This window comes from Corynebacterium tuberculostearicum (assembly GCF_046097465.1).
In the GTDB taxonomy this organism is placed as follows: Bacteria; Actinomycetota; Actinomycetes; order Mycobacteriales; family Mycobacteriaceae; genus Corynebacterium; species Corynebacterium tuberculostearicum_I.
In genome coordinates this window covers 1,252,979-1,310,649 of the sequence record NZ_CP175799.1, presented here as the reverse complement: position 1 = coordinate 1,310,649, position 57,671 = coordinate 1,252,979, and the positions used below count along the sequence as shown (strand labels likewise).

The following is a 57,671-nucleotide window of genomic DNA, read 5'->3' as shown; positions in this document are numbered from 1 at the left end:
CCAGAAATGCTCCACGAAGACCAAGCACACTTGCTAGGCGACGTCTCGGCTTCCTCCGTACTCGAAATTGGCTGCGGCTCCGCCCCGTGTACCCAATGGCTGCAGTCGCGCGCGCACTTCGCCACCGGCTTCGATATTTCCCGCGGCATGCTCAACCACGCTGCACCCGGACTCCCCTTAGCCCAGGCCGATGCACTGTCACTCCCCTACGCCACGGGCTCTTTCGACGTAGCCTTTTCGGCGTTCGGCGCCTTCCCTTTTCTTGCCAACCTTGATTTAGCCCTAAGTGAAGTCTCGCGTGTCCTCAAACCTGGCGGTAGGTTCGTTCTCTCGGCTAACCACCCCATGCGCTGGATATTCCCTGATGATCCCACCAATCTGACGGCCGATATCAGCTATTTCGATCGCGCTTATCTGGAGCAAGACCGCGATGGCAACCTGACCTATGCGGAATTTCATCGCACTATCGCGGATTGGTTTCAGGCTTTACAGGGCGAAGGTCCGTTTCTTATCGAGGACATTATCGAGCCCGAATGGCCTAGGGATCTCACCACTACATGGGGCCAATGGTCGCCGGAGCGCGGCGAAATCTTCCCCGGCACGATTATTTTCGTCTGCCGGAATTGCCGCTAACCTATGGGCATGTTTCTGGATCGAATTGGCCTACTCCTACGCCGCGGCCTCGCATGGTGGATCGACGCCTTCCTGGCAGCGGCCGTTATCGTTGTGGTGCGCTGGGCAATCAATGCACTTGCCGACGCCCCCTTAACCGGCCAAGCCCTGGAAATTTACAACGCTGTGGCCCTCGCCCTAGTCTTCTACGCCTACCGCGTATGGGCCGAGGCCACGAAGACAACTTCGCTAGGAAAATGGTCACTCAAGCTGGAGATCGTCGCCACCCACCCCGGATGGCGCGCTGCCTGCTTGCGCAATTCCTGGCTGTTACTTTCTATGCTCACACTGACGGGAGTGCCGTTTATTGTGCCGTTGCTACTCGGCGTCCTAAGCGTGAGTGTCCTCGCCTTCGGTCAAACACCGTTCGACATGCTGGCCAATTGCCTAGTCGAGCGCCGATCTCAGATAGACACGCCTTCTTTTCGCGGCACCAAGTAATACAGGAGCGCAAGGACTACCAGGACAGCGAACATCCACGAAGATGGGAAGAGGAATGCTAGTGCCGTAGCTACCACCATCACCGCTACGGCCGTTAGCCTCCTGACCTTCGGGTTGGGTGCCACGCGGGCGATGGTCATGGCGGCGACAACATACGACACCGCCAAAATTCCGTACCCGATTACACTCACCCTATATTCTGCAAGATACCGTTCGAGCCCGAAGTCAGCAATATCGGTGGCAGGAAAGGTTACTTGAATGGCCCAAAGGCTTTCAAAGACGCGGAGGGTCCACCTATTCGTCTTCTCTTCTAACGCCACGGCTCGGCAATTCCCTTCTTAGCTTTTCGACTTACACTCATAACTTTTTCCGCACAGAAAAGGCTACCTAAAAAACTTAGTGCGCATCCCGCCACAACTTTTGAACTTTCCGCATTGCATAGCCGGGCATGCCCAAGTCCTCGATGGTTTGCTTATTCCACGTTCCACGGACCTGTCCTTCCACCACGATGGCGCGGCGAAATACCCCGCGGTTTCCAGGAACAAGTACCTCGTGGACTTCCTTCGTCATCGCAAAAAGACGGTCTTGATAACCCAAGATGTACTCGTCAAATGCTCCCAGCAGCAATACCGATTGCTTCTTTCGCGCTTCGGCCATTTCCACTATCTCAGCCGACACAAGGTCCTGGGAAACTTCGCCGCAGCGCATGATGTCCGGCGCGAGGTTTTCGGCTGCGGGCCGTATCAGTCTTTGTGGGAGCTTTGCCCACCAGGCAAAGTCGTGCAATGTTGCGGGACCGTGCGTTCGGAAGTACCGAGTCATCAGCTCCGCGGTCGCCGCGACTTTATCGCCGTTGAAGGTCTCCTCTAGCCCCGGCAGATCCACCGGTGTGATGAGCTGATCGGCTCCTGAATAGACGGCGTGACCGCTTTCCATTGCTACACGCACAACATGCCAAAAGGGTACGTCGGGCAACGCTGTTGCAGCCCGCTCCTTGAGCTCGGCGCGCGAAAGCGGATTCTCAATGAGCTTGGTTACCCCTGCTCGCAGCTCGGTATCACCCTTGCGCCCCTTCGCGCAGAGTTCGGTTATCCAGCCTATGTCCTTGATAGAAGCCGCGAAAAGCGTATTGCGCATGGGATACCCACGCACAATGTTTCCAGCATCTGAATGGTCTTTCGCCCGCAAGGCCAGTGACCGGCGCACCGAATGCAAGTCTTGGCCTTGCATGACGCCGAAGGCGCGGGCTGTCTCCTCAGCGCTCTCCCACCGCCTCATGGTTAGGCCTTGCGAGGCGAGCCTCAAGCGCGCCTTTTCCCGGCGGGAGAATATAACCGAGCTAGTGGGCTGCGGCATCCCAATCCTTGCCGGCTCCGGCGGAGACCTCTAGCGGCACGTTCAGCTCGATCGCTGAGTCCATCTCGCGCTCGAGAATCTCTCGAACTTCGTCCGCCTCACCGGGGGCGACTTCGACCACCAATTCATCGTGTACCTGAAGCAGCACACGGGACTTCATCCCTTGCAGTGCGCGGTCTACGCGAATCATCGCCACCTTAATAATGTCAGCGGCAGTGCCCTGAATCGGTGCATTAAGCGCCGCGCGCTCCGCGTTCTCGCGTGCTAGGCGGTTATCGGAGTTAAGCTCTGGCAAGTAGCGGCGACGGCCGAAGAGCGTTGCCGTGTAGCCATCCTTGCGGGCTTGGACCACGACTTCATCGAGGTACTTCTTCACGCCGCCAAAGCGCTCAAAGTAGCTTTCCATGATGGACTTTGCTTCCCCTGCCGGAATGCCCAATTGCTGGGATAGGCCGAAAGCGGAAAGTCCGTATACCAACCCATAAGACATTGCCTTAACTCGGCGGCGCAGCTCGGGTGTCACTTGGTCAACGGGAACGTCAAAGACTCGGGAGCCAACATAGTTGTGCAGGTCTTCGCCTTCCTTATAGGCCTCGATGAGGCCTGGATCGGCGGAGAGGTGCGCCATGACACGCATCTCAATCTGCGAGTAGTCCGCAGTCATGAGTTCATCGAAGCCATCGCCCACGATGAAGGCAGAACGAATCTGGCGGCCTGCTTCGGTGCGCACGGGGATGTTTTGCAGGTTGGGTTCGGTGGACGACAAACGGCCGGTAGAGGCCACGGTTTGGTTAAACGTGGTGTGAATGCGGCCGTCAGGCTGCACGGTTTTGATGAGGCCCTCCAGGGTGGTCTTCATCTTCTGGTACTCGCGGTGTGCCAAGAGGTGATCCAAGAAGGGATGAGGGTTCTTTGCCGCGAGCTGTTCAATCTCCTTGGCCGCGGTGGAATAGCCCGTCTTCGTCTTTTTGGTCTTGGGCAGCTCGAAAGTCTCAAAGAGCACGGTTTGCAGCTGCTTCGGCGAGTTGAGGTTGAGCTTGTCATCGCCGGCAAGCTCGCGGGCGGCACGTTCTTGTTCGGCAACCTGCTCTACAAAGGCATCCTTTTGCGTTTCGAGAATGTCAACGTCAACGGCGATTCCGGTAGCCTCCATGCGCGCCAGGATGGTTACCAGCGGCAACTCGAGGTCGGTATAGAGCTCGAAAGAGTCAATCTCCTGTAGCTCCGCGGTGAGCCGTTCTGCCAGCTCCAAAATTGCCGCGGCCTGGTCAACCAGGGAGGAATCATCCAGGAGAGACAGCTGCTCCGTGGCGGCGCCGAGAGTCTTTTGGAGGTGGCGCTGGTAGACGTCGGCAAGCGCATAAGTGCGCTGACCTGGGCGAAGCAGGTAGGCAGCAAGGGCCGTGTCATGGGCAATGCCGGCCAGCTCTATCCCACGACCGGCAAGCATATGAAAGGCCGCCTTTGCCTCGTGGAAATACTTCGGCGCATCAGATGCCAACCACTGGGCTAGGGCCTTATCGTCCTCAGCAGAAAGATCGCCCAGCTCCACTTGCAGGCCGTGGCGTTCCTGGTCCACGAAAGCGATCGCAGAAGCGTCGCCTTGTCCCGGGTTTCCCTCGCCTTGGACATACACCGCAACATGCTCGCGGCCGGGCAACCACTGGGACAAGGGTTCGTCATCGATGACCGTCTCTAGCTCTTGGACTTGCTCTGCCTGCTCTGCTGCCTCAGCACCATCATTGGGAATGGCTGCGAGTACGCGATCGCGCAGGCTGGTACCAAACTCAAGGTCATCAAACTTGGCGGCAACGTCGGCGACCTTGGCTTCCTTAAAGGCCAAGTCATTTGGACCGACCTCTAGGTCCATGTCCGTAATCATCTGGGTGAGCTTGCGGTTCATCTGCACCTGCTCGATGCGCTCGCGGAAGTTATTGCCTACCACGCCCTTAATTTCCTCGGCGTGTTCTACCAAGGATGCCAAGTCTCCATACTTGACTATCCACTTGGTGGCCGTCTTCTCGCCTACCTTTGGGATGCCCGGCAAATTATCGGAAGGATCGCCACGCAGCGCGGCAAAGTCCGGGTACTGCGCGGGGGTGAGACCGTACTTCTCTTCTACCGCGGAAGGGGTAAAACGGTGGAGCGTGGATACGCCCTTCATGGGATAGAGCACCGTGGTGGACTCATTAACCAACTGCAGGTAGTCACGGTCGCCGGTGACGATCAGGGTCTCATAATCCTGCGCCTCGGTTGCGAGAGTGGCCAGGATGTCATCAGCCTCGAAATTCTCCCGGGACAGGGTGGTAATTCCCAGTACCTCGAGCACCTCGCGAATGAGGTCTACCTGACCCTTGAATTCCTCCGGTGCAGCCTCGCGCTGGGCCTTATAGTCCGGAAACATCTCGGTGCGGAAGGTTTTGCGCCCCACGTCGAATGCCACCGCAATGGCGTCGGGGGCCTCTTCCGCCACGATATTAGAGAGCATCGATAAGAATCCATATACAGCATTGGTGTGCTGACCTCCTGAGGTGGAGAAATTATCCACCGGCAGGGCATAGAAGGCGCGAAATGCCATGGAGTGGCCGTCAATGAGCAGAAGTCGAGGCTGATTAGTAGTCACCTGCCCCATCCTAGAGAAGCACGCCGACATCCGAACACCCCGGTGCAGATTTTGTGGATGACGTGGGCATTCCCCCGCTGCCCCTACCCAATTAGGAATTCGCCTAGTGCCTGCGCTACTATTTTCACAGTCAAAGGCAGTCCGCCTTTACACTGTGCGCCCCTGTAGCCCAATTGGCAGAGGCAACGGATTCAAAACCCGTCCAGTGTGAGTTCGAGTCTCACCAGGGGCACTTTTCGTAACAACCCTCTGACCGGGAACTTCCTGGTAGGGGGTTGTTTTTCTTGTTACGAAACTGCAGTCATTGCGATCATAACGAGCATTACGAGCACTAGATGTTGTCACGCGATCAGGCCCACAAATCCGACAGTTTCGCAGACACAGACCCCAAATCATCGTCAAAAAGATCCGCATACGTGTTCAGCGTCATGGCCGCGTCCTCGTGCCCCAGCTGGCGGCTCACCACCAAAACAGTGGCCCCCGCACTGATAAGCAGCGACGCCGCGGTGCGCCTCAAACCGTGTGGGGTGATGTGCGGGAATGTGGGGTCAGCAGCCTGTAGACGCGCCACAGCCTCCGTGAACCAGCTACCAGAGCTGGGCAAACGCATAGGAGTGGACGGATCACCGGGGCGGTGAAAAAGATACTCCCCTGGTCCCACAGCCGCAGCCCGTGCTCGAAGATCGTCAGCCACTACATCAGAAAATGCGACTGTACGGATTTTGCGTGTTTTTGGTGGCCCCACGACGATTTTTCCACCCACGGTAGTAGCAGAACGCCGGACAACCAGCCTGCGAGTATTAAAACTGAAGTCCTCGGGGGTGAGTCCGGCCAGCTCACCGAAACGCAGCCCTGTGGTCGCCAGTACCCGCATCTATAGGCTATGCGAAGTTTCCATAGCCAGAAATAGTACTCACCCATAAGAACGCTGATACGACGAAAGCCGCAGCGAATGTGAAGGCAAAAGCACGCCATGATCGGTCGCTAAGCCGACCCTTTTTCAACATGTAGACAGACATGGCTAATACTCCCAACACCACCAATGAAGGTAGAGGTAGCCCATAGAAGACGAACGGTATTGAAAGCCAGGTGGACAGGACCACTCCGCCGTAAAGGGTTGCGACGCCCAAGACAATTCCAAAAAGTATTCCCGGAATGATCGTTCTTTCTTTCACAACAAATTCCTTACCAATCAGTTTATCTTGATCAGACCACCGTTTTTAGCCTGCGCATGACATTCATTGATGGCGCCCGCTTCATCTCCTTCGTGTCGCAATCCAATGTCTCGACCAATGGCATTGTCTGTTTGATCCATGTGCCCAGCTTCAGGAGAACCAGGATGGTCTGTTTCGTGGGCATCGCCAATTTTTCGTGCATAATCTGCGTTAGCCCGGATCGTTGTCAGCACCTGCCACACACAATGCCTATCAGCGTCCTGAATGTTATCGTTCGTTACTTTGTTTGGAAACGTTTGCGAGGAAATGCGTTCCGCGTGTTCGGAATACCTAGGCATGGTGGTAGATTACCTTTCTTCCCAACCCAACCGGGCTGGATATCAGGTGTCTATCTAACAGGGGTCAGGTCCTTTGCTACTTTTTGCCGCAATGGGGTTCCTTTCTAACTTTGGATGTTTTTATCAGTATTGGTTTTGTGAGATTTTTGGGTATTGGCGTTGTCAAATCGTTGTCGCAGAACGTGGCAACATAAATTACTCCCTGGTCAGACCCTTACATTACGTTAGTTGGTGTGAGTTCGAGTCTCACCAGGGGCACAACGAGATAAGACCTCGGTTTCCACTAAATAAGGAAACCGAGGTCTTTGCTTTAGCCCAGTTCAGGCAGGGTTGGCAGGTGATACTTGCGCAGTAGCGCGTTAATTTGCGGAATCGAGGCCTTCAGTTGCGGGAGGGCGAGGCCGATGAGGCCGGCCACGCCCGCGATGCCGAGGATTGCTCCCAGAACGGCGGGCTTGGAGCTCGCGTCGCTGCTCGATGCGGAGCTTCCCGTGGCAGGCTGCGTGGTATCGGCCGGCTTGCCGTCATCGTGTGCACGGGCGGTTAGCCATTCGTCCTTGCCCAGAACACCCTGGGTCAGGCGGGTCTCGCCGATCCAGCCGTACCACGGATCCTGCGGGCGCTGGTTGTCAAAGCCGCCACCCATGACCCACTGCAGGTCCCGCGGGAGGAGGCCTTCGGCGCCTACGGCATTGCGCAAGATAGGCGCGCCGTTGATGAACATCTCCACGCTATCGCGCTCCGGATCATTGACCACGGCGATGTGCATCCACTCGTCCTTGGGCACCTCGTGGGACCATACGGTAGAACCGCTTCCCTGCTTCGGCTCCGCCCACCAGCGCAGCTCGCGGAGATTGGAGATACCAAACATGACGGTGGGATCCGTGTCCTCAGAGCCGTCAACCAACTTATTGATGGCAGAGTCGCGGCTAAGCGCGCTTCCCCAGCCATGCTCGGCACCATTGAAGTCTTCAGGAATCTTGACGAAGGATTCGAAGGTGTACCCCTTGGTGGTGTCCACATTATTGGCGGCCGCGCCCTTGTCGGTGCGGAACTCGGCGTTGCCTACCTTGCCGGCAGGGTCGGACCAGAAGAGGGAGCCGGCATCAGAAGACAGCGGGTGGTGATCGGAGCTATAGGTCACCCGATCACCTAGCATGGCGCCAGAGCGGTGCAGGTCGCTGCCGGAATCGCTGGAAACGTCGGGGATGGTAGTGCCGCGGCCGGCAGGGGCGCCGTCGGCAAGCGCATGCCCGTCCTTGTCTTGGGCCTGGCCCGGGCGCCAGTGGAATACCGTGCGATCATTCTTGGCAAAGTCATCCGCGCCCTTGGGCAGCTCATCCTCCGCGATGGTGTAGGGCCTATAGCCTTCCGCGGCGATGTCGCGCGCACGCTGCGCTAGGTCCGGCTGGTGGCCCTCGCCCACGGTGAAATCCGGGGAAAAGGAGGAAAAGCGCTGCTCAAAGTCGAACGGAATGGCGTAGCTATCGCCCTGATCATCCAGGGTGAGCTTGTCGAACTGCGTCAGCTCCTCGTGCGGCTTCTGCGCCACCCACGGCGAGAGCGCGGTCATCTCCAGCTGCTTGCCGGAAAGGTCGAACTCGAGCACGCCCAGCAGACCATTTCCGCCCTGGTAGGCCATCTGATAATCCTGCAGGATAGAAACGACATCGTGGCCGGCATCGTTCTTATCCACGCGGTAGCCCGCACCGTGGTGGTGGCCGCCCATCACCAGGAAGATCTGGTCGTTGCGCTTGATGAACGTATCCCACAGGCCCTTGCCATAGTCATCGGAATAGAAAACGTTGCCCTCGCCATCGATATTGAGGGCTTCGTGCGTCGTGACGATGACGGGGAGGTTGGGGTGCTTATCGATGATGCCTTGCGCCCACGCAAGGGCCTTCTCATCGGCGCGCCAGCCCAGTGCCAAGTTGAGGTACTTCTGACCCTCGGCTTCAAAGATGTGGGCCTCGGAGTCATTATTGACCGCAGTGTAGCGCTCTTGGAAGCTCTCCGGATTAGCGGCTTTGGCGCGATCGGCGCTAAACCACTTGTCATAAGGGTGGGCCGCCGCACCCTCGACGTCCATGTCGTGATTGCCGGGCAGGATGGAGTAGTTCAGGTCAGAATCGTCGAGGACCTGCATGGCCTTATCGGCTACCTGCCATTCGCCCTCCACGTTCCACTGGTCGACGACATCGCCCAGGTGGGTGACGAAGTCCATGTTCAGCTCGTCTTGGTGGTCTACCAACCATTGAGTTTGGGCCAAGTAGGGTTCGCTTCCGTAGCGAGCTTGGGCCAAGTTGCCCGTCTCCGGGGTGGAATAGCGCGAATAGAACTGGGTATCCGGTAAGACGCCGATGCTGAAACGAGAGCCCTCGCTTGGCGACGCCCCCTCGGCCCCAAACTCCGCAGCACTTGCGGCCGGTACAACAACGAGGTTTCCCACCACCGCGGTTGCAGTTAGCGCAGGCAGGACGAAACGATTTTTCATAGAGAGTCCTTTATGACTGGAAAGGGATGCTTGCTCAGGGGAAATGGCGGGAATACGCGAGGGATTCTAGGGCGTGAATCTTTCAGCTAGTTGAAGCCCGCGTAAACATCAGACTGAATAATGGGAAACTTATGGTTTCTCCCAAAGAGAGAATTTGCCCGTGTGAGATTCCGCATATCCTGCCCCAAACTGCATAGTTGCATTGGGATGTATTAAACTGACAGAATATTCATGAATACGGTTTTACCTCTACGGTTAGGGAGAAGAGCCTTCCCTACCGCGGTAGGTAGATCACCGCCCTCTAATGAAAGATATGCATTTCGCTTGACAGCGGTTCGCCTAGCGTCTCCCTCCGGCACTTTTCTGCCGCCTTGCTAGGCCAGTCGCCCTCAGCACCAGTCCCCTCCCAGGTAGATTTTTATTTTATGCAGTACATTTTGAACGCTATCCGCGGTGCCCTCATCGGCATGGCCGAGCTCGTACCGGGCATCTCCGGTGGCACCGTGGCGCTCATCGTGGGTATTTATGAACGCGCAGTCCACAACGCCAACGATCTCATCTCCGGCCGCTTCAAAAAGGTCGAATGGAGCTTCCTCATCTCCGTAGCGATCGGCATGTTCATCGCCGTCTTCGGGATGTCCACCGTGCTTTCTAACTTCGTGGAAAATCACGTATCGGCTTCCGGAGCGCTCTTTTTGGGCATGGTGGCTGTGTCCATTTTTGTACCGCTATCCATGCTCTCCAAGCAGGAACGGCTACGCCCCTCGTCCATCATCGCGTTCGTCGTTGCCACGATTGCCATCTTCTTTATCACCGGATTCACCTCCGAACCGCACGAGAACCCCAGCCTCATCGTGGTCTTCTTCGCCGCCGCCATCGCGGTATGTGCACTCATCCTGCCTGGCATCTCCGGCTCGCTTATCCTGCTGACCATGGGCCTCTACCAGCCCATCATTGGCGCCGTTTCAGATCGTGACCTAGGCACTATCGCCATCTTCGCGCTGGGTGCCCTGTGTGGTCTTGCGGCGTTTATCAAGGTGTTGAACTTCCTGCTGGATCATCACCGCGCCCCTACGCTGATGGCTATGGCAGGTTTCATGCTCGGTTCTCTGCGCGCACTGTGGCCCTGGGGAGCTGACCAAGATGCCTCTAGCGGCATCATCATTGGCATGTTCATCCTCGGTGCACTCATCGTCTCCGCCTTCATCTTCGTAGATATGAAGAAAGCCCGCGCTATAGATGAAAGGACGGCGCAAAAATAATGCCGCGCTCGTTTTCTCGCCGCGCAACTATCGCCGCGGTCCTCGTCCCCACGCTGAGCCTAGGCGCCTGCGTCACCAACGAGGAAGATTCCACTCCGGACGGCTGGGAAGAACCCCATTCCGCAATGGTGCCGGAAATTGCCGCCATGTATGACGACAACGATGGCGTCCTCACTGCCGGAACTAACCCACCCTATGCCCCATTTCAGCTTAAGGATTCCCACGGTGCGCTCCAGGGCGTTGAACTCGATCTTGCGCACGCCGTTGCCGGCGTCTTGGGACTCGATTTCCAGCCCGTGGAACAGGACTTCTCCATGATCCTGCCCGCCGTGCAATCGGGCCAGATTGATATGGGCGCATCCGGATTCACGGATAACCCCGAGCGCCGCAATGAATTCGACTTTGTAGATCACCTCTACGCCGGCATCCAGTGGGCCGAGCGAGTAGATGGCCCCAAGAAGGTTGACCCGGATAATCCTTGCGGCCTGACCGTCGCGGTGCAGCGCACCACGGTATCTGAAACCGACGATGTGCGCCCCAAGAAGGATGCGTGCAACGGCGATCTCACGGTTTTGTCTTATGACACCGGTGACAACGCCGCGCTGGCGGTACTTATGGGACGCGCAGATGCCCTGTCCGCAGACTCCCCAGTAACGGCGTGGGCGGTCAATCGCTCCGAAGGAAAGATGCGGCAGGTAGGCGATATGTTCCAAGCATCGCCCTATGGCTTTGCCGTACCCAAGGATTCCGATTTGGGCAAGGCCTCGGCTGCGGCACTGCAACACCTCATCGAAACCGGTGAGTATGCAGAAATTTTGTCCCGTTGGGGCATCGAGGATGGCTTAATAGACCAGGCAATGATTAATGAAAGGCCGATCAATGGTTAATGAAAATGCGGCGACGCCAGCTACGGCAGAGCCTAAGGAAAAGCCCGCCAAGATCGAGGCGCGACCTCTACGCCACCCGTGGCGCTGGGTATTCGCCGGCCTGCTTATCGTGCTCGGCGTGTGGTTCATCATCGCCTCCGCCCGCAACGAGGCCTTTGGCTGGGACACCTACTTCCAGTATCTCTTTGATAAGCGCATTGCGCTTGCCTCCCTGCACACCATTGCCATCACCATTTTGTCAATGATCATCGGCGTTGTGGGTGGTGCCATCCTTGCGGTTATGCGCATGTCCCCGAACCCGGTGCTGCGCAGCGTCTCCTGGATATTCCTCTGGGTCTTCCGCGGCACGCCGATCTATGTGCAACTGGTGTTCTGGGGCCTGCTCTCCGCCATCTACCAATCCATCAACTTGGGCTTTACCGAGGTGTCTTTGCAGACGATCCTCACCAACGCCTTCTTCCTTGCGGTGATGGGCCTGGGGCTTAATGAAGCCGCCTATATGGCCGAGATTGTGCGCTCCGGTATCACCTCCGTTCCCGAGGGGCAGAAGGAAGCGTCCAAGGCACTGGGCATGTCCTGGTGGATGACCATGCGCCGCACCGTCCTTCCGCAGGCCATGCGCATTATCATTCCGCCCACAGGAAATGAGTTCATTTCCTTGCTCAAGACCTCTTCCCTCGTGGTGGCCATTCCTTATACCGAGGAGATCTTCGGCCGTTCCACGGATATTTCCGCCGCCCTCTTCCAGCCCATCCCGTTGCTGCTGGTCGCAGCGTCCTGGTACCTCGTGGTTACTTCCCTGCTGATGGTGGGTCAGTACTTCCTGGAGCGCCGCTTTGAGCGCGGTGCCACCCGCGAGCTCACCGGCCGCCAACTTGCTGCGCTGGCAGACGCTGAAGGAACCATCCCCCGCAACGTATCCGTGATTTCGGAGGCTAAAAACTAATGGCTACTCCCATGATTTCCGCCCAGAACGTCCATAAGTCCTTCGGGCAGCTCGAGGTCCTCAAAGGCATTGACCTTGAGGTCCAGCCCGGCGAAGTGGCCTGCCTACTAGGCCCCTCGGGCTCCGGCAAGTCCACCTTCCTGCGCTGCGTCAACCACCTTGATAAGGCGACGGCGGGCCGACTCTATGTCGACGGCGAGCTGATTGGCTACCGCGAAAAGAACGGCACCCTTTATGAGATCAGCGAGAAGGAAGCCGCAGAACAGCGCTCCGATATCGGAATGGTCTTTCAGTCTTTCAACCTCTTCCCCCACCGCACGGTGATTGAAAACATCATCGAGGCACCGGTGCAGGTGAAAAAGATTCCGGAAGAGACCGCCCGCGCCCGCGCTATGGAGCTGTTGGAGGACGTCGGCTTGGCGTCCAAGGCCAATAACTACCCGGTACAGCTCTCCGGCGGCCAGCAGCAGCGCGTGGCCATCGCTCGTGCAGTGGCTATGGATCCTAAGCTTATGCTTTTCGACGAACCTACGTCCGCCCTCGACCCCGAGCTCGTCGGCGAAGTGCTGCGCGTTATGAAGGACCTCGCAGCTGAAGGCATGACCATGCTCGTCGTCACCCACGAGATGGGTTTTGCGCGCGAGGTAGCCGATAAGGTCTTCTTCATGGATGGCGGCGTAGTTATCGAGTCCGGCAGCCCAGCTGAGGTGCTGGATAACCCGCAACAGCCACGCACCAAGGACTTTTTGGCGTCGCTACTCTAATTCCCGCAGCACTCCGCTGAGTGCCTTCAGCCCGCCGGTCCTCTTCCGCGAAGAGGACCGGCGGGCTTTGCCGTGGCTGACTCGTCTACGAAAGCGTCAAAATACCCCGAATCAGTGCGCTGGCCGCGCCCAACCCGGCAACGCTTAGTGAGAGCACGCGGGCCTTTTCTCGCGGAACACGCTGGGCAATCCGGGTGCCGGCCCAAATGCCGACGAACATACCTAAGACTCCGGCGGGCCACATCACCCAAGGCAAGCCATCAAAGTGGGCCGCACCTGTGAGCGTCTTGGTCATCACGGAAAAGAATCCGCCTACAACAAAAATGGGCTGCAGCGTGGCGGCGTAGACATGTTGGGGCCACTTTGCCGCTTGGGCGTAGACGGTAATAACCGGGCCGGCCACGCCGGCCAAGGTGTTGGTAAAGCCGCCGAGAATACCGGCGGAGATGGCAGGGCCTTTGCCCTCCATCGGCGGGACAAACTTCTTTCCAAATGTCACTACGGCCAATGCGGCCAGAAGCGCAGCGCCCACTACGATCATGAGCCCTGCCGTGTCCATACGCCTAATGAGCAACGCCGCGGCCAAGGAACCAATCACCATAACTGGAGCTATAAGTCCGAACTTCTTCCAGCTCACATTCTCACGCACGGAATAGGTGGTCAGAATCGCATTTATGCAGGCCAGAACGTTAATGACGAGGATTCCTTCGACCGGCCCCATAATGAGCATGAGGATGGGACCGCCGATGAGACCGAGCCCCATTCCGGATACCCGCTGCAGTGTCGAACCAACGACAACGACGAGGAAAATAACCAGTGCGAGGCTCACTGCCGGTATTTCTCCTTTACCGCACGGCCTACGGATTCGGGGAACATACCCGTTACGTCACCGCCAAACTTTGCTACCTGCTTACACAACGAGGAACTGATATAGCCGTACTTCTCGTCCGTGAGTAGGAAGACAGTATCGATTCCCGAAAGGCGCCGGTTCATCTGCGCCATGGGCAGCTCATATTCATAATCCAGAGAGCTACGCAGTCCCTTCACTAGGACGTCTGCCCCATGCTCCGTGGTGTAGTCCACCAACAGCCCGGAGCAATAATCCACCTTGATGGAAGAATCCACGCTCTGGCGGATAAGTTCCATACGCTCCTCCACGCTAAAGAGGCCGCAGGGCTTGTCAGGGTTACCGGTTACTAACACGGTGACCTCATCAAACATCTGGTTAGCGCGGTTGATGATATCGACGTGGCCCAAGGTAACGGGGTCGAAGGATCCAGGGCAGACGGCCTTAGTCATGCTACTTTCGCTTTCTTTTCAGTGGTTTAGTCTTCGGTGTCCTCGCTGCCGGGGCGGGTATAAACCGCCATATCCATGCGTGCGATGCCAAAGGTGCGCTTCTTAAGCTTCTGGCCGGTGGGCTCAAAACCAGCAGGCCACTCAGTATCCGCGGAATCAACATGGCGCTCAATTACTACCATTGCGCGATCGGTAAGCACTGGTTCGATGGCAGCAATGAGTTCATCCACTTCATCAAAAGCATAGGGTGGGTCCGCCAGCACCAAGTCAAAGTGTTTGCGAGGGGCACTAGCCAGGTAAGTGCTTACCTTCATCTCATGCACGCGCACGCCGGGATGCTTGACGACGCCCATGTTGTGCCGGATGATCTTTACCGCATCGCCCGAAGCTTCCACCAGTACTGCTTCATCTGCCCCACGGCTCGCTGCCTCAAGGCCTAGGGCACCAGAGCCAGCAAAAAGATCGAGCACCGAAGATCCAGCAAAGCCCCACCGTGCAGTGAGGGATGAAAAGAGCCCTTCGCGGGCGCGGTCTGCTGTAGGCCGGGTTCCTTCCGCAGGCACCTTAATGGTGCGGCCGCGGGCTTCGCCGGCAATAATGCGCGTCATTTATGCTTCTCCAATCACCATCAAAAGGTCTCCGCCCAGCACGTCACTAAAATCAGAGACCACGATACGGTAGACCTTTCCTGGTCCCGGGCTTTCTACGGGAGCCTCAAGCTTCGTGGCTTCAACGGTCGCAAGTGGTGCTCCGGTATCAACGGTGTCTCCCACATTCACATGGCAGCGGACGATGCCCGCGAAGGGGGCGTAAACTCTCATGCTTCTAGGTTAACCCGTCTTAGTTCTTCTCCAAGTATTCCTGTTCGCTTTCGCTCAAATTGCGCGTGAGTTCCTCAGCCAGCTCGGGATTGCGCAGCACCATGGCGCGCGCATCCGCATGGGTGCGCTCCACAATGTCTTGGTCATCTGCCAAGTTCAGTAGCCGCAGTGTGCGATGCGTTCCGGACTGCATGGTGCCCAAGATGTCGCCTTCTTGGCGCTGGCGCAAATCAAGCTCGGCCAGTTCAAAACCCGAGGAAGTTTGGGCGATCTGAGTGATACGACGGAAGGATGGAGTGTTATCGGCTGCCGTTGTGTGCAGAAGACAAATGGAGGCATTGCCGCCTCGTCCCACGCGCCCGCGCAACTGGTGTAATTGGGAGACGCCGAAATGCTCGGACTCGCGAATGAGCATCACCGTGGCATTGGGAACATCCACGCCCACCTCAATGACCGTCGTAGAGACCAGGATATCGATCTCTCCCCTGGCAAATGACGTCATTACCTCGTCTTTATTGGGCATCTTTCCGTGCAAGATGGCTACGCGCAGTCCCTTAAACGGTCCGTTTTCTAGCTGCTGTGCAAGCTCTAGCACCCCGCCTTTGCCTTCAATGCGCGGGCAGACGATATAGGCCTGATGGCCGTGAGCAACCTCCTCGCGTATCCGCTCGAGTGCGCGCAGCACCCAGGTCGGCCGCCACTCGGCCACTACCGCTGACTGAATAGGTTTGCGACCACCGGGCAGCTCGGTCAGCGTTGATACGGCGAGGTCACCAAAGACGGTCATCGCAATGGTGCGCGGAATCGGTGTTGCTGTCATCACCAGCACGTGGGGGCTGAGGCCTTCACGTGCCTTTAACCGCAGGCTATCGCGCTGCTCTACACCGAACCGGTGTTGCTCATCTACGACGACCAATCCCAGGTTAAAGAACTCCACGGTGTCTTGGATAATCGCATGGGTTCCAATGATGATGTCCGCGTCACCGGAGACAATGTCCAATAAAGCCTGCCGCTTGTCCGCCGTACGCATGGAGCCGGTCAGGAGTACCACCTTGACCCCTTCGGGAACCGAGGTCCCGATGGAGGCAGCATGTTGGGAGGCGAGTACTTCCGTCGGCGCCAGCAGTGCGGCCTGCGTTCCTGCGTCGACAGCCTGCAGCATACCGCAGGTAGCCACCATGGTTTTGCCAGAGCCAACCTCACCTTGCAGCAAGCGCATCATGGGCAGCGGACGAGCCAGATCGTCTTCAATCTCGCTGATGACGCGCCGCTGCCCTTCAGTCAGATCAAAGGGCAGATGGCTAAGCAGTTCTTCGCGATAGCCGCCTAAGGTAGCCGGCATGGTAGGAGCGGTGCGGGCTTCGGCATCTCGCTGGCGCAAAGCCATCACCAGGCCAATGGACAAAGCCTCGTTGTACTTCAGCCGCTGAATCGCACGGTACGGGCCCGCCTCCCCCGGCTCATGGATTTCCCGCACTGCCTTATCGAGGCTGATGATCATCCGATAATCCAGCGGTTCCGCAATCGGCGGGGTCTTAGATAGGACGTAGTGGATGGCGCCCATGATGTACCACGAGGTCACCTTGGACGTGGCTGGGTACACCGGTATCCATTCACGTTCCAAGAGGAGCTGGTCGAGCCTGCCAAACTGCGACAGATTCCGCAGCGAGCCGGTGGCCTTCGGGAGATGCTTCTTGCCGGATTCGGCTGCTGGCTGGCGGTAATCATCCAGCTCGCCATCGGGGCGGCCGAACGCATCGATCTCTACGAAGTCCGGCTGCTGTAATTGGGGTTGGTTGCGGAAGAATTTAAGCTTGCCGCTCATCATGACGCGCTGTCCGCGGTGCAACATCCGCATCACGTAATTGGCATTGAAAAAAGTCGCAACGATGCTGCCATCGAGCTGCACATTGATGATGGTGGTCTTGCCCGAGTCATGGCGGGTGAATCCGGTAATGGTTCCGGTAACCGTGACGATATCGCCCTCAGCAGCGTCTCCTAGGCCGACGTCCTTGTTGTGGCGGATATAGTCTCGCGGATAGTGAGCTAAGAGCTCACCGCAGGTCTCATACCCCAGCGCTTTGGTAATCTTCGCGGCATCTTTAGCCGCAAGCACCTCCGTCAAAGGGCGATTGTCCTGCCAGCCGAGCATTGCTATTCCACTCCGATTTCGGTTGCGATATCCGGTACTTTCAGTGCCATAACGTCCACGCGAAGCTGTTGAGCTAGGTCCTCCTGGTCTAGATCAAGGGCGCTTAAGACTGTGACCTGCTCACCGCCTTCTGCCAAGAGATCGCGGCAAGTGGCAATGATTGACTGCGGGGTTTCCTGGCTCGGGTAAGCCACTCGCATGGACTTGGCAGCATCACGCATGGCTGCAACGACGGCACCAGTATCTGGGTTATCCGGTTCATAAACGGAGATCGCGGCTAAGGCTGCAGCCAGCGATTGCGCGGGCACTACTCGCCCAGCAGCGGTCTGTGAACACACGCCGGTGGCAAGAACGATGTCCTCGTCCTTAGCCGCAATGGGATCATCCGGAGACACCACGCTAACCCCCGCAGATGCCAGCAGATCGCTGATAGGCCCGGCCGGTGCGGCAGCAAATACTCGGCGAGCAATAGGCTCTTCGGAGGCAGGTTCGGCGTGCGGGGGCAACGCTTCAAGGTGCAGGTTGGTTACCTTTCCCGTACCAAAGGCGGTTTCAATGACCTTGCCTGCCTGGCGGGAGTGGATATGTACATTAGCGCTGTCCTCGGTGGCCCGAGCTATGACGAGGCTGTCTCCCAACGGGGCAATTGCTGCCTGCAGCGTGTCTATATCTCCCTCGAAGAAAAAGACCACTTCCAATTCAGTATCCGGCTCCGGTTCGGGCAGGCCTGTGTGCCCGGTCGAGCCTTCAATTTCTGCGAGAAGAGACTCTAAAAGGATTACGAGGCCGGCGCCGCCAGCATCCACCACTCCTGCCTCGCGCAGGGCTGGCAATTGCGAAGGAGTGCGCTCGAGGGCCGTTTCCGCGGCAGCGATTGCGGCGCTCACAATACTGTGCAAGGTTGCGCCTGACTGCGCTTCAGCGTCGTCGGCGGCCTCGGCGGCTGCCTTCAGAACCGTGATAACTGTGCCTTCCACCGGCTCGGCGATGGCTCGGTCCACCAGCTCCACGGCCTGCTGCAGGGAGCGGGCAAAGACGTCGCCGTCGATTACTGAGTCCACAGTTGACTCGGCAACGCCGCGCAGAACCTGGGACAGCACCATTCCCGAGTTTCCGCGGGCACCACGCACCGCCCCGAGTGCAAGGGAGTCGGCGACGTCGCCGCCATTGTCCAGCTCCGCAACCGCCGCCTCCATGGTGTGCGCCATATTCGAGCCCGTATCGGAATCCGGTACAGGAAAGACATTGAGCGCGTTGATCTCATCGCGGCGATGGGCTAATTCCCCCACGGCGCGGGTGGCCCAATTGCGCATTCCGTGGGAATCCAGCGTGCTGGGGTAGGACATGCGCAATAGTTTACAAGCGCCAGTCTATTTCCTGTGCGCCTTGGTCCCGCAAAAGGGCGTTTGCCCGGGAAAAGGGCTTCGAGCCAAAGAAACCGCGGCTGGCAGATAGCGGCGAGGGATGTGGGGACTTGATACAAGGGACGTCGGGAAGAAATCGCTCGCATGCTTGTGCATCCCGGCCCCAGAGAATCGCGACCATGGGGCTGCGGTTGAGCGCGCGAATGGCAGCCTCGGTGATCTCTTCCCAACCGATGCGGCGGTGCGAACCGGCTTGGCCGGGGGCTACGGTAAGCACCCTATTAAGCAGCAGCACTCCCTGGTCCGCCCAAGCGCTCAGGTCACCATCCTCTCGGCCGTTGATGCCCAGATCATCGTGCAGCTCGCGGTAAATATTGACCAAGGAACGCGGCGGTTTCACACCCGGGCGAGTCGAGAAGGCCATGCCCATGGCGTGTCCTGGGGTGGGATAAGGGTCTTGGCCCACGATGAGCACTCGGACCTCGTCCAACGGCATCTGCAACGCGCGGCAGACGTCCTCAGCCGGGGGCAAGTAGTCCTGCCCCTCAAGAGCATGGGAGATCTGTGGCCATTGCTTTTCAACTACCGGCGCCAGCACCGGCTCCCAGGAAGGGTGGTAAGTGGGGTGCATGGTTAAAAGCTCAGCCAACCTTTTTGATAGCTCGGTGTCGTGCCTCCCAGCGTAACCCCGCAGCCGCGGGTTACGGTGCCAATCTTTCGGAATCCGGAGGGGGCTTCCTTTGCCGTCGTGCCGATGAGGGTGTGGTCTTCGCCGCCGCTGAGTACCCATTCCCACGGGTCGCAGTCGAGTAAATCCGCGGCTTGGCACAGCAATTCTTCCGGTTGCAAGGCCTGCGGATCCAAGTCCATGTGCACGCAGGAATGCTCGGCCATCGTCGTGCAGTCTTGAATCAAACCGTCTGAGTTATCAGTCATGGCGGTGACCCCGGCGGCGCGGGCAATGACGCCGCGGCCGGGGTTGAGCCAGGGGGCACAGTGGGCGTCGATAAGCGGCTGCAGGTGCTCATGCCCTGCAGGAAGGTTCCGGCCGAAGCGCTCCAACAAAGCCAAGCCGGCGGCCGAGTGGCCAATCTTGCCGTGCGCTACCACCTGCTGGCCTGCCCGCGCTCCGTCCAAGGTCAAGGCAGGAAGGCTGCCGCCCAGGAAGCCTACGGCCGTGATATTGATGACCAAGAGATCAGACTTTGTAAGGTCGCCGCCGACCAACTCGGCGTTATAAAAGGAGCTATGTTCCGCGATTCCCTCGGCGATGCCGCGCACGAAGGGCACCGGGGTATCGCCTGGGGCGGCGATTGCAAGGAGGGCAGCAACCGGGCGGGCACCCATAGCTTCCACATCGGCAAAGTTGCGCAAGATGGCCTTTTTGCCAATCTCGCGCGGGGTCGACCACTCGCGCAGGAAATGACGTCCCTCCACCATCAAATCAGTGGCCGCCACGGTGCGGGAATTCGGCGGCGCGCTGGGCAGTACCGCGGCATCGTCTCCATTGAGCCTACTGGAGGCCACGGAGGTAATTTCCCGGATGGCGGCGCGTTCTCCCACATCTGCGAGAGTCTGAGTTAAGTTCACCAGCTTCCTTTCGATACTATGAGCCCTTATGACATCCCAATTTAACCGCACCGCGATCTTCATTTCACTTGGGTTGTCCATAGTGATGGTTCTGGCGGTCCTTTTCGGCGCAAAATACGTATTCAATAACGTCGCCAAAGCACCAGTGGCGGTCTCCCCCGTGGAGTCTAAGGAGGCAGACTCGCAAGCCTGCCGCAGCTTTATCGACGCCCTTCCGGATCAGGTCATGGATAAGCCACGTGCCGATATTGCCGAGCCCGTGCCTTCCGGTGTCGCAGCTTGGGCCACTACCTCAGACGATAAGGTCACCGTGCGCTGTGGCGTAGATATGCCTTTCCAGTACACCGAGTACTCCCAGACCCAGGACGTAGAAGGCGAACAGTGGTTCCAGGTGCGCGATGCCACCCCTGGCTCCAACCTCACCACCTGGTATGCGCCGCAGCGCTTCCCCATTGTCGCGGTCACTGCCTCCACTGACGCAGAGCCGGGCGAGCTTAACGACGCCCTCTCTTCCCTCGAAGAAAAGCCTGCCACTGCCCACGAGGCGCCACTTAAGGCTCTCAAGGCGGGGAATGACCAGATGTGCGCAGAAGTAGACAAGGCCCTGCCCGATTCGGTGGCTGAGGGCTACCGCCGCCGCGAGGTTGAGGATAAGAATACCTATGTGTGGAGCGCCGATGGCCGCGAAGACATCGTTGCGCGATGCGGCGTAGCCAAGCCGGAGAACTATCGCGCCGGAGTCAAGCTCCAGCAGGTTAACGATATTCCGTGGTTCGAGGACACCACCTTGGCCCACGGCACGACCGCAGGCACGTGGTTTGCCCTCGGCCGCGAGGACTACCTTGCGCTACACGCCCCACAAGATGCCGCGCAGGCGGCCCTGGTGGAAATCGGCGACGTGCTCGCAGAGCACACGGCCGAAAAGTAGGCAGCGCTCGGGCCTACTTGGCTAGGGCCTGCTCGATAAGCGCCTCGAGCAGCGCCGGGTACTCAACGCCCGAGGCCGCGAGCACCTGCGGGTACATGGAGATCGGGGTAAAGCCCGGCAGGGTATTGATCTCGTTGATGTACACAGATTCCTCGGTGACGAAGAAGTCGACCCTAGACAAGCCCTCACAGTTGAGGGCCTCGAAGGCGCGGATTGCCATGTCGCGTAGCTTTTCGGTCAGCTCGGGTGCGAACGGCGCAGGGATTTCGGCGGTGACCACATTGTCGAGGTACTTGGTGTCGAAGCCATAAAAGCCCTCGTCGGAATCATCGATACCGGCGAGCAGTGCCGGGACGGAGGCCAGCAAGGTGCCATCGGCATAGTGGAGCACGCCGATTTCTACCTCTTGGCCAACGATTTCCGGCTCCACCAGGATCTTTTCGTCATCCTCTAGCGCCAGGTCGACGGCTGTGGGGAATTCCTCCCAGGTGGTGACCTTGGATACGCCAATGGAGGATCCACCGCGAGCAGGCTTGACAAAGACGGGCAGGCCTAGCTGCTGCTTTTCGTCCTCGCTTAGCTCGGTGCGGCCTTTGAGGATGACCTCGGGCGCTACTGGCAGGTCTGCGGCCGCCAGCACCTTCTTGGTAAATTCCTTATCCATGCCCACCGAGGACGCCAAGACCCCTGGGCCTACATAGGGCAGGCCGGAAAGCTCAAAGAGTCCTTGGACTGTACCGTCCTCACCAAAGGGGCCGTGCAGAATGGGAAATACCACGTCGACCTCTGCAAAGAGCGTGCCGTCGGTGACGTTATGGAATTGGCCCTTCGCATTGGGATCAAGGGAAAGGGTCAGCTCCGCACCTGGGCTGACCTCCGGCATAACACCATCGACAATTTCTAAGCCCTCAGTGGTGCCGGGCGTCCACGTGCCCTCACGGGTGATACCGATGGGCACCACCTCGAACTTCTCTGGGTCGAGGTGGTTCATGATCGCGCCAGCGGATACGCAGGATACGGAATGCTCGGTGCTACGGCCGCCATAGATAACGGCCACGCGGGTCTTTTCAGTCATGCCCGCAGATTTTACCCTCGACCTACTCCGACTTCTTGGACCGACCCATCAAAGCGATGATCATATCTTCTACCGCCACACCCTCGTAGCACACGCCATAAACGGCGTGCGTGATAGGCATCTCTACCCCGGCCTGCTGGGCGAGGCGATAGATGGAGTCACAGGAGTAGACACCTTCGGCGACCTGTCCATTGGTCGCGGCCTTGGCCTCTTCAATCGTGCCGCCTTGGCCCAGGCGGTAGCCAAAGGTGCGGTTGCGCGACAATGTCGAGGTGCACGTTGCCACCAAGTCGCCCATGCCTGCCAGGCCGGAAAAGGTAAATGGATCCGCCCCCAGCTCCACGCCCAGGCGGGTAATCTCCGCCAGACCGCGGGTGATGATGGTGGCCATGGTGTTATTGCCCAGCCCCTTGCCGGAGGCGATACCACAGGCCAAGGCGATGACATTCTTGCAGGCGCCACCGATTTCCGCGCCGATGACATCGGTATTGGTGTAGGGCCGCAGGTACGGCGCGGCGACCGCAGCCTGCACGCGCTGAGCGCGGTCTTCATCGGAGCAGGCAATCACCGTGGCGGCCACTTGGCCGGCAGCGATCTCCTTGGCCAAGTTCGGGCCAGACAGTACCGCCACGCGGTCTGCTGGCACGCCCGCCGCATCCATAATGACCTCACTCATGCGCTTGAGCGTGGCAGTCTCTACGCCTTTAGAAATAGACACCAGGGTCGCGTCCTCTGGCAGGTGCGGCGCCCACTTTTCCACGTTGGCGCGCAAGGTTTGGGAGGGAACGCCGAACACGACGACGTCGGCAAGCGCCAGCGCTTCGACATCATCATGGGTGGCCCGCACCACGGCCGGCAGGCGGGTATCCGGCAAATAGTCCGGATTGGTGTGGGTCTCGTTGATGGCCTGCGCCAATTCCGCGCGGCGCGCCCACAGGCGAACGTCATTTCCGGCGTCCGCAAAGACCTTGGCCAAGGTAGTGCCCCAAGAACCAGCACCCATCACGGCAACATTAACCATGGTGTCTCCTCCAAACGTGCAAATCTATAACCCCAACCTTAAAGCATGCCCGTCCCCCGTGGGGCAAGGATGCACAACGCGCCTAACCCGTGGGACAATGGGCCCTTAGACGTTGTTCTTATAAACCCAATTACTGTGGAAAGGCCCCGTGGAGGCAGACGATGCCCAATATTAAAAAGATGCACGAAACCGACAAGGATCAGCAGCACGAGGAGTTTATTTCCGGCCGCCACCAGGAAATCCCGGTGGACCCCGCCAAGGAATTCCACCGCACTACCCTTGCCGCCGGCGCCGTAATCTGGCGCGGCTCCCCGCAGGACCCAGAAATCGCGCTCATCCACCGCCCCCATTACGATGATTGGTCCCTGCCCAAGGGCAAGGTCGATCCCGGCGAATCCCTGCCCACTACCGCGGCCCGGGAAATCCTGGAGGAGACCGGCTTTAGCGTGCGTCTAGGCAAGCTCATCGGCAAGGTAACGTACCCAGTCCAAGGCCGCACTAAGGTGGTCTACTACTGGGTGGCCAAGTACCTGGGCGGAACCTATTCCGCCAATAGTGAAACCGATGAGCTACGGTGGCTGCCCATCGATGAAGCGCAAGACCTCCTGTCCTACGACGTTGATACCGCGGTAGTGGCCAAGGCGGCTAAGCGCCTACGCATCGCGCCCGCTACCCGCGTGCTCTATGTGCGCCACGCACGCGCGCATGAGAGGGTGAGCTGGCAAGGCGATGACAACCTGCGGCCACTGGATAAGAAGGGCCGCCGCCAAGCAGAGATGCTGGTGCCGATGCTGAGTGCTTTCCACCCCACCGCGATTTACTCAGCCTTGCCCCAGCGCTGCCAGCAGACGGCTGCCCCGCTCGCCGACGAACTAGGCAAGGACATTTCCATCAACAAAAACTTTGGCGACGAGGCCTGGGAGAACGACCCAGAAGCAGCCAAGAAAGCTTTCCGCCGCGTGGTCAACGAAGGCGGCGTTCCCGTCATCGTAAGCCAGGGCGCCACCATTCCTGGCATCATCGAGGACCTCGCCCCAAAGTTCCTGAAAAAGCCGGTGGACAAGCTGAAGTTTAAGAAGGCTTCTGTGTGGGTCTTGTCTTTCAACAATGGCGAGCTCACCGGTGCCGATTACCTGGCTAGCCCACTGCCGGTGCGCTAGTTTTCTGGTTCCTCGCCGACCAACAATTAAGGCCCTGCCTTCCATCTCATGCGGTGGACGAGCAGGGCCTTATTTGCGCAACTATCGTGCGGCTGCGGGGTTTTCTAACCGCGCAAGCCGAGCGTGCGACGGACGAAGAGGACCAAAATGAGGGTGTTCAGTGCTGGGTACACAAACATGCCGACTAGGGTAAAGCTCAACACTGCGTACAGGACGGCACTCAGGACGACTACCAAGATGGTCACTCCGACATTCTTCTTCGCTACCTCGATGGAAGCCCCAAAGGTCTCGCCAACGGATAGCTCAGGACGTACGGCCTTAACAGCCGGCATCCAAGTAAAGAAGAAGGCGGCGAAGAGTCCCGGAATAATCAGGAGAACGAAGCCCAGGGAAATAACCAGCCACGAAAGCACATTCACCGCCATGAGACCGGCGACATTTTTAAAGCTCAAAAAGTCCTTTATCTCCAGCATCCCGGTATCAACCTGTTTATTAGCAGCCTTGTACCAGGTGCTAATGGACCAAATAAACACTAGGAACATGGCGATAATGGCTAAGAACATTACCGCAATTAACCCACCAGTAAGTGCGGCATCGGAACCCGAGCCACTATTGGCTAAGGCATCAATGGATGTACCGCTGCCTGCTAGGACGAGGGTCAACAGCAAATAGAGAATGGAGACAATTACGATCTGCACCAGTGGACCGAAAATCCACTGCGCCCAATTGCGGCCGAAGTAGCGGAAGCTATCCGCGATTACCTGAATGGCGTCTACGTCACGACCAAAAAGGGAATCTTCTCCTTGGTAGGTGCTTCCGGCGTATCCGGGTTGCCCGAACTGTTGCTGACCGTACTGCTGCCCGTAGCCTGGTTGGCCGTTCGCGCCGTTTCCGTAGGGCGCAGATTCACTGGCAGGTCCGGGAGTACCTGGACCATTGTTTCCTGAATTAAAGGAATCATTATTCGAATAGGGATTGCTCATAGATTTAAAGCTAGGGGCATACTTTGTTACAGGAAACTGGAGCAGGTGATTGTTACTCTTACGTTACCAATTTTTACCCCCGCAGCTCCCCCAAGGTTTGTACTCAAGACTCATACCCAAATGCAAAGCACCCCCACCGCCCCTTCTTTAGAAAGAACTGTAGGGGTGTTGGCGCAAGTTCATCCCCAACCGCGCTCCCATTTATGGGGCGATAACAGAGGGCTTAAAGCCGGGGCGTCGCTTTTCATAGTCAGCAATATTGTCCTCGTTACGGAGGGTGATACCAATGTCATCGAGTCCCTCCATCAACCGCCAACGGGTGTAGTCATCGATGTCAAAGCGGTAGGTATTTTCTCCCACCGTGACCGTTCGCGCCTCCAAGTCAACGGTGACCTGGGTTTCTCCTGCCTCCAGCTGCTTCCAGATAAGCTCTATGTCTTCTTGTTCCATCAAGCCGGTAAGAAGGCCGGACTTTCCTGCGTTGCCGCGGAAGATATCTGCAAAGCGGGACGAAAACACGGCACGGAACCCGTATTCACTCAACGCCCATACTGCATGTTCGCGGGAGGATCCGGTGCCAAAATCACTGCCTGCAAAAAGCACCGACCCATCTTTAAATTGCGCTTGGTTGAGCACGAAGCTGTCATCGGAGCGCCAATTAGAAAACAACCCTTCAGAAAAGCCTGTACGCTTAACCGACTTCAAGTAACGCGCGGGGATGATTTGATCGGTATCCACATTGGAAGCGCGCAGGGGCACGCCCGTTCCCGTATAGGTAATAAACTTCTCCATTGTCAATGCCTTTCTTAGCGCTCAATTCAAGTCAGCAGGACTAGACAGGTATCCGGTCACGGCTGTAGCGGCAGCCACCTGGGGTGACACTAGGTGTGTGCGCCCACCAGGACCTTGACGGCCCTCGAAATTGCGGTTGGAGGTGGAGGCGGAGCGCTCGCCCGGCGCCAATTGGTCTGGATTCATCCCCAAGCACATCGAGCAACCAGCGGTACGCCATTCAGCGCCAAACTGGCGGAAGATTTCATCTAGGCCTTCTTCCTCCGCTTGAGCCTTGACGGCTGCTGAAGACGGCACTACCAGCATCCGCGTATCTTCAGCGATGGTACGGCCCTTGACTACGCCGGCTGCGGCGCGCAAATCTTCAATGCGAGCATTGGTGCATGAGCCGACAAAGACGGTATCTATTTTGATATCGCGCAGGGCAGTTCCCGGCTGCAGGTCCATATATTGTAGGGCCTTTTCTACGGTAGCCTTTTCATTATCGTCACCGCAGTCTTCTGGATCTGGAACGCTCTCACCTAATGGCAGGCCTTGTCCAGGATTGGTTCCCCAGGTAACGAATGGGGTCAAAGCAGAACCATCAATTTCGACGACGGTATCGAATTCCGCCCCCTCATCAGTGGGAAGCGTCTTCCAATAGTCAACCGCAGCATCCCAGTCTGCCCCCGTAGGAGCGAACTCACGACCCTTCACATATTCAAAAGTGGTCTCATCTGGAGCGACCATGCCGGCGCGGGCTCCCGCCTCAATAGACATATTGCAGATGGTCATGCGCGCTTCCATGGACATCTTGCGGATTGCTTCACCACGGTACTCAATGATGTGGCCTTGCCCGCCGCCGGTACCAATTTTGGCGATAACAGCCAAGATGAGGTCTTTGGCAGACACACCTTCTTGCAGTTCGCCTGTAACCTCAATCGCCATCGTTTTAAAAGGCTTCAAGGAGAGCGTCTGCGTGGCCATGACATGTTCTACCTCAGAGGTGCCAATACCCATGGCGATAGAACCAAAGGCACCGTGCGTGGAGGTATGCGAGTCGCCACACACGATTGTCATACCCGGCTGGGTGATTCCCAGCTGCGGGCCAACTGTGTGCACAATGCCCTGCTGGGCATCACCCATAGAGTGCAAGCGCACTCCAAATCCCTCGCAATTTTTGCGCAGGGTCGATACCTGGGTGCGCGAAACCACATCCTTGATTTCCAAGAGGTTGCCGGACTTGATGCCTTGCGTGGGAACGTTATGGTCCTCGGTGGCCAAGTGCAGCTCAGGGTGGCGCAACGTGCGGCCGGCCAGCCGCAAGCTATCAAATGCCTGCGGACTGGTAACTTCATGTAGTAGCTGAAAGTCAATAAAGATAAGGTCTGGCGCCCCAGCATCGCCGTGTTGGACGACGTGATCGCGCCACACTTTTTCTGCCAATGTCAGCTTCTGGTTCATAAACATCTCTCCACACTTGAAATCTCATAAGTTGGGACGTAGATTTCATTGTATGGGAGAGTATAGCGCAGTTTCCGGAATCAAGGTGTTGGATCGAGCAATGGCCATTATGATGGCCGCCGCCAACCACCCCTCCACCCTCAATGAATTATGCGAAACCACGGGCCTACCTCGAGCGACAGCACACCGATTGGCCACCGCACTCGAAGCGCACCGCATTCTCGTTCGCACCCCCGATGGGAAGTGGAAGGCCGGCCCTGCCCTTCCCGGCAACCGCGATCACCTCCTCGAGGCAGCCGGGCCAATCATGGAGAAACTGCGCGAAGATACCGGAGAATCCATCCAGCTCTACGAGGTCACCGGAAATACCCGTACCTGCATTGCCTCCAGGGAGCCGGAATCCGGACTCCACAACGTCGTGCCGGTCGGGCGCCAGCTACCGCTTAGCTCCGGCTCTGCCGCGCGCATCATTGCCGCACATGTAGACATCAATACCAATAACGCCTCGTTTACCCAAGGAGACATTGAGGCGGCCAGAAACCAAGGCTATTCCGAGTCTATTGAGGAACGCGAAGCCGGCTTAGCCTCCATCTCCGCGCCGGTTTTCGATAGTTCCGGAACCTTTCTCGCGGTGTTGTCGATTTCCGGATCTGCCGAGCGCTTCCGCCCCTCCCCGGCCCAGAAATACGCCGACATTCTCACTTCCGCCGCACGCGAATTGAGCAACCACCTCTAAGGCCCTCCCTAGCTTTACGACGCCCGCCTCCACCTAGCCCCAAGGAGGCGGACCCTTTTATTTCCCGAACCAGAAAATTCAGTAAAACGCGCTCGCACCTATTGAAACCGAAATGAAAATACGGTTTAATGAAAACACACTGAAAACAACGGGGAACGTCCCCCACCAGAGAGGATCAAACATCATGACCCACACCACCCACGAAGACCACACCCACACCCATGGCGCCGATTGCGGCCACGTTTCCTTCCCACACGGCGACCACACCGACTACCTCCACGAGGGCCACATTCACCGTGAGCATGATGGCCACTGGGATGAGTGCGAAACCACCGAGCACGTTGAAGCCGAGGCCCACGCCGACCACACCCATGGTGAAGGCTGCGGCCACGTAGCGATCCCGCACGGCGACCACGTGGACTACCTGCACGACGGCCACCGCCACGCCGCACACGGCGATCACTACGACGAGCACTAAGCACCTATCGGGGCCCAGCCCCACGTGCTTGCCGCCTAGGTCCCTTGAACTGAGGGCCCAGGCGGCCTTTTCTATGCCCACCTCTACCGCTGAAATCGTCCCCGAAATTCACACCAGAAACATATCTGCAAGCTCGACAGGACGCGCTCTCTCATTTCTGTTAAAACTGACAGTCAGACTATTAGTTCTTTCCGGTTGGGTGCTACGGTTCTTCGAGTGATTACTAGTTGGAAGATTTTTCTCCAAGATTTTGTCCGCTTGTGGCGGACCCCTCAGGTCTGGGTGATCCTCATCGGTTTGATGATCACCCCAGCCCTGTATTCCTGGGTAAACATCTCCGGTTTCTGGGACCCATACGGAAACACAGAACACCTCAAGGTCGCCGTAGTTAATGAAGACAAAGGCGCATCCTCGGAGATGACCGGCCACTTAGATGTCGGCGGGCAGATGATTGACAAGCTGCACGACAATGACAAGCTGGGCTGGCAGTTCATGGACAGGCAGGAAGCCGAAGACGCCGTTAAGAAGGGCGACGTCTTCGCCTCGGTGATTGTCCCCGAGGACTTCTCAGCCGATTTCGTGAGCCTTTTTAAAGGTACCTATTCTCAGCCCACGCTGGAGTATCACGTCAATGAGAAGCTCAATGCCATTGCACCGAAGATTACTGATACTGGCGCTTCGACACTAGACACCACCATCAGCTCGACCTTCAATGAGCAGGTAGCGGATTCGGTGGCTACGGAGCTAAAGAACTCCGGTGGCGATTTGAGCCAGAAGATTAACAGTACCGCAAGCAAGACCGCGGATTCTTTTTCGGAGACCGCAGATACGGTAGCTAACTCCCGCAGCCAACTTGCTGACGTGCATTCCACCATCGAGGATGCGCGCCCAACTATCGCGCAAGCCCGCAAGTCTTTGGGCACGGTGCAAAAGACCATCGACGATGCCCAGACCGCCTTGGATGAGCTGAACGCTATAACCGCAGAGGTCCAGCGGGAAGTCACTTCTTTCTCGGACGATGCCACCGCCGCCTATGTAGAAGGCACGACCGCCATGGCGGACGGCACCGCCTCCGCCAATGCCACCGTAGGCTCGGTCTCCGGCAAGCTGCGCGGCGCACTCAACCGCGTAGGTGCCGCATCTGCGGGCGCGTCAGGAATCGTCGGTGAAGCTGACCGGGCAATCGATCAGCTCGATAAGCTTGCGTCTTCACCAGCCCTGCCCCCACAGGTTTCCCAACAGATTAAGGATCAGGTAGGAGACCTCCGCAAACGCAATGATCAAAATAAGGCCGTTCTCGGTGACTTAGATACTCTCAACGGCGATACGAACGACACCATCGATTCGCTCAATAAGACCACGGGCATGCTGGAAGAGATGGCTGCCCAAACGCGCGATGATTCCCACGCGCTGCGCGATAATGTAGCCGAAGGCCTACCCAAGCTCAACGCTGCGCTTTCCGACGTCACTGCTACCACCGGCAAGCTTTCCGCCTCGCTCGAAAGCCAGCAGGCACTGGTCGGGCAAACCGATGGGCTCTTGGGGGGCGTCGACGAGCAGCTAAGCCAGGCCCAGCAAGTAGTTGAGCGTTTTTCTGTGGACCTCGACGGCATTGAGGAGGGGCTTCGTGCCTCCCGCAGCGACGTGATTGCGCTGAGCAATACTGCCAATAACAATTCCATCCTGCAGTCTGTCAAGGGCCTTAACACCGATGAGGTGTCTTCCTTCCTTGCCTCCCCTGCGGAGATGGAAAGCCACGCCGTATTCCCTGTAAAGCACTATGGTTCCGGCATGTCCTCGCTCTTTATCAACCTCACGCTGTGGATCGGCGCGTTCATGCTGCTCATCATCTTCCGTGCTGAGGTAGACCCGCAGGGCCGCAAGGACCTCACCATTACCAAGGCTTACCTTGCCCGCTTCCTTTTGCTTTCCTTCTTTGCCATTGCCCAGGCACTCATCGTGTCCATCGGCAACCTGGCCATTGGTGTTGAACATGCCAATGCATTGGCCTACGTCGCTACCGCGGTTATCGTGGGCCTGTGCTACCTGAGCATTACCTATAGCTTGGTTTCTACGTTTGGACACGTAGGCCGCGGCATCGCGGTGGTCTTCGCCTTCATCCAGATTCCGGGCGCATCCGGCCTCTACCCCATTGAGATGACGCCGGACTTCTTCCGCGCGGTGCATCCATTCCTGCCCTTTACCTACGGCATCGATGCCATGCGCGAGACCGTCGGTGGTTTCTACGGCAACCACTATGCGCGCGACCTTGCCGCGCTCATCGGCATGGCCGCGATCGCTTACCTCATCGGTACTGTGATGCGCCGCGGCCTGTCCAACGTCAACATGCTGGTCAATGACGAACTGCATAAGGGCGGTCTCGTTATCAATGAGCAGGTCCACCTGGTCGGCAGCCGGTACCGCTTTACCGACCTCCTCTATGCCTTGAATGACCGCGAGGCGTACCAACAAAGCTTGGAGGATAAGTGGAGCATGGCCCGCAGGAATTACTCCCAGCTGATGAAAATTACCGTCGCGGTAGGCCTAGCGTTAGTCGTCGCTTTGGGCATCTACTCACGCATTAACCCTGAAGAAAAGGCCATCATCTTCGGCCTGGCCTGCCTGGTGACGCTCATTTCGGTGGGCGTTATCTGCTCCCTTGAGTACGTCAAGCAGAGCATCGCGCACGATAGCCGCCTGGCGGATCTCAGTGATGAGGAAATCCAGGAGCACCTCGAGCACCGACAGGAACACCCAAACCGCTACCTCCTAGAGGACTTAGACGAGGAATCCACATTTTCTAATGCCAGCGAGACCAAGAAAATGCCCGCCGTTGATGGCGATGACTCCGGAAAGGGAGGCGAGTAAGTCATGAAAAACATCCTGACCATTCTCCGCGATGACCTCCACGCCATTCGCACCAATGTAATGACCGCGGTCATCATCTTTGGCCTTGCCATCATCCCGTTGCTTTTCACCTCCTTCAACGTGTTGGCCAGCTGGGATCCCTTTTCTAATACCGACCAACTCAAGATCGCTGTGGCCAGCGAGGATGAAGGCCACGAAAGCGACCTCGCCTCCCTGAAACTGAATTTGGGCGATAAGGTGCTCTCACAGCTCAGCCGAAATCAAGATATCGATTGGGTCATTACTGATAGCGCCGATGCCGTCGAAGGAACGAAGTCTGGCGAATACTATGCCGGCATTGTTCTGCCCAAGGACTTCAGCGCGGATTTGCTCACGTTTTATGTAGAAGGAACCGAGCCAAGCAAGCTCAACCTCTATACCAATGAGAAGAAGAATGCGCTGTCTACCATCATCACGCAAAAGAGTGCGGACGGCGTCATCCAGAAAATCAACGAGTCCTTCACCCGCGTGGTATCCAATGTCGGCCTTGGCGTCGTCTCGGATTTTGATAAATACCTTAATGAGGACGATACCCAGACTGCACTCAATAACCTGCACAACCGCGTCAATAACGTCAGCACTCGCCTCGATGCTGCGGCTGGCACCGTAGGTGCACTAAGCAATCTGGTCGACTCCACCCTGCCGCTTACGCAGGCTGCGGACAGTATCCTCGCCGAGGCTGGCCGCCAGGCTACGGAGACCGACAATGCCCAAGGCGAAAACCCCATCGACGTTCTGCGCTCTACCCTCAATGACTCGGCTGGTTCGCTTGATGCTTCCTTGGCGGCTACAACGCAAAGCTACGATGCACTCTCTGCTCAGGTCGATGAGTTGCTCAATAATGCAAGCACCACCAGCGCACAAACGGCGCAGACGTACCGCACCGCAGCTGAGCGTGTGGACGAGCAGACAAAGGCCTTTGAGGGAGTTCGCGCTTCCATCAAGGACCAAGCCGATAAGGTAGCTCTACCAGCTCCAGTCGCGGGTGGATATAAGGCGATGATGGGCCAGATTGATGCCTCCATTGCGCAGAGCAACGCACTGCATGATTCATTGGCATCTACCGCCGCTGACCTTGAGCAAGGCCGTGGCACGTCCCAAGACTCCCGCCAGCGCACCAAGGATGCCATCGCCAATGCCAAGCAGGCTGCTGAAAAGGCACGCAATTCCTATAACGAGAACCTCAAGCCGCAGCTAGATCAGCTCAACCAGAGCGTCTCGGTGGTCGCGGACGATATTGATGCTGTCAAGCAGGACATCGCAGGCATTCGCTCCTCGGTCTCTCAGGATGACGGGTCGCCACAGCAAAGCCTGGCGCGCGTCCGCGATACCACCGCCGGCCTTGCCAGCACCCTGCGGGAGCAAAGCGGCCGTTTTGCTGACATGGGCCGCAAGATCGACGAGGCGCGCCGTGGCGGCGATTTAGACAAGCTAGCGGATATCGTCGGCAACGATCCAGAACTGCTTGCCTCTCGCATCGCCGCTCCCGTGGCTGTAGACCGCCAGCCGGTCTACCCTGTCGCTGCCTTTGGCGTGGGTATGACGCCGTTCTACCTCGCCTTGTCCCTATGGGTAGGCGCCCTTCTGGCATGCGTGCTGGTGCATACCAACGCCGAGCGTAAATACTTGCGCAAGGACGAAAACGGAAAGTACGACGAGAGCGAATTCACCCGTGGTCAAGCGTTCTTCGGCCGCTTTGCCACACTCGGCCTGGTCGGCCTCGCGCAGGCCACCTTGGTGGTCCTCAGCCTCATCTTCTTTGTCCAGATCGAGCCCGCGCACCCATTCATGCTCATGTTCGCCGCATGGATAGTCTCGCTGGTGTTTATGTTGATCATCTATTCACTTGTCATCACACTCGATAGTGCCGGCAAGGCCTTGGCGGTGTTGTTGCTCGTGATACAAGTCTCTGGCTCCGGCGGCGCCTACCCGCTACCCTTGCTGCCTGAGTGGTTCCAGAACGTGAGCCCGTGGCTGCCAGCGACCTACGCCATTGATGCTTTCCGCAGCGCCATTGCGGGCATCTATCACGGTGACATTTGGCGCGAGTTGGGCATGCTACTGCTGTTTACCATCCCGGCACTCATCGTCGGCCTCATTCTCCGCCGCGCAATGGATGCCTATCACAAGCGCCTCAAGAAGGCGATTAAGAAGACGAAGGTCATGGCGTAGCCGCGCTTGGCGACGTCTCCCCTTCCGCCCTTCCTACACCTCCCACCAAGCCCTTTTTCACGGCTTGGTGGGCTTCTTTCATGGTTCGGGTCCCACGCTAGTGCCCCAAGGACCTAGAAGGGGCAGAGAAAGCCGCATATGCATCCACTAAAGGGACTCGGATACCCTTCCTATCGCTAGGTCTAGCTCCTTCTTAAGAGATTCGCTCGAACGCGGCTATCGAGCACGAAACCACTTACGGCCCACCTGAGCCCCTACTAAAAGACCGCTACGGGAGTCTGCGTCCCAGTTTACTTCGGCTCCCAAACCGTCCCGAGGGCAGGACGGTTAGCCCTTGGACGTCGAGGCCTCCCCTACAGGGTTAAGGGTCAAAATGTGTGTCTGGCTCGGCGTGTCGCGGGGGTTAGATTTGGCCTTTTTGAATGCCGATTGAGTGGGTGTAGTCGGTGTCGATAGCGTTGTCGTAGAGGGCTGGGCGTCCTGTTTCGTGGTCGGCTTGGTTCTCGGTTTGGGTCAGGGTGGATACTTTGGCGAGTTGGCCCTGGCCCCAGTCGGACTGCCTGGCGATTCGTACTGGATCGTCAGGCAGTTCCGTTTTTAAGTAGAGCCACCAATCCAGCATGCGGCGTTGTCGTTCGCCTGATCTGCCGCGGTGGGTTCTGGCGAGCAGTTTGAGCTGGGCGTTGATGCCGCCTTCTAAGCTGTTGGTGGTGGATTTGATCCGCTCGGGCGCAAGGACTCCTGCTGGCGGGTTGAGGTAGACAAACAGCATCTCGGACCGCCAAAGATGGTTGAGGCTGTTGTAGGCCTTGCGCACGTTGTGGTGGGTCCACACGCGGGTCCATGCACCTGTTTTGGGGTCTTTGATCATGGTTTTCTCGTTCATCCATTCCCGGTAGATCGTTGAAAACTCGTGCAGTTGCACACCCCACGCGGCGGCTTCATCCAGTGTGGTGATCCGGGTCAGTTTCAGCGCAAGTCGGTAGATGGTGCGCCCGGCATCGGTGCGTGGGTTGGTGGTGGTGTAGCGGCGGACCACGCGTTGGGCGTGGACGAGGCAGCGTTGAATTTTCGTAGTCGGCCAGCACTTTTTGATTGCGCTGTATGCGCCTTGGCCGCCGTCGATGACGGCGATGAGTGGGGCTTCGATGCGTTCAAGCAGCAGTTGGTAGTCGCGGGTGGTTTCGTGTTTGCACCAGTGCCAGGCGATCACGTGGTCGATGGTCGCCGCGACGATCAGGCAGCCACCGGCGGTGTAGGTGCCATCGAGAAATACCTGGTCGTAGATCCGCTTGTGGTGGCCGGCGGTGGGGTCAGGCACATCAACGAGCCAGCACCACTTGAAGCGCCGCTTCATGGTGGCGCGGCTAACACCGTTTCGTTTGGCTAGGTCGTCGAGTGATATTGCGGTGGTGCAATGCTCGATGAACTGGGTGAACACTGCCGCGTTGGTGATGTCGTTTCGACGTTTGACGCTGGAGGCGCCGCATTGTTTGCAGCGCCATCTGGTGGTGCCTTTGCTGGTGGTGCCGTTGCGTTTCATTTCACCGCCGCAGTGGCAGCGTGGTTGGTTCTTCGACATTGCGACACCACACCACGCCGCGCATAGCACATCACGGCTGCCACACCGAGGATTTCCCGTCGGGGGCTAGATATATGCTTCCGGAGCATATACTTTCCGGAAACCTACAGGTCAATCCGTGAAAATCCGCGATTCCGGACACACTTTTTGACCCTTAACCCTCCCCTACATGCCGCTAAACCGCACAGGTTTTGAATAAAGAAAAAGCTGCGAGCCATCTGGCTCGCAGCTTTCCGTTGGTACCCCGTACGGGATTTGAACCCGTGTTACCGGCGTGAGAGGCCGGCGTCCTAGGCCGCTAGACGAACGGGGCGCGTTCGCAGCAATCGCACACTGTGCGTTGCGGACTTGTTAAGAGTAAACGATGGGTTAATTCAGCACAAATCGCACGGTCAAGGACGGTTTTGAGGGAAGGCGGCGGATTCTAGGGGTCGTTGCAACGATGATGGTTAGTTTGGTTTGATGCTACCGGTTTGTGTGAGGGCGTTGGTCATGACTTCGGCTGGGGTGCGCCAGTTGAGTGCTTTGCGTGGTTTGTGGTTGTGAATGTTGGCGATCATTTCTAGGTCCTCGGCGCTGTAGATGGACAGGTCGCTGTTTTTGGGAAGGTTTCTTCTGAGCCTGCCGTTGGTGTTTTCGTTGCTGCCGCGTTCCCATGGTGATCCTGGATGGCAGAAGTAGATGGGAATGTCAGTGGCCATGGTAAAGGCTTTATGACCAGCCATTTCGCTTCCTTGGTCCCAGGTAATTGATGACCAGATAGCTTTATCGATTCCTGTAACTGCCTTGTGCAGGGCTGTGAATACTTCTTTGCTGGTATGCCTTCCTGGTAGGTGGCCAAGGACAACAAATCGGCTAACACGTTCTACTAGCGTGATTACCGCTGATTGGTTGTTTTTACCGAGGATGAGGTCGCCTTCCCAGTGGCCTGGCAAAATACGTTCACTTACCTCATCTGGCCGGTCGTCTATGAGGATCATGTCGTCGACGAAGCGTTGCTGGGCAGGTGTGCTGGAGCGGGTTTGGCGTTTCTTGCGTTTCTTTCTACCGGTCGGCAAGTCCAAGCCAAGGTCTTTGAGTCTTCCTTTGGCCTGCAGGTAAAAGGCGTCATAAATCGTTTCGTGACTAATGCGCATGTCCTTATCAGTGGGGTAGTCGATGGGCAGGCGATTAGAAATCTCCTCAGGTGACCATTGTGCCCGCAATTGTGCGCATACATAGTCCCATAGTCTTTTGTTGGCTAGTAGTTTCGGTATTTTCGGCCGCAATCTCCGCGCACAGGCCTTTAACTGGGCTGTTTCTGCACGATACGGGCCTTGAGCACTGTGGTTTCTGCGTACTTCACGCTGAATTGACGATGCACTTCGCCCTAAACGGCGCCCAATCTCACGCAGTGGCACATCTTCGCGGAGAAGATCGGCGATGATGACGCGTTCTTCGAAGCAAATGTAGCGATTGCTGATGCGTTTATACGGATCTACCCCGCTAGGTAAGGCGGGAGGGGCAAGCCTTCCGGATTCGATGACATCATGGCGTTGGCGCAGCGCTTTCATAAGTCTGTTATACGTGCTGGCGTCTTCGCCGACGGGTATGAACTCTTCTCGTCGACCCTGGGATTTGGTGAGTCCTTTTTCGAAATCTAAACGCAGTCGACGATCAATTCCTACTGCCGTGCCAGCATCACCACCAGGCAGGCTCGCCAGCCGAAGGCGCAGGTATTCCACTCTTAACTGCGTCTGGCGGACTTTCCGAGCATACTGACTTAACCGGATATGGCACCCAGCTTCCGTAGCTACGGCATACGCAGCGGTAAGATGCATCCCACATCTTTTAGCAGCTTGGCGTACCGACAGTCCGCTTCGGACTAGCTCTACAAGCTGGACAGCCTGGCTGCCGCGGCGATCAACTCGTTTGGCTTTATACACGACTGGCAATCCAAAGGCATGGCAAAAATTCAAAGCATGCCCGTAATGACAGCCAAGCTCACCAGCCGCCGAACGGACACTACGCCCACTGCCAACCAAGGCAACTAAGCCACGACGATCCGATTCAGACAACGAATGAAACGGGCCAACAACCCCAGACACAACAACACCCTCCTAAGGGAAAGTGTTGCAACGACCCTCTGAACTCAAGGGCGAAGGAAAACGCAAAAATTCCCGAGCCCGGTACTGCAGTGAGGGTTCTTCGTGGCCGAGGTGCGGATCGAATCAGTGGTTATTCCGCAAGCAATCTGTGGATAGTCCGTGGCCGAGAACGCTGTGCTAGTAGGACTCGGGATGGCGCTGTGCGTCGAAGTGCATATGCTGCAGGCTCCTATACTTCGTACAAACGTTGGTGGGAAGGAAGTTGTGGATTATAGCGTTACTGCCTGGCTGTGCTTTCGGGCTGTGCGCCTTGGCTGTGGTGCGTTTCGCTTTCTGTCACCCGCTCTCCTTTCTGTTTGTTTTCTGCTGTACTTGCAGTCTATGCCTACGCATGCAGGACAGGAAGGGTTTTGCACAACTTCGCGGTGGTCTTAGCCCTGGTCTCGTTGGCAGCAGGCTGCGGCCTGCGCAGATAATGCTAATGGTCTGGGGGTAGGTTATAACCAGTTTTACTCGCGTCGTGGTCGGAACCCAGACTGACGCTGGAAAAGACGCTGGAAAAGACATTGCCCCGGATATGAAAAATCCTCCAGCCTTTGGGCTGGAGGTCTTTGTACCCCGTACGGGATTTGAACCCGTGTTACCGGCGTGAGAGGCCGGCGTCCTAGGCCGCTAGACGAACGGGGCTTAGAACTAGTGAGCCTGCCATTTAAAGCATTTTCACTGCTGGCCTACCAGGACTCGAACCTAGAATGGCGGTACCAGAAACCGCTGTGTTGCCAATTACACCATAGGCCATTTGCTAACTTACGCTGGAAGCTTACCGCCTTTCGGCTGTTCTCCCTTGCTCGCTGCAACGTGTAATAACTATAATGATCATCGCGTAAACTGCCAAATCGCCAGCGCACGAGGCATTTTCAGGCCAGTAGAATGGCTAATAAAAATGCGGCGAATGACAGCGCTGTAGTTCAGCTGTCATTCGCCGCATCGAAGGGCGGGATAGATATCTATCGCCGCCTTACGGGAGGCACTCCCCCTACTGTGCCGCCGGCACGTAGGGAGTCACTTCACGGGCCGCACAAAGGCGGGCCAGGGTGGACTCCTTGCCCAGCAGCTCCATGGATTCGAAGAGCGGTGGGGAAACCTGAGCGCCGGAAATAGCTACGCGCAGTGCGCCATAGGCCTTACGGGGCTTTAATTCGAGGTCTTCAATAAGAGCCTTAGATAGTGCCGCCTCGATATTCTCGGTCTTCCACTCCGCAACGCCCTCGAGGGTCTCAATGCCCACCTCGAGCGGCTGAATGGCCTCTTCCTTGAGGTTCTTCTTCGCTGCCTTCTCATCAAGCTTTAGGTCGGCATCCGGGGTCACCAAAAAGCTCATGAGGCCATACGCATCAGACAGGGTCTTGATGCGGGTTTGTACAAGGTCAGCGGCGAAGGCGAACTTCTCGCCGTCATAGTCGGCCGGGAAATCCGTGTATTCGGTTAAGTAGTTACGCAGACGGAAGGCGAATTCTTCTGGGTCCAGCTGGCGGATGTGATCAGCGTTGATGGCCTCGAGCTTCTTCTGGTCAAAGCGGGCGGGGTTACCCAGCACGTCGTGGACGTCGAAGTTTTCTACCAAGTCATCCATGCTGAAGATGTCCTGGTCCGCGGACAGCGACCAGCCCAGCAGGGACAGGTAATTGAGCATACCCTCAGGGATAATGCCGTTATCGCGGTGATTAAACAGGTTGGACTGCGGGTCGCGCTTAGACAGCTTCTTATTGCCCTCGCCCATCACGAAGGGTAGGTGGCCAAACTCTGGGGTAAACTCGGCGATGCCGATCTTCTGCAGGGCGTCGTAAAGCGCGAGCTGACGCGGAGTAGAAGAAAGCAGGTCCTCACCACGCAACACGTGGGTGATGCGCATTAGGGCGTCGTCGACCGGGTTAACCAGGGTGTAGAGGGGCGCACCATTGGAGCGAGCCACAACATAGTCCGGCTGGGTTTCAGACTTGAAGGTCATCTCACCGCGCACCAGGTCGGTCCAGGTCCAATCCTGCTCCGGCATGCGCAGGCGCCAGACCGGCTTGCGGCCCTCAGCCTCGAAAGCGTCGATCTGCTCCTGAGTGAGGTCACGGTCATAGTTGTCATAGCCCAGCTTCGGGTCACGGCCAGCAGCCTTGTGGCGCTCCTCTACCTCTTCAGCCGTGGAGTATGCCGGGTAGACAAATCCGCCGTCGATAAGCTTGTCTAGGACCTCTTTGTAGATGTCCATGCGCTGGGACTGACGGTAAGGCTCGTGCGGGCCACCGACATCGATGCCTTCATCCCAGCCCAACCCAAGCCAGGTCAGGGAATCAATGATGGCCTGGTAGGACTCTTCAGAGTCACGGGCGGCATCGGTGTCCTCGATGCGGAATACCAGCTTGCCGCCGGTATGGCGGGCGTAGGCCCAGTTGAATAGTGCGGTGCGCACCATGCCTACGTGCGGTGTGCCGGTTGGGGACGGACAGAATCTAACGCGTACTTCAGTCATGCCCACCATCGTAGTGGAGCCGCCGATTCCAGTCCGCACCAGCCCAAGCGCCCCTGAATCCTGCCCGGCGCGCAGCGGCTTGCAGTCTATTCCTACACGCAAATTGGGGTAATTGGAAACGGGTTTCACTACAAAGCTACTGGTCGGTGAAATCGGTTTCCATTACGGCTAGCAGGTTATGGGATTCATTTTCTATAGTTTCTGGTGAACTTGTGATAACTGTAGAAAGGCCTTCCCAACTGTGGCTTCCCCACGCACCCGTTTCCTTGCCACGCTGAGCACGCTAGCGCTTATCACGCCCGCCACGGCCGTCGCCGGCCCCGATGATGGCAAGCACATTGCCACCGATACCCATGTTGACTCCCCTAAGTCTTTCTGGGAGAACAACGACTTCGTGCTGAAGTCTGAATTTGGCGGCCAGGAACCACCGATCGCAGACACCGTAGCCTGGGTGGGCAGGGGCTACAGCGCTATGGACGGCCACAATCAGTACCTCTATACGCTGCCGAAAAATGGCACTCAGGACTATATTGGGGCGCCCGGCACCACGTACTACACCGCACCGCACCAAGTGTCCGGCAATACTTCACCCATCTGGTTGGGCTTTGGCGCCGATACCTCCCTGCCCACTGACAAATTCCGCGATGGCATAGCCTTCCTCGACTTGCTAAGCGTTGATGGCCCCGGCGAGGTCGAGCTTTTCACCAATAAAGATGATGAGGACGGAACCCAGCTGCACCGTATGCTCGGCTCCTTCCCTGATTCACCGCATTCGGCCTATCTCGTTGCCGGCACGCATACCCACAACTCCACGCTGTTTACCAAGCCCGGCCGTTACCGCCTGACCTACCGCACCAGTGCGCGCGGCAAAGACGGCCGGCTCATCGCCAATGAACCGCAGACCACAACGGTTCAAGTAGGCGGCCAGAAGCCCAAGAATGAGAAGACTCCAAGCCTGCAGGAACGCTTTGCCCAGTCCGCGACTGGCGACGCCGCCGCTGCCGGCTACAGCCTACGCATGGCACCTAAGCGCAATCCCGAAAAAGACGGCGATGACAAGCTCACCACTATTTCCTTCGACGCTAAAAATAAGGCGCAGGGTACCCTGACGCTGCTTATCGACGGCTACTTCCTCACCGACCTCCCCGTTAAGAATGGCCGCGCGCAGTGGGACGAGTACATGGGACCAGATCCGTCCAAGGTCCAGGCCGTATTTACCCCAGAGGGTGATGCCCCGCGCTGGATTTCTAATCCCCTTGACGTCCAGCCTGGCGCGTCCGTCCAGACAGATTCTTCTTCTGCCGCCGAGACGTGGCAGGAAGCTTCCCGCCCGCGCCAGCTTGCCCCTACCCAGGAAACCGAGCTGGAGGAGCTGGGCTATACCATCCGTATGCGCAAGCAGGGCAAGGGCGGCACCAAGATCGTGGTCGATACCGAGGATAAGAACTTCAACGGCCTGCTCACCGGCGGTCTTTATGATGCCAAGGATTCCAAATACCCCACCGTGGATCTTGAAACCCCCATTACCAACGGGCACGGCGAGGTTGCCTTTGACGAGGGCGAATACTTCACCGGCTCTTATGCAAAGGTCAATCTCTTTCCTCATTCCACCGTGAAGGCCGGGCATGCAAGCAGCGTGATTACGGAGTCCTTTGCCTTCGGCGAAAACTACGAAACCACGGGGCGGTTCTCCACTTCCAATGAGGAACCGGACACCACTCCCGGCAAGGAAGACTCGCCTTCCCAAGCGCCGAAGCCAGGCGCAAATGAAGCGGAAGCCGACACGCACCAGTGCAGCGAGAAATACCTACTGGACCGTGGGCACGTGGACATCAAGGCTCAACCTGCCGAGGGCGGCTTTAGTACCGTTCTGCGCGATGACACGGCACAGGTGGATAAGAAGTCTGTCGACCGCAAACTTGATGACGTGGTGCTCGGCGTACACGATAATGCGCTCACCCGGCGCAACGAGAAGCTTGCGGGCAAGGAGTTCGACTTCCTCGGAAAACCCGGTGAGCGCTTCTATCACCTACCGCAGACACAGAATCAACACATTATCTGGCCCGGTTATAACACTCAGGACTTGGATTATTCCGCGACCAAAGACAATGCCGTCAACCTCAACCTGAAGCCCACCTCTACCCCAGACGGGGCCGAGTGGGGCGCCTTTATCGACGCCTCCCATGGCAAGGGCTTTTCGGTCTTGGCGAACTCCGCAGCCGAGGACTACACCATCGAAACCAACTTTCCGGCCCACACCCACACGCACTGGGCCTTTTCCAAGCCCGGTGTCTATACCTTCGAGGCCACCTATACGGCCACGGGGAAGGACGGCAAGGAACTTAAGTCCGAGCCGCAAACTCTGACCTTTGCCGTGGGCGATAAAACCCTAGATTCTTGTTCCTCGCACAAGCCTAACGACTCCGAGGGCGAGACCCCCAGCGAGAGGCCGACCGAGAGGCCGGACGAGAAGCCGGACGATGCCGCTAAGCCCGAAGAGCCAACGGGATCCTCGTTGAGCCCGTGGAGCTTAGTCCTCCCAGCGGTCCTCGTGGTGGTCTTCAAGGCCTTCTATAACTTCTTCCGCGATAACGAAGACCTCATCCGCCGGCGCTTCGGCCTCAATTTCTAACCCACACCAGCCCACCTAACTAGACGGGACACCACAATGCACCAATCCCACTCTCCTGCCTCCCGGCGCGCCCCACAGTGGCGCCGGTTCATGTCGGTACTTGCTGCTGTCTTTGCCGCAGCTTTAGCCTTCTTCTCCCCCGGCGCGGCACTGGCCTTCGATGAGGTCTTTGATTCCGGGCACGTCGACGCCTTCTATGTCACGGCCCCTGATGGCACGCTGCACCTTTCCATGAAGGAAGACATCACGGGGTCTGCCGTTCCGCGCTCTGGCGATGACGTAGTGCTCAAGGTCGTCGAGGATGCCTGGTCCGATGCCACCGAGGCCGTGCCAGAAATCGGCCAGTCCACCTACTTCTTGCCGCAGACCCAAGACCAGCGCATCATCTGGCCGGGTTGGGATACTCAACCCGCCCGCGATGGCGGCTTCGAAAGCGTTGATTTGGAGTTTGCCGAGGTCTCCGGCCCGGGCACTGTGTATGTCTTTGAAACCAGCGGCTTTGGCGACGTCAAGGCTGTGACCGATTCTGGTTCCATGGAGCTCACCAGCGGTGAGGTCATCAACCAGCCCAATCCTGCCCACCGGCACGTCAATTGGGCTTTTAGTGAGGCCGGCACCTACACCATGACGGTGCGCGCCCATTCCAATGGTGAATCCAGCAATGCGGTGACCTACACCTGGGAGGTGGGCGACGGCGGCGATGCCTCCACCGCAGATCGCGCGGCTGACTCCGGCGACGCCACCACTGACCAGGAAGCTGCAAGCACAAAGCGACCTGCTGGCAAGAGCGACGCAACAGGCTCGGGCACGTCCGGCGCCGCACCAGGCGAAGAATGCACCCCGGGCATGACCCCGCAGATCAAGGACGATACGGTCTCGCCCTCCGAGTGGCGCGATGCCGATGGTGCCACCTTCTACCTCTCCGATAAATCCAGCGTGGATCTCCCCAAGAAGTAGGACCAGTGCCAGCAGGAAAGGCCTGGATGATTGGTTCTACCCAGGTCGAGGGTGTTCCGTGGTTAGGTGCGAATACCCAAAGCCCGTCGATGCGCGAGAATATCCCCGGCGATGTCACCTGGGAGCTGGTGGGCTTCAAGGGCCCCGGCCCGATGATGGTCTACTCCCAAGGCGGGCTAGGCAAGGTCGTCGGCGAGGAATGGTTCCGTGGCAACGCAGATGCAGCAGAAGGCACCCATGCCATCGCCCCGAATACTCACGTGCACCCCAACTGGGTCTTTGGCGCCCAGGGAACCTATGACGTCACCATCCGCCAAGTGGCTCAAACCGGTGAGGGAAAGCAGGTTGCCGGTGAGGCAACTCTCCATTTCGTCGTCGGCGGCGATGAACCGGCCAAGGCGTTTGATAACGGGCACTTCGACCTGGGAGCTGCCGTGAATCCAGACGGCGGCGACTGTGGGAATGGCGCGGCGGCAGGTGGGGCGTCGGCAGGTGGGGCGTCGGCAAGCGCTAGCGGCTCTACCTCACACACCGGATCCAGCAACGGTCAGTCGGCGCAGGCACAAGGCACGGGCGGTTCTTTAGCCAATACTGGGACCCCCATCGTGCCCCTCGGCATCGGGGTGTTGGGCCTTGGCATGCTCTTCCTCGGCCTGGGCATTGCGCGGCTGGCCGTAGCTAAGGCAGCGGACTAATGGGGCGTTCATGTTCCCACAATCGCCGGCACCTTACCGTAGGAGCACTTTTGGCCAGTTGCCTGCTCACCGCTAGTTGTGCGTCCTCAGCCGCACATGATGCTGGGACCGGAGAAGGATTCAGCGTGGTGGCCACCACCCCAATCCTGGCAGACCTAGCGCGCAACGTGGCAGGAGAAGATGCCCAGGTCAAAAGCCTCATCCCCAGCGGCAAGGATCCGCATACCTTCGAGCCAACGCTGCGCACGGTGCGCGATATTGCCAATGCCAACCTGGCGCTTAGCAACGGCTACCTGCTGGAACCGCAAGCTCTTATCGATACGCTGCACGAGTCCACCGACGCTCCCGTGGTGGAGGTCGCCGACGCTGCCTCCACCCGCGGTGCCACCCTGGTGCCGCTGGTAGAAGATGTATCCTTGGATGCCATTTGGCTAGGACTGCGCATCAGCGGCGCCGCGCAACACTCCTCCGGGGTAGACTTTCGCATGGTCTCAGCCGACGGGCCGGGCGACGTGGCGGCCTATGTGGTCTCCGCCTTCGGTACCCCGGAGGTCCTCTTTAACTCGGCCGATGGCGTCGATGGCAAGGAAGACGCAGTAACCCTTCCTGCCAACGCCCACACCCACGTCTCTTGGGGCTTTTCCCAACCTGGGATCTACCGCCTTGGGTTTCAGGCCGACGGCACCGAAGTCCAGCACCTCACCGTGGCCGTGGGCGTCAACCCACCTAAAGGAATGCAGGCCATTGATTCCGGGCACCTGGATATTGAGGCAAACCTGGCGCAGCACCGCATTGACCTGCGCGACCAAGACAAGCGCTTTGACCCCGCCACCACCGCGGTATCTATCCCCTCGTCAGTGCTGCAGCCCATCCCGCCGGATCCTGCCTACCGCTTCCTCGGCGCGCCGGGCTCGGATACCTACCTCTTGCCGCAGGCCGTGCTGGGCAAGCACATCCACGGCGAGGTGGATCCGCATTTATGGCACAACGTGGACAACGCTATCGCCTACGTGGATGTCATTGCGGAGGAGATGGCGCAAGCAGATCCCTCCCACGGTGCCGCCTACCGGCAGCGGGCAGCGGCCTATACCAAGCGCCTGCGGGACACGGATGACTATGTAAGCCGCGCCATTGCCTCTATCCCTGCTGAAAACCGGCATCTAGTGACCACGCACCATGGCTACGCCTACCTCGAGCAGGGCTATGACATTTCGGTGGCAGGATTCGTCACGCCCAACCCGGCCATCGAGCCTTCCCCGCGGGAGGTCATAGCGTTGCGCCGCACGCTGGAGAACCTGCATCTGCCTGCTGTTTTTGTCGAGCCCGTACAACAGGCCAGCGCCGACACCCTTACCCAGGCCGCCGCGGAACAAGGCGTGGCGCTGTGCCCCATTTATGGCGACACGCTGGACGACACCGTCGGCTCCTATATCGACCTCATGAAGTTCAACGCTGATTCACTCCAGCGTTGCCTGAACCCCAATTCCACTAATGGAGAAAACAATGCTTAAATTCGCTACCCGTACCGCTATTCGCACCGCCGCCTGCGCCCTTACTGCCGGCCTTGCTTTTTCTACGAGCCCTGCCTGGGCCGGCGACCTCGCACAAGTGGTCGGCGCCGAGGAACAGGTCGCCCCACAGGGCGAGGACAAGGTCATCGACACCGGCCACGTTGACGTTGGCGCTTTGCTCAACGGCACCGATTCCGAACTCATGGCCCGCGATGATGCCGGCGACAAGCCCGTCTGGCGCCACCTAGATGATCTTGTCTTTGCCGTGGGCGATAAGGCGCAGCAAACCCTACCGGAGACCGATGACTTTGGCTTTGTAGGCGCCGATTCCGGTGAAAAGGTCTGGGTAGTTCCCCAAACCGAGCAGGTCGGGGTTCCCTGGCTGGGTTGGAACACCCAAGCGCCTTCGCTTGTCGATGCCGCCGATCGCGGAGTCACCATGGAATTCCTCGGCCACTCCGGTCCTGGCGACTTCTCCCTTTTCCTGCAAAACGGCGGCTTTGAAGCACCACAGCTGTTGTGGTCTACCGCGCAAAAGAGCGACGAAGACTTCTGGGTGGACCTCAATACCCACACCCATGCCAATTGGACGTTTACAGAGCCAGGCACCCATCAGGTAGGTATCAGGGTCAAAGGCAAGACCAAAGATGGCGCCGATTTCAGCACCGATGGCGTGCTCACCTTTGCCGTGGGCGATGATGCCGACGTCCAAGCGGCCCAAGATACTACTTGGAATCCAGACGATGCCCAGACCACAGGCTCTTCCATCCCCACTTGGGTCTTTATCCTCGCCGGCGTGGGTGCCGTCGTACTCCTGCTGGCCCTTGGCCTAGTACTGCGCTCTTCCAAGCGGGGCGATAGCCGTGGCTAAACCGCTCATTTCCGTTGCCGACCTGGACGTATCGCTATCCCACCGGCGCGTAATCACCGGTGCGAACCTAGAGGTCCACCCGGGAGAATTCATTGGGCTCTTAGGCCCCAATGGCGCGGGCAAGACCACGCTTATGCGCGCCATTTTAGGGCTCATCCCGTCCTCCGGTACCCGAGAGATTGGGGGAATCGTAGGCTACGTGCCCCAGCGGCACGAGGTGGAATGGGGCTTTCCCATCAATGTCTACCGCACCGTGCTCAGCGGGCGCACCGGCATCATCGGCTGGCTCAAGCGGCCGCGTGCCGCGGACCACGCCGCGGCGACAGAGGCTCTTCGCTTGGTAAACATGGAGAATTTTTCCACCCGCCCCATCGAGGAGCTCTCCGGTGGTCAGCGCCAACGCGTCCTCATCGCCCGAGCGCTCGCCACGCAACCAGACGTGCTGCTGCTCGACGAGCCTTTCACCGGCCTCGACGCCCCCAATACCGAATCACTACTCGAGCTATTCGAAGAGCTCTCCCAGCGCGGCAAGGCCATCCTCATGTCCACCCACAACCTGTCTGAAGCGGCGCACTCCTGCCACCGCTTGGTCCTCTTTAACGGCACCGTGGTGGCCGATGACTCCGCTCCGCGCCTTCTTCACCAGACCGCTCCGTGGACGCAAACCTTTGGCGTACGCGCCGGTTCTCCCCTGCTTTCTGCCATTGGAGTCTCCGCATGATAGAAATTTCCTTTCTCGATTTCCTCCGCGACCTGGCTAACCCCCGCCTCGACTTTCTCGCCCGCGCGGTAGGTATTTCTGTGCTTGCGGCCATCGTCTGCGGCGTCGTCGGCTGCTACGTGGTGCTGCGCGGCATGGCCTTTATCGGCGACGCCGTCTCCCACGCGGTTTTTCCCGGTTTGGCCATAGCCTTCGCTTTGCAAGCCTCCGTGCTCGTCGGTGGCGCGGTGGCCGGAGCGGTTGTGGCGTTGCTCATCGCCGCCTTTTCGCAGCGCCGCCACGTACGGGCAGATTCCATCATCGGCATTTTCTTCGCCGCTGCCTTTGCCTTAGGCATGGTGATCATCTCGCGCACCGATGGCTATAGTGCTTCGCTGACCAGCTTTCTCTTCGGCTCGCTCACCGGCGTATCCCGCAGCGATATCATCGTCGCGGCCAGCGTGTGCGCACTGGTTATCGCCGTCGTCGTAGCTTTTGGCCCCCAGCTCAACGCCACCTGCCTGGACCGGGAAACCGCCCGCGCCATGGGTCTGCCCGTTGTTGTGCTCGACATCATGTTGTACCTGTGTGTCACCGCCGCCGTGGTCATTTCTGTGAGCACCATTGGCAATATCTTGGTCCTCGCACTTCTCATCACCCCAGCCGCGACGGCACGCCTGCTTACCACGCATCTTGCGACCATGATGTGGCTTTCCGCCCTCATCGGCGCGCTGTCCAGCTTCTTCGGCATCTACCTGGCATGGGCCATTGACCTTCCGGCCGGCGCCACCATCGTGCTCACGCTCACCGTCATTTTCTTAAGCGTTTGGGCCATCCATCCACTCCTCGGCGCCCGCAAGCACGCCGGTGCCTCGCTTTCCGACGCCCCACGTCCCGACACCCCACGAAAGGAATCCGTTACCTCATGAAACCAGTCTGCCGCACCACGGTGGCCCTAGGCGCTGCCAGTCTCATCGGCCTCGGCTCCCTTTCAGGGACGGGCGTAGCTGCCTTAGCCCCCGCCTCCGCCCACGCAGAAGAGTCCGCCGCGGCCTGCTCCGCCAGCGACTTCGATCTCATTACCAAGGGCCACCAAGACATGGCGCTTAGCGGCGATTCCGGCGACCTCAGCTTCACGGTCAAAGACGATGACAAGGGAATCAAGCATGACTCTGGAACCTTTGCTATTGAGGTATCCGATGAGTTGAAGCAGCCACTATCTGAGCTCGGCGATAGTTCCCTTCCTGAAGAAGGCTGGGTGCTGCCTCAAACCCAAAACCCCACCGCTCCCTGGCTGGGCTTTAACACCCAGGAGCTATCCCAAGACCTACTCGCTACTGATGACACCGCAACCTTGAGCATGGCGATCGCACAGGGCCCAGAAGATGGGCGCATTGTGGCCTACCAGGCGGAGCTAGGCGAACCCACGGTGCTCATGGACACTGAAGATGGATCCGCCTGGGATTACCCAGGCAATTCGCATTCCCACCCGGCATTTGCGTTTACCAAGCCCGGAACCTACGCGGTGAGCTTTACCTTTGAGCTTCCCGATGGCTCCCGCCACCACCTCCATGCCGGCTTCCTCGTAGGAAAGCAGGCTGAGGCGAAGGACCTGTGCGACGTGGACTATTCCGAAGCGGATGCGGCCACTGGTTCTGGCAACGGCGCGGATAGCCGCCCCAAGCAACTGGAAAAGGACATCAAAGATGTAGACAAATCCATCGCCGGGTTGGACAAGGAACTGGAGAAGACCCTGCAGGAAGGCCAAAAATTCCTTGACGGCGGAGCACCTGACGATGCCGAAAAGGACAAGCACTCAACGAACAAAAAGCCGGCGAATACTGAAAAGTCTGGAGCGCCACAAAAGTCCCACGCTCCGACATCAACCCGATCCACTGCCCCTGCGCAAAAGTCCAGTTCTGGTTCACAAACTACGACCCACCACTCGGCTAGCCGTGTCAACGAATCTGCCTCCACCGCAAAATCAGGCAAGAGCACGTCATCTGGCTCGCACCGCTCCGCTTCCACCAGCGGTTCTTCCCGCTCGACTGCGAAGAAGTCCGCCAGTACGAAGGGCACAAAATCCTCGTCCCGTGCGAAAGCAAAGTCCGCCGACGCCCGCAGTGCACAGCATGTTCCAGATGCAACCGGCACAGAGAATAAGGACAGCAAGAATGTGCTGACCGACGCCGCTGCCTATACCTCTACCCTCGCAAAAAGCAGCTTCTGGGCGGGGATCCTGGCCGGACTGGGCGCATTCGCCTTAGCGCTCGGCATCGGGCTGTTGGTCTATGTCCAGTTCTTCCGCAAAAAGAAGACACCGCACCAGCACCAGGCCAGTGATGCCACGGCGAACTTACCGGGCGTCGATTAGCGCAGGCCCGGCTTAAAAAGCAAAAGCCCAGAGGATCTCTCCTCTGGGCTTTAGCGGTGGCTAAGAGCTACTGCTTTTATACCCGGGTCTTGGACGACAGGAAGTCCCAGACCACGTTCGGCGTATCTGGCTGCCAGAACCAGGTGTGGTCTTGCGGAACCTTAACCAGTTGCACATTCTTTTGGCAGCCGTTAAAGCTCAAGCGTTCCGAGCCGCCTGCTTCCGGAGTGGACTGGAAGGTCATATCGCAGCGATTGCGCTTCAGGTAGCCGCCGAGCACCGTACGAACCGGGAGGTATCCAGCCTCGTGCCGGTCACCGCCCTCATAGGTCATCATCTTGTCGTTAACGCCGTGCATGATGAGGGTATTCATCGGCGCATCGGCACAGTTGACCTCAACCGGGTTGTAGAAGGCACCCGAAACCATAGCTACGGCAGCAAAGGTGTCCTGTGCGTGGCAGCCAAGCACCGAGGTAAAGCCGCCTCCATTAGACATGCCCATGGCGTATACGCGATTTCGATCAACGTGGTAGTCCTTGTCTACCGAGTCAAGAATGCGCTTGATAAAGCGGATATCCTCCCCATCGCGCGTCTTAGCATAAGGCGCCGCCTCCCAGGCGCGCTCGAATCCCTCTGGATAGACGATGATGGCCTCGTTATTGGCCTCAGTGGTCTGCATGCGTGCATAGCCGGAGTAGTTCTCCGGGGAATCTCCCCACCCACCAAAGCCGAAGAGAACGGGCGCCGCCTTTTCCGGCGAATAGTGGTTTGGAATACGCAACAAGTACCTGCGAGTCTTACCCTCGTGCTCCATCTCTAGGGACTGCATGGAACCCGGCGCAAACGGCGGGTTCGGATTGATGCTGGTATCTACCATTGCCGGCCGCGGCGCTGGCTCGGGAAGAGACGATCCCTCAGGACCAGGCGCTGCATTGTCATCGCTGCTGCCGCCTTCTACAGGTGCCGGGGTGGATTCCTTAACACCTTCTGGAACTAGGTGGGACCCATCAGGCTGCGGGGTAACCGGCTTTGCATTTTCGGGAGCAGGTGCTGGAGCTGGTGCTGGCTGTGGTGCATTTTCAGGGCCAGGGGCGGGTGCGGGAGGTGGCCCTTCTTGAGCATGGGCAGGAGCGGCGCACACAAGCGCAGCGCTAGCCAGCGCAGCAGCGAGGATCAGGTATAGGGAACGATAAAGAAACTTAGTAACATTAGCCACAAGGTTAAAATTAACCACATCCTTCACTTGATTCACTGTTTACACGCCCAGTGCACACTCAATTCTGTAAGAAAAGCCCAAGGCACTAAGCTAGATCCCCATGCACGAAGACAGACCAAGCACCGCCCCCGATTTTTTGCTTTCGCGAGCAACGGGGTCTGTCCGTACCCAAGGTGCGCGCCACACTTTTAATGACACCGACGCGGCGATTTCCGCCCTGCGCAACAAAGACGTTGACATGGTCGTCGGTGCGATTCCGTTCGACTCTGACACACCCGCCGCGCTAACGGTGCCGGAGACCATCATCCGCGAAGAGGGCCCTTTGGAGCCGCACGCCTATTACCGCAATAAGAGCCTGAACTCCCGAGTGGTCGGATTCGATCCAGAACCCGAAGAGCACCTGCGCCGAGTAGAGGCAGCCATCGGCACGATCGAGACCTCCAAACTGGACAAGGTGGTTTTGGCCCGCGCCGTAGATATCGAATTCCCTGAGGCAATTGATCCGCGCCTCGTGGCGGCGCGCCTTATCGACCTTTCCGCTAACCGCGATGGGTTCATCGCCGATCTCTCCCCCGCTGGCCGGCCGGGCGCGATGCTGGTTGGTTCTTCCCCAGAGGTTTTGGTCAAGCGTCAGGGCTCGACGGTGTCTGCTTTCCCCTTGGCCGGATCGTCACCGCGCCGCGCCACCGCGGCTGAGGATCACATCGCAGGCCAAGATCTCTTGCATTCTGCCAAGGATCTCCACGAGCATTCCTTTGTAGTGGAACACCTGCGCCGGGTGCTTAGCCCATTATGCGAGCGGCTAGATATCCCGGACGCCCCGCAACTTATTAGCACCAATGAGATGTGGCACCTAGGCACGCCAATTTCCGGAACGCTCAAGGATAAAGACTTGACTGCGCTCGAGCTTGCCTTGGCAGCGCACCCCACCCCGGCTATCTGTGGCACCCCTGCAGAGGCCGCCCAAGCTCTCATTGAGACGGCAGAAACGGACCGTGGATTCTATGCCGGAGCGGTCGGCTGGTGCGATAGCTCCGGCGACGGCGAGTACATGGTGGCCATCCGCTGCGCGGAAGTGGCCGGCGATGGACTTTCCGCGCGTGCTTGGGCCGGCGGTGGCATCGTAGGCGATTCCGATGCCCATGCCGAGCTGGAAGAAACCACGGCCAAGCTGCGCACCATATTGAAGGCGCTCAGCCTCTAGGCTGCACGCTTGGCGACGAGCACGACGTCGCTGCGGTGGTGCGCACACGCGCCTTCCCCACATCCAATGCCGAGGGCGGTGCCGGGGTTAAGTCCCGCGGCGTAATCGACAAGGGTCTCATTGGGGTTGCCCGATCACACCCGCCCAGAACTCTGGTAGTGTTCCCCCCCTTTCTTCGGAGGTGGGTACACAGGCGCGGTGCTCCTAGTGGCTTGGGTTATGCACGGTGGACGGAGTTGCGCAGGGTGCCGAGGCCTGGGATCTCGATCTCGATGGTGTCGCCTGGGACCATAGGAGCGGTGCCAGCCGGGGAGCCTGTGGTAATGACATCACCAGGCAGCAAGGTATAGGCAGCGGAGATCTCCTCCAAAATGCCGCCCATCTTCACGATCATCTGGTCCGTATTGGAATCCTGCTTTTGCTCGCGAGAACCCTCGTGCGTCAGATACGCATTAATCTTCTGATCGTCCAGATTCAAGCTATCCAGATCGGTTTCGATCCACGGGCCGAGCGGGCAGAAAGTATCAATACCCTTGGCCCGAGCCCATTGACCATCCTTAAACTGCAGGTCGCGGGAAGAAACGTCGTTGCAGATGGTGTAGCCGAGCACATGGTCTTTCCAGTTCTCGGCCTTGATATTCTTCGACGGCTTGGAAATGACCACGGCTAGCTCGCCCTCAAACTCGACGTTGGTGGCGTAGTCCGGAATCTTGATTGCAGCATCCGGGCCAATGACCGCGGTAGATGGCTTAATGAAGATGGTGGGAGGCAGGCTATCAGCAGACTTTTTGAAAACCTCAGCAACGTGGTCCGCATAGTTGCGGCCAAGCGCTACCACCTTGGTGGGAAGGGTCGGCGCCAACAGGCGAACCTCGTTAAGTTTCCACTCGCGGCCGGTCGGCTCCGGTGGGGTGAAGGGCGTGCCGGCAATTTCCTTTGCTACTAGCTCTTCCATTGGGGCGTCTTTTGGCCCATCGATAATGGCGAAACAGATTCCTTCTGGGTGTGCAATTCGTCCTAAACGCATAGCGGTAATCCTACTCAATAGCCACCTTCACATGTGTGCAAAGGATACGGTGTTAATTAGTTAATTTGAGTAAATTGCCTCTACCCTTGAATTACCATTGCTGGCCCTACTGCGGATTACGCCAGGAACGCTGGGTGCCTGGGGCGTCGGCAAGCGCCTGGCGTAAGAAGCCAGCCTCTATGCGACGAGAAGCTTGGCGATCCGGTCACCGACTTCAACGGTCTTTATTGGTTCGGCATCGCGGTGCGCAACATCCTGTGCCACCACATCCTCAATCCGCTGCGCATTAGACTCATCACCCAGGTGACGAAGAAGCATGGCGGCGGACAAGATTGCCGCCGTTGGGTCTGCAATCCCCTTACCCGCAATATCTGGCGCAGAACCATGCACCGGCTCGAACATGGAAGGATTCGTGCCAGAGGCATCGATATTTCCGGAGGCAGCAAGACCAATACCGCCAGTTACCGCGCCCGCCAAATCGGTGAGAATGTCTCCAAAAAGATTATCGGTGACAATGACGTCATAGCGCGCCGGATCGGTCACCATATAAATGGTTGCAGCATCAATATGCTGGTAATCCACCCGAACCTCGGGAAACTCGGCGGCGACTTCATCAACGGTGCGCTGCCACAACCCACCAGCATTGACCAAGACATTTGTCTTGTGCACCAAGGTCAGATGCTTACTGCGCTGCGCTGCCCGCGCAAACGCATCGCGCACTACACGCTCCACGCCGAAGCGAGTATTTTGCGATACCTCGCTGGCCACCTCGTGCTCAGTACCCTCACGCAAGGTACCGCCGTTTCCGCAGTACAAACCCTCGGTACCTTCGCGCACCACAACGAAGTCGATATCGCCCGGTTCAGCGAGCGGCGAGGAAGCGGTGGGATAGAGCCTGGAGGGGCGCAGGTTCACGTGATGATCCAGCGCAAACCGCATCTTAAGCAACAGCCCCCGCTCGAGCACGCCTGGCGGCACCTCACCTGGGGCGCCGATCGCCCCCAACAGGATCGCATCGTGTTCTCGCAGGCTCTTCAAGTCAGCGTCCGTGAGAAGCTCCCCATTGCGCAGATAACGCCGCGCACCCAGGTCATACTCAGTGGTTTCAATATCGGAGCGAACGGCGCGAAGAACCTTGAGCGCCTCGGCCGTCACTTCTGGCCCAATTCCGTCGCCGCCAATCACCGCAAGTTTCATTGTATAAGATTCCTTTCTCACAGAGTGGACATGCGATAACCCTACCAAAAAGAACCCGCGTAGCGCAGGCAGATACCTGTAACTACGCGGGATTAGATTCTTAGGCAGTCGGCCGGCCTAGGCTTCCATGTCTAGCTGCTCGCATTCGGCACCCAAGGCCGCATTAATTTCGGCGATGAGCTCCTCTGGCACCTCGGCTTCCACGCGCAGAATTAGCACCGCATCAGATTCCTGTTTACCGTGCGTAAGTGCGGCCGCGACGATATTGATTCCCGCAGCACCCAACTTGGTACCCACCGTTCCTAATGCACCTGGGGCGTCCGCGTAACGGAAAAAGAGGTTGCGGCCGGTAGCACGCATATCTACGCCGCGGCCGTTGATGCGAATGAATTTTTCGGTTCCATCGATGCCGATAAGTGCGCCAGTGAGCGAGGAAGTCTCGCCATCAGCACCAATAACCTTCACCTGCAGCGAAGAACGGTGCCCCTTAGAATCTGCAGTGGTAGTTACGTCTACCTCTACCCCACGGCTGTGTGCGATCTGCATTGCGTTAACAAAGGTCACTGGCTCCGAAGTCACGCCGCTAAACAGACCCCGGACGGCAGAAAGTCCTAGCACCTCTACATCTTCGGTAGACAACTCGCCACAGGCCTCCACCTCGACGGCAACGGGGGCCTGACCCAAAAGGCGGCCAGCAGTAAGTCCTAGCTTGCGGGCGAGGTCCAACCACCCTGCAACCTCTTCTCTCACTGGCCCGCCGGAGACGTTGACCGCATCCGGCACAAACTCTCCTTCAAGCGCCTTCAAGACAGACTCCGCTACATCGGTTCCCGCACGGTCCTGGGCCTCTACAGTGGAGGCGCCTAGGTGCGGAGATACGGTGACTTGCGGCAGCTTAAAGAGCGGAGAATCAGTGCACGGTTCCGTGGCATAGACATCAAAGCCCGCACCTCGATGATGTCCCGACTCGATAGACTCAGCCAGGGCCGCTTCATCTACCAAACCGCCTCGCGCTGCATTAATGAGAATCTGCCCTTGCTTGGCCTTTGCCAAAAGTTCCCTATCAAACATTCCGGCAGTCTCGGAAGTCTTTGGCAGGTGAATGGTCACGAAATCGGAACGCGACATCAGTTCTTCCAGCTCAACCAATTCCACGCCCAGCGCCGCCGCGCGAGCCGGGTTGGCATAGGGATCGTGCGCGATAATGGTCGTCTCAAAGGACTTCAGGCGCTGGGCAAAGAGCTGGCCAATGTGCCCAAAGCCAACAATGCCGATGGTCTTTCCGTAGACCTCCACACCCTTGAAAGAAGAGCGCTTCCACTCCCCTTTGCGCAGGGACTGGTCAGCCGCTGGTATCTGGCGCGCCGTCGCTAAGAGCAGTGCAATTGCCTGTTCACACGCAGAGTGGATATTCGATGTTGGCGCATTGACCACCATGACGCCCTTGTCTGTGGCCGCCGGAATATCGACATTGTCCAGCCCCACCCCGGCACGCCCCACAATCTTGAGCTTTGTAGCCGCTTCCAATACCTCTGCATCAACGGTTGTGGCAGAGCGCACCAGCAAAGCCTCTGCCTCCGGAACCGCGGCGAGGAGCTCGGCACGATTCGGCCCATCCACCCAACGGACCTCAACAGAATCCCCCAAGGCCGTAACTGCGGACTGGGCTAATTTATCGGCAATAAGGACTACCGGCTTCGACATATCTTCCTTCGCTTAAATGAAATGCGGTGCACGCGGGTTGCCCGCGTGTCAAGGAAGTGTAGTTCAGTCAGGAGTGCCCTGCTTGATTTTTGCCTTAAATTCTTTCACTCGACCGAATTCCGGCCCCAAAGCTACTAAGGCGCCGTCCTCAAGGCCCGCAACAGCAGCCATGCTGTGCTTATCCGCTAGCGGATCGGCAGTCGGCACGACCAAAACTCTTCCACCGTAGGCTGCCGCAGTAATAACGTTCGCGATGGGACTATCCTTAGTGGCAACGATATTTGGCGCCATCTGACCGTCCCTGCGGGACTGTGCTGGGATGGGTTGGTTCTTTTCCTCTCCGGCATCAAGTTCGCCTTCATACGGCACCCAGGCAGGACGCAGCTCCATATGGGGAGTCTTATCCAGCCGTGCAATATCCTTTACCATCTGCTCCGGCGAGGCTACCACCTTGGAACCATATTGGAATGCCGTGAACTCCCCTAGTGCCTTATGCGTTCCTGGATCCTTGATCACGCTGAATTCACCAGAGGTTTTCGTCCACGGCACGTCACCTACTACCACCAAGCGACTTACTCCCAAGTCCGTGAGCAGCTTATGGATTTCCAAACGCCTAGCATCGTCATACTGCACCGCTGGCAAATGCTGATTTACCGCCAAGGTTGCTGCACGAAGAATAGATTTATCGTCCGGGGCAAAAAGGACAAGCGAATCCGAATCTTCAAAAAATAGTCGGCTGGCTTCAATTCCAATGGGGTCATTAACAATGACCAACTTGCCGTCGAATTTCGGATCAATAAGACGGTTTTGGTTTTCCGCCTTGGCCTTGCTGAGATCGATTTCGGACTCATCCAGATCGGACAGACCACGCCTGACCAGCTTGGATTCTGTGACCGGAGTGCCACAGGCTGCTAGCGCAAGAGAAGCAACAAGCACTGTAGCGGCCAAGCGCACAGATTTAGCGATCAAAAGCTTGCGGACCTTCCTCTCCACCAAAAAGGTTTGCTTCATCCACATCGCGGATAACGGGTTTACCTAAAGCATATTCCACGATGCCCAAGAAACGGTGACGGCGGTCCGCAAGGAATTCACGCGGCTGTGATGCGCGCAGGAAATCCAGGTTCATTTCGTGGGATGCTAGCACCTCATCAAATTGCGCATCTTCCATGATGGACTTGGACTGAACGCGAGGTAGGTAGCGGTTGGGGGCGAAACCGTCGAGCACTACCTCGGTTCGCTTGCCCATCGGGGTGTAGTTCATCACCGACTCAGCCAAGACGGGATCAACTCCGTGACGCTTGCACCAATTTAGCGGGAATACAGGGAAAAAGCCTGGCTTGAGCTCTTCAAAGGTATGCCGGGTGAAGGCCTTTCCGGTGCGCCAGTCCTTCGCGCCGCGCGCCATAAGGAGGGCATAGAGTCCGTGCCATACGCCATCTTTGCCATCTACGGAAAGCAGCCGGGATTCACGGAAGGTGGCATCAGCGACGGTCTTCGGCGTCTCATCCGTTGCA

50 protein-coding genes and 4 tRNA genes (2 of these 54 running past the window's edge) are annotated in these 57,671 nt (G+C 58.1%); 22 read left to right on the top strand and 32 right to left on the bottom strand.

All coding sequences use genetic code 11. The features are described from left to right. Together ACKFRX_RS06245 and ACKFRX_RS06240 are read left to right on the top strand one after the other, a co-directional pair. Positions 1–633: the 3' portion of a class I SAM-dependent methyltransferase gene (locus ACKFRX_RS06245; protein ID WP_005323280.1), read on the top strand. Its footprint begins 99 nt before the window's first position; 633 of the gene's 732 nt are visible here — the last part of the coding sequence; the start codon falls outside the window, past its left edge; the stop codon is at positions 631–633. A 9-nt stretch (positions 634–642) separates the two neighbouring features. Beyond that, positions 643–1,113, top strand: a complete 471-nt coding sequence (locus ACKFRX_RS06240) for an RDD family protein (RefSeq protein ID WP_408927521.1) — start codon at positions 643–645, stop codon at positions 1,111–1,113. On the opposite strand, the gene ACKFRX_RS06235 is transcribed toward ACKFRX_RS06240, so the two are convergent. From ACKFRX_RS06235 to polA, 3 genes are all read right to left on the bottom strand, one after another. After that, on the bottom strand, positions 1,077–1,433 hold the full coding sequence (locus tag ACKFRX_RS06235) for a hypothetical protein (RefSeq protein ID WP_408927520.1): 357 nt from the start codon (positions 1,431–1,433) through the stop codon (positions 1,077–1,079). The genes ACKFRX_RS06240 and ACKFRX_RS06235 overlap by 37 nt on opposite strands. Positions 1,434–1,509: 76 nt before the next feature. Then, a complete protein-coding gene (locus ACKFRX_RS06230) occupies positions 1,510–2,391 on the bottom strand; it encodes a DNA glycosylase AlkZ-like family protein (protein ID WP_239228539.1) in 882 nt (293 codons plus the stop codon). A gap of 61 nt (positions 2,392–2,452) precedes the next feature. Continuing rightward, a complete protein-coding gene (gene polA, locus ACKFRX_RS06225) occupies positions 2,453–5,101 on the bottom strand; it encodes a DNA polymerase I (RefSeq protein WP_408927519.1) in 2,649 nt (882 codons plus the stop codon). 149 nt (positions 5,102–5,250) lie between these two features. On the opposite strand from polA, the gene ACKFRX_RS06220 reads away from it, so the two are divergent. Further along, a tRNA-Leu gene (locus ACKFRX_RS06220) sits at positions 5,251–5,324 on the top strand. A gap of 117 nt (positions 5,325–5,441) precedes the next feature. Here the strand turns inward: ACKFRX_RS06220 and ACKFRX_RS06215 are convergent. The 4 genes from ACKFRX_RS06215 to ACKFRX_RS06200 form a co-directional block, all read right to left on the bottom strand. After that, on the bottom strand, positions 5,442–5,966 hold the full coding sequence (locus tag ACKFRX_RS06215; protein WP_408927518.1) for a site-specific integrase: 525 nt from the start codon (positions 5,964–5,966) through the stop codon (positions 5,442–5,444). A gap of 7 nt (positions 5,967–5,973) precedes the next feature. After that, entirely contained in the window at positions 5,974–6,267 is a 294-nt protein-coding gene (locus ACKFRX_RS06210) for a hypothetical protein (protein ID WP_408927517.1), read from the bottom strand. Between the two features lie 17 nt (positions 6,268–6,284). Next, positions 6,285–6,605 (bottom strand): DUF6973 domain-containing protein, encoded by a 321-nt coding sequence (locus ACKFRX_RS06205; RefSeq protein WP_408927516.1) that lies wholly within the window; start codon positions 6,603–6,605, stop codon positions 6,285–6,287. Positions 6,606–6,915: 310 nt separating this feature from the next. Continuing rightward, positions 6,916–9,099 carry a LamG-like jellyroll fold domain-containing protein gene (locus tag ACKFRX_RS06200; RefSeq protein ID WP_408927515.1) on the bottom strand — a complete coding sequence of 728 codons (2,184 nt, stop codon included), beginning with the start codon at positions 9,097–9,099 and terminating at the stop codon, positions 6,916–6,918. Between the two features lie 425 nt (positions 9,100–9,524). Here ACKFRX_RS06200 and ACKFRX_RS06195 point away from each other — a divergent pair, with 425 nt between their 5' ends. The 4 genes from ACKFRX_RS06195 to ACKFRX_RS06180 are packed head-to-tail and all read left to right on the top strand — an operon-like array spanning position 9,525 to position 12,958. Beyond that, positions 9,525–10,361: a DUF368 domain-containing protein gene (locus ACKFRX_RS06195; RefSeq protein ID WP_408927514.1), complete on the top strand. Its 837-nt coding sequence runs from the start codon at positions 9,525–9,527 to the stop codon at positions 10,359–10,361. Beyond that, on the top strand, positions 10,361–11,248 hold the full coding sequence (locus ACKFRX_RS06190) for an ABC transporter substrate-binding protein (protein WP_284820527.1): 888 nt from the start codon (positions 10,361–10,363) through the stop codon (positions 11,246–11,248). The genes ACKFRX_RS06195 and ACKFRX_RS06190 overlap by 1 nt, the downstream gene beginning before the upstream one ends. Beyond that, on the top strand, positions 11,241–12,194 hold the full coding sequence (locus ACKFRX_RS06185; RefSeq protein WP_150851377.1) for an amino acid ABC transporter permease: 954 nt from the start codon (positions 11,241–11,243) through the stop codon (positions 12,192–12,194). Before ACKFRX_RS06190 ends, ACKFRX_RS06185 begins: the two co-directional genes overlap by 8 nt. Further along, entirely contained in the window at positions 12,194–12,958 is a 765-nt protein-coding gene (locus ACKFRX_RS06180) for an amino acid ABC transporter ATP-binding protein (protein ID WP_005323289.1), read from the top strand. Before ACKFRX_RS06185 ends, ACKFRX_RS06180 begins: the two co-directional genes overlap by 1 nt. Before the next feature lie 85 nt (positions 12,959–13,043). Here the strand turns inward: ACKFRX_RS06180 and ACKFRX_RS06175 are convergent, their stop codons facing one another. Genes ACKFRX_RS06175 through ACKFRX_RS06140 form a run of 8 tightly spaced genes read right to left on the bottom strand, consistent with a single transcriptional unit; the run spans position 13,044 to position 20,265 of the window. Beyond that, entirely contained in the window at positions 13,044–13,787 is a 744-nt protein-coding gene (locus ACKFRX_RS06175; RefSeq protein WP_250412287.1) for a TSUP family transporter, read from the bottom strand. Continuing rightward, positions 13,784–14,257, bottom strand: coding sequence for a pantetheine-phosphate adenylyltransferase (coaD, locus tag ACKFRX_RS06170; RefSeq protein WP_408927513.1), 474 nt, complete (start codon positions 14,255–14,257; stop codon positions 13,784–13,786). Before coaD ends, ACKFRX_RS06175 begins: the two co-directional genes overlap by 4 nt. A 26-nt stretch (positions 14,258–14,283) precedes the next feature. Next, the gene (gene rsmD, locus ACKFRX_RS06165) at positions 14,284–14,865 is read right to left on the bottom strand and encodes a 16S rRNA (guanine(966)-N(2))-methyltransferase RsmD (RefSeq protein WP_408927512.1); all 582 of its coding nucleotides are present in this window, start codon (positions 14,863–14,865) and stop codon (positions 14,284–14,286) included. Then, complete coding sequence (locus tag ACKFRX_RS06160) at positions 14,866–15,078, bottom strand: biotin/lipoyl-containing protein (protein WP_408927511.1); 213 nt, start codon at positions 15,076–15,078, stop codon at positions 14,866–14,868. It abuts the gene before it with no gap. A 19-nt stretch (positions 15,079–15,097) separates the two neighbouring features. Beyond that, positions 15,098–17,230 (bottom strand): ATP-dependent DNA helicase RecG, encoded by a 2,133-nt coding sequence (locus tag ACKFRX_RS06155; protein ID WP_408927510.1) that lies wholly within the window; start codon positions 17,228–17,230, stop codon positions 15,098–15,100. A 2-nt stretch (positions 17,231–17,232) separates the two neighbouring features. Then, positions 17,233–18,576, bottom strand: a complete 1,344-nt coding sequence (locus ACKFRX_RS06150) for a DAK2 domain-containing protein (RefSeq protein WP_408927509.1) — start codon at positions 18,574–18,576, stop codon at positions 17,233–17,235. 10 nt (positions 18,577–18,586) lie between these two features. Next, the gene (locus tag ACKFRX_RS06145) at positions 18,587–19,225 is read right to left on the bottom strand and encodes a uracil-DNA glycosylase (RefSeq protein ID WP_204609263.1); all 639 of its coding nucleotides are present in this window, start codon (positions 19,223–19,225) and stop codon (positions 18,587–18,589) included. Between the two features lie 2 nt (positions 19,226–19,227). Next, positions 19,228–20,265, bottom strand: a complete 1,038-nt coding sequence (locus ACKFRX_RS06140) for a thiamine-phosphate kinase (protein ID WP_005323297.1) — start codon at positions 20,263–20,265, stop codon at positions 19,228–19,230. Here ACKFRX_RS06140 and ACKFRX_RS06135 point away from each other — a divergent pair. Continuing rightward, positions 20,213–21,112 (top strand): DUF3515 domain-containing protein, encoded by a 900-nt coding sequence (locus ACKFRX_RS06135; protein WP_408918911.1) that lies wholly within the window; start codon positions 20,213–20,215, stop codon positions 21,110–21,112. The genes ACKFRX_RS06140 and ACKFRX_RS06135 overlap by 53 nt on opposite strands. Positions 21,113–21,125: 13 nt before the next feature. Here ACKFRX_RS06135 and ACKFRX_RS06130 read toward each other — a convergent pair whose 3' ends face one another. Both ACKFRX_RS06130 and ACKFRX_RS06125 read right to left on the bottom strand, forming a co-directional pair. After that, positions 21,126–22,187: a D-alanine--D-alanine ligase family protein gene (locus ACKFRX_RS06130; protein ID WP_408927508.1), complete on the bottom strand. Its 1,062-nt coding sequence runs from the start codon at positions 22,185–22,187 to the stop codon at positions 21,126–21,128. Between the two features lie 22 nt (positions 22,188–22,209). Beyond that, positions 22,210–23,208: an NAD(P)H-dependent glycerol-3-phosphate dehydrogenase gene (locus ACKFRX_RS06125; RefSeq protein WP_316981472.1), complete on the bottom strand. Its 999-nt coding sequence runs from the start codon at positions 23,206–23,208 to the stop codon at positions 22,210–22,212. A 161-nt stretch (positions 23,209–23,369) separates the two neighbouring features. Between ACKFRX_RS06125 and ACKFRX_RS06120 the strand changes: the two genes are divergently transcribed. Beyond that, entirely contained in the window at positions 23,370–24,368 is a 999-nt protein-coding gene (locus tag ACKFRX_RS06120) for a bifunctional NUDIX hydrolase/histidine phosphatase family protein (protein ID WP_200435224.1), read from the top strand. 104 nt (positions 24,369–24,472) lie between these two features. Here ACKFRX_RS06120 and ACKFRX_RS06115 read toward each other — a convergent pair whose 3' ends face one another. The 3 genes from ACKFRX_RS06115 to leuC all read right to left on the bottom strand — a co-directional run bounded on the left by ACKFRX_RS06115 (position 24,473) and on the right by leuC (position 27,586). Further along, positions 24,473–25,351 carry a hypothetical protein gene (locus tag ACKFRX_RS06115; protein ID WP_200435223.1) on the bottom strand — a complete coding sequence of 293 codons (879 nt, stop codon included), beginning with the start codon at positions 25,349–25,351 and terminating at the stop codon, positions 24,473–24,475. A gap of 201 nt (positions 25,352–25,552) precedes the next feature. Then, positions 25,553–26,143: a 3-isopropylmalate dehydratase small subunit gene (leuD, locus tag ACKFRX_RS06110; protein ID WP_005323303.1), complete on the bottom strand. Its 591-nt coding sequence runs from the start codon at positions 26,141–26,143 to the stop codon at positions 25,553–25,555. 21 nt (positions 26,144–26,164) lie between these two features. Next, on the bottom strand, positions 26,165–27,586 hold the full coding sequence (gene leuC, locus ACKFRX_RS06105; RefSeq protein ID WP_408927507.1) for a 3-isopropylmalate dehydratase large subunit: 1,422 nt from the start codon (positions 27,584–27,586) through the stop codon (positions 26,165–26,167). A 52-nt stretch (positions 27,587–27,638) separates the two neighbouring features. Between leuC and ACKFRX_RS06100 the strand changes: the two genes are divergently transcribed. From ACKFRX_RS06100 to ACKFRX_RS06085, 4 genes are all read left to right on the top strand, one after another. Then, a complete protein-coding gene (locus ACKFRX_RS06100; protein ID WP_408927506.1) occupies positions 27,639–28,322 on the top strand; it encodes an IclR family transcriptional regulator in 684 nt (227 codons plus the stop codon). A gap of 184 nt (positions 28,323–28,506) precedes the next feature. After that, the gene (locus tag ACKFRX_RS06095) at positions 28,507–28,800 is read left to right on the top strand and encodes a hypothetical protein (protein WP_234447205.1); all 294 of its coding nucleotides are present in this window, start codon (positions 28,507–28,509) and stop codon (positions 28,798–28,800) included. A gap of 258 nt (positions 28,801–29,058) precedes the next feature. Beyond that, positions 29,059–31,668 carry a YhgE/Pip family protein gene (locus tag ACKFRX_RS06090; RefSeq protein ID WP_408927505.1) on the top strand — a complete coding sequence of 870 codons (2,610 nt, stop codon included), beginning with the start codon at positions 29,059–29,061 and terminating at the stop codon, positions 31,666–31,668. Positions 31,669–31,671: 3 nt separating this feature from the next. Further along, complete coding sequence (locus tag ACKFRX_RS06085; protein WP_408924573.1) at positions 31,672–33,879, top strand: YhgE/Pip family protein; 2,208 nt, start codon at positions 31,672–31,674, stop codon at positions 33,877–33,879. Positions 33,880–34,282: 403 nt separating this feature from the next. Here the strand turns inward: ACKFRX_RS06085 and ACKFRX_RS06080 are convergent, their stop codons facing one another. The 6 genes from ACKFRX_RS06080 to gltX all read right to left on the bottom strand — a co-directional run bounded on the left by ACKFRX_RS06080 (position 34,283) and on the right by gltX (position 40,078). Continuing rightward, positions 34,283–35,461 carry an IS256-like element IS1249 family transposase gene (locus tag ACKFRX_RS06080; protein WP_005323424.1) on the bottom strand — a complete coding sequence of 393 codons (1,179 nt, stop codon included), beginning with the start codon at positions 35,459–35,461 and terminating at the stop codon, positions 34,283–34,285. 237 nt (positions 35,462–35,698) lie between these two features. Continuing rightward, positions 35,699–35,774: transfer RNA gene (locus ACKFRX_RS06075), tRNA-Glu, on the bottom strand. Positions 35,775–35,910: 136 nt separating this feature from the next. Further along, a complete protein-coding gene (locus ACKFRX_RS06070; protein ID WP_408927504.1) occupies positions 35,911–37,185 on the bottom strand; it encodes an IS30 family transposase in 1,275 nt (424 codons plus the stop codon). A gap of 977 nt (positions 37,186–38,162) precedes the next feature. Beyond that, positions 38,163–38,235: transfer RNA gene (locus ACKFRX_RS06065), tRNA-Glu, on the bottom strand. A 39-nt stretch (positions 38,236–38,274) separates the two neighbouring features. Continuing rightward, positions 38,275–38,346, bottom strand: a tRNA-Gln gene (locus tag ACKFRX_RS06060). Between the two features lie 238 nt (positions 38,347–38,584). Further along, positions 38,585–40,078 carry a glutamate--tRNA ligase gene (gltX, locus tag ACKFRX_RS06055; protein ID WP_408928271.1) on the bottom strand — a complete coding sequence of 498 codons (1,494 nt, stop codon included), beginning with the start codon at positions 40,076–40,078 and terminating at the stop codon, positions 38,585–38,587. 232 nt (positions 40,079–40,310) lie between these two features. On the opposite strand from gltX, the gene ACKFRX_RS06050 reads away from it, so the two are divergent. From ACKFRX_RS06050 to ACKFRX_RS06015, 8 genes are all read left to right on the top strand, one after another. Further along, positions 40,311–42,701, top strand: a complete 2,391-nt coding sequence (locus ACKFRX_RS06050; protein ID WP_408924571.1) for a choice-of-anchor M domain-containing protein — start codon at positions 40,311–40,313, stop codon at positions 42,699–42,701. A 90-nt stretch (positions 42,702–42,791) separates the two neighbouring features. After that, positions 42,792–43,658 (top strand): choice-of-anchor M domain-containing protein, encoded by an 867-nt coding sequence (locus ACKFRX_RS06045; RefSeq protein ID WP_408927503.1) that lies wholly within the window; start codon positions 42,792–42,794, stop codon positions 43,656–43,658. 5 nt (positions 43,659–43,663) lie between these two features. Then, complete coding sequence (locus tag ACKFRX_RS06040) at positions 43,664–44,353, top strand: choice-of-anchor M domain-containing protein (RefSeq protein WP_408918917.1); 690 nt, start codon at positions 43,664–43,666, stop codon at positions 44,351–44,353. Then, positions 44,353–45,864 (top strand): anchored repeat ABC transporter, substrate-binding protein, encoded by a 1,512-nt coding sequence (locus ACKFRX_RS06035; RefSeq protein ID WP_005327744.1) that lies wholly within the window; start codon positions 44,353–44,355, stop codon positions 45,862–45,864. The genes ACKFRX_RS06040 and ACKFRX_RS06035 overlap by 1 nt, the downstream gene beginning before the upstream one ends. After that, positions 45,857–46,735, top strand: coding sequence for a choice-of-anchor M domain-containing protein (locus tag ACKFRX_RS06030; RefSeq protein WP_005327743.1), 879 nt, complete (start codon positions 45,857–45,859; stop codon positions 46,733–46,735). Before ACKFRX_RS06035 ends, ACKFRX_RS06030 begins: the two co-directional genes overlap by 8 nt. Continuing rightward, positions 46,722–47,456, top strand: a complete 735-nt coding sequence (locus tag ACKFRX_RS06025; RefSeq protein ID WP_370633408.1) for an anchored repeat-type ABC transporter ATP-binding subunit — start codon at positions 46,722–46,724, stop codon at positions 47,454–47,456. The genes ACKFRX_RS06030 and ACKFRX_RS06025 overlap by 14 nt, the downstream gene beginning before the upstream one ends. After that, a complete protein-coding gene (locus ACKFRX_RS06020) occupies positions 47,453–48,364 on the top strand; it encodes an anchored repeat-type ABC transporter permease subunit (RefSeq protein ID WP_408928258.1) in 912 nt (303 codons plus the stop codon). The genes ACKFRX_RS06025 and ACKFRX_RS06020 overlap by 4 nt, the downstream gene beginning before the upstream one ends. Continuing rightward, positions 48,361–49,809, top strand: coding sequence for a choice-of-anchor M domain-containing protein (locus ACKFRX_RS06015; RefSeq protein ID WP_408918918.1), 1,449 nt, complete (start codon positions 48,361–48,363; stop codon positions 49,807–49,809). The genes ACKFRX_RS06020 and ACKFRX_RS06015 overlap by 4 nt, the downstream gene beginning before the upstream one ends. 76 nt (positions 49,810–49,885) lie before the next feature. Here the strand turns inward: ACKFRX_RS06015 and ACKFRX_RS06010 are convergent, their stop codons facing one another. Next, positions 49,886–51,025 carry an alpha/beta hydrolase family esterase gene (locus tag ACKFRX_RS06010; protein ID WP_408918919.1) on the bottom strand — a complete coding sequence of 380 codons (1,140 nt, stop codon included), beginning with the start codon at positions 51,023–51,025 and terminating at the stop codon, positions 49,886–49,888. Positions 51,026–51,125: 100 nt separating this feature from the next. Here ACKFRX_RS06010 and ACKFRX_RS06005 point away from each other — a divergent pair, with 100 nt between their 5' ends. After that, positions 51,126–52,229, top strand: coding sequence for an isochorismate synthase MenF (locus ACKFRX_RS06005; RefSeq protein ID WP_408918920.1), 1,104 nt, complete (start codon positions 51,126–51,128; stop codon positions 52,227–52,229). Between the two features lie 217 nt (positions 52,230–52,446). On the opposite strand, the gene ACKFRX_RS06000 is transcribed toward ACKFRX_RS06005, so the two are convergent. The 5 genes from ACKFRX_RS06000 to ACKFRX_RS05980 all read right to left on the bottom strand — a co-directional run. Further along, on the bottom strand, positions 52,447–53,256 hold the full coding sequence (locus ACKFRX_RS06000; protein WP_005323319.1) for a fumarylacetoacetate hydrolase family protein: 810 nt from the start codon (positions 53,254–53,256) through the stop codon (positions 52,447–52,449). A 177-nt stretch (positions 53,257–53,433) separates the two neighbouring features. Beyond that, positions 53,434–54,453, bottom strand: a complete 1,020-nt coding sequence (locus ACKFRX_RS05995) for a 3-isopropylmalate dehydrogenase (protein ID WP_408918921.1) — start codon at positions 54,451–54,453, stop codon at positions 53,434–53,436. A gap of 117 nt (positions 54,454–54,570) precedes the next feature. After that, positions 54,571–56,157 (bottom strand): phosphoglycerate dehydrogenase, encoded by a 1,587-nt coding sequence (gene serA, locus ACKFRX_RS05990; protein ID WP_408918922.1) that lies wholly within the window; start codon positions 56,155–56,157, stop codon positions 54,571–54,573. Positions 56,158–56,220: 63 nt separating this feature from the next. Beyond that, on the bottom strand, positions 56,221–57,126 hold the full coding sequence (locus ACKFRX_RS05985; RefSeq protein WP_239454589.1) for a hypothetical protein: 906 nt from the start codon (positions 57,124–57,126) through the stop codon (positions 56,221–56,223). After that, on the bottom strand, positions 57,116–57,671 hold the final stretch of the coding sequence (locus tag ACKFRX_RS05980; protein ID WP_408918923.1) for a DUF262 domain-containing protein. 1,235 nt of this gene lie beyond the right edge of the window; only the last 556 of its 1,791 coding nucleotides appear in the window; its start codon lies off the right edge, out of view; the stop codon is at positions 57,116–57,118. Before ACKFRX_RS05980 ends, ACKFRX_RS05985 begins: the two co-directional genes overlap by 11 nt.

Coding starts and splice junctions, on each gene's coding strand:
- gltX (WP_408928271.1), bottom strand. CDS start 40,078: ATGGTGGGCATGACTGAAGTACGCGTTAGATTCTGTCCGTCCCCAACC.
- ACKFRX_RS06095 (WP_234447205.1), top strand. CDS start 28,507: ATGACCCACACCACCCACGAAGACCACACCCACACCCATGGCGCCGAT.
- ACKFRX_RS06155 (WP_408927510.1), bottom strand. CDS start 17,230: ATGCTCGGCTGGCAGGACAATCGCCCTTTGACGGAGGTGCTTGCGGCT.
- ACKFRX_RS06120 (WP_200435224.1), top strand. CDS start 23,370: ATGCCCAATATTAAAAAGATGCACGAAACCGACAAGGATCAGCAGCAC.
- polA (WP_408927519.1), bottom strand. CDS start 5,101: ATGGGGCAGGTGACTACTAATCAGCCTCGACTTCTGCTCATTGACGGC.
- ACKFRX_RS06145 (WP_204609263.1), bottom strand. CDS start 19,225: ATGCACCCCACTTACCACCCTTCCTGGGAGCCGGTGCTGGCGCCGGTA.
- leuD (WP_005323303.1), bottom strand. CDS start 26,143: ATGGAGAAGTTTATTACCTATACGGGAACGGGCGTGCCCCTGCGCGCT.
- ACKFRX_RS06080 (WP_005323424.1), bottom strand. CDS start 35,461: ATGTCGAAGAACCAACCACGCTGCCACTGCGGCGGTGAAATGAAACGC.
- ACKFRX_RS06195 (WP_408927514.1), top strand. CDS start 9,525: ATGCAGTACATTTTGAACGCTATCCGCGGTGCCCTCATCGGCATGGCC.
- ACKFRX_RS06150 (WP_408927509.1), bottom strand. CDS start 18,576: ATGTCCTACCCCAGCACGCTGGATTCCCACGGAATGCGCAATTGGGCC.
- ACKFRX_RS06215 (WP_408927518.1), bottom strand. CDS start 5,966: ATGCGGGTACTGGCGACCACAGGGCTGCGTTTCGGTGAGCTGGCCGGA.
- ACKFRX_RS06135 (WP_408918911.1), top strand. CDS start 20,213: ATGACATCCCAATTTAACCGCACCGCGATCTTCATTTCACTTGGGTTG.
- ACKFRX_RS06240 (WP_408927521.1), top strand. CDS start 643: ATGTTTCTGGATCGAATTGGCCTACTCCTACGCCGCGGCCTCGCATGG.
- ACKFRX_RS06015 (WP_408918918.1), top strand. CDS start 48,361: ATGAAACCAGTCTGCCGCACCACGGTGGCCCTAGGCGCTGCCAGTCTC.
- ACKFRX_RS06185 (WP_150851377.1), top strand. CDS start 11,241: ATGGTTAATGAAAATGCGGCGACGCCAGCTACGGCAGAGCCTAAGGAA.
- ACKFRX_RS06005 (WP_408918920.1), top strand. CDS start 51,126: ATGCACGAAGACAGACCAAGCACCGCCCCCGATTTTTTGCTTTCGCGA.
- ACKFRX_RS06115 (WP_200435223.1), bottom strand. CDS start 25,351: ATGAGCAATCCCTATTCGAATAATGATTCCTTTAATTCAGGAAACAAT.
- ACKFRX_RS06000 (WP_005323319.1), bottom strand. CDS start 53,256: ATGCGTTTAGGACGAATTGCACACCCAGAAGGAATCTGTTTCGCCATT.
- ACKFRX_RS06230 (WP_239228539.1), bottom strand. CDS start 2,391: ATGAGGCGGTGGGAGAGCGCTGAGGAGACAGCCCGCGCCTTCGGCGTC.
- leuC (WP_408927507.1), bottom strand. CDS start 27,586: ATGAACCAGAAGCTGACATTGGCAGAAAAAGTGTGGCGCGATCACGTC.
- ACKFRX_RS06100 (WP_408927506.1), top strand. CDS start 27,639: ATGGGAGAGTATAGCGCAGTTTCCGGAATCAAGGTGTTGGATCGAGCA.
- ACKFRX_RS06180 (WP_005323289.1), top strand. CDS start 12,194: ATGGCTACTCCCATGATTTCCGCCCAGAACGTCCATAAGTCCTTCGGG.
- ACKFRX_RS06045 (WP_408927503.1), top strand. CDS start 42,792: ATGTCGGTACTTGCTGCTGTCTTTGCCGCAGCTTTAGCCTTCTTCTCC.
- ACKFRX_RS06190 (WP_284820527.1), top strand. CDS start 10,361: ATGCCGCGCTCGTTTTCTCGCCGCGCAACTATCGCCGCGGTCCTCGTC.
- ACKFRX_RS06125 (WP_316981472.1), bottom strand. CDS start 23,208: ATGGTTAATGTTGCCGTGATGGGTGCTGGTTCTTGGGGCACTACCTTG.
- rsmD (WP_408927512.1), bottom strand. CDS start 14,865: ATGACGCGCATTATTGCCGGCGAAGCCCGCGGCCGCACCATTAAGGTG.
- coaD (WP_408927513.1), bottom strand. CDS start 14,257: ATGACTAAGGCCGTCTGCCCTGGATCCTTCGACCCCGTTACCTTGGGC.
- ACKFRX_RS06035 (WP_005327744.1), top strand. CDS start 44,353: ATGGGGCGTTCATGTTCCCACAATCGCCGGCACCTTACCGTAGGAGCA.
- ACKFRX_RS06140 (WP_005323297.1), bottom strand. CDS start 20,265: ATGGACAACCCAAGTGAAATGAAGATCGCGGTGCGGTTAAATTGGGAT.
- serA (WP_408918922.1), bottom strand. CDS start 56,157: ATGTCGAAGCCGGTAGTCCTTATTGCCGATAAATTAGCCCAGTCCGCA.
- ACKFRX_RS06205 (WP_408927516.1), bottom strand. CDS start 6,605: ATGCCTAGGTATTCCGAACACGCGGAACGCATTTCCTCGCAAACGTTT.
- ACKFRX_RS06160 (WP_408927511.1), bottom strand. CDS start 15,078: ATGAGAGTTTACGCCCCCTTCGCGGGCATCGTCCGCTGCCATGTGAAT.
- ACKFRX_RS05995 (WP_408918921.1), bottom strand. CDS start 54,453: ATGAAACTTGCGGTGATTGGCGGCGACGGAATTGGGCCAGAAGTGACG.
- ACKFRX_RS06200 (WP_408927515.1), bottom strand. CDS start 9,099: ATGAAAAATCGTTTCGTCCTGCCTGCGCTAACTGCAACCGCGGTGGTG.
- ACKFRX_RS06020 (WP_408928258.1), top strand. CDS start 47,453: ATGATAGAAATTTCCTTTCTCGATTTCCTCCGCGACCTGGCTAACCCC.
- ACKFRX_RS06130 (WP_408927508.1), bottom strand. CDS start 22,187: ATGACTGAAAAGACCCGCGTGGCCGTTATCTATGGCGGCCGTAGCACC.
- ACKFRX_RS06085 (WP_408924573.1), top strand. CDS start 31,672: ATGAAAAACATCCTGACCATTCTCCGCGATGACCTCCACGCCATTCGC.
- ACKFRX_RS06030 (WP_005327743.1), top strand. CDS start 45,857: ATGCTTAAATTCGCTACCCGTACCGCTATTCGCACCGCCGCCTGCGCC.